This window comes from Natronomonas amylolytica, from assembly GCF_037031205.1.
Lineage (GTDB): Archaea > Halobacteriota > Halobacteria > Halobacteriales > Haloarculaceae > Natronomonas > Natronomonas amylolytica.
In genome coordinates this window covers 56,532-111,925 of record NZ_JAYEZM010000005.1, presented here as the reverse complement: position 1 = coordinate 111,925, position 55,394 = coordinate 56,532, and the positions used below count along the sequence as shown (strand labels likewise).

Below are 55,394 nucleotides of genomic sequence, written 5' to 3'. Positions count from 1 at the left end.
TACGCCAGCCGTCCATCCGAATCGCGTCGATGGTCCGACCCGACTGAATCAGGAGGTCGATGGCATCCGAGAGTTCGAACTCGCCGCGGTCGGAGGGCTGGACGAGATGGCAGGCATGGAAGATGGCCGGCGTGAACGTGTAGAAGCCCGTCATCACGAGGTTCGTCGGCGGGTCCTCGGGTTTCTCGATGACCTCTGTTATCTCGCCGTAGTCATTGGTGTCGCAGACGCCGTAGCGAGAGGCTTCCTCCCACGGCACCTCCTCGACGAGGAAGGCCGCATCGGTCCGGTTTTCCTGCTGACGGTTGACCACGTCCGCGAGGTTCGCCTCGAAGATGTTGTCCCCGAGGATGAGCATGAAGTCGTCGTCGACGTGCTCTTCGACCGTCAGCAGAGCGTGGGCAAGCCCCTTCGGCTCCCGCTGGTGGGTGTAGGTAATCGGGACGCCCTCGTATTCGTCGCCGTAGTAGTCGATGATGCGTTCCTTCTTGTAGCCGACGACGACGAGCAGTTCGTCGGCGTCCAGTTCGATGAGTTGGTCGAAACAGTGGCTCAGAATCGGTCGGCCATCGACTTCGACGAGAGCCTTGGGCTTATCCTCGGTGAGGGGGCGGAGGCGGGTCCCCTCGCCGGCGGCGAGTACGACAGCTTGCATATCCTTCCTCTACTAATCTCGTCTACAAATGCTTTCGGCAAGCGATCTTTCAGAACGGAACACGGATGAACTGACGATTTACTCCATATATCCGAGTTGTTTTAGTCGATCTGCGACATCTTCATCGGCCACACCAGAGGCCTCTGCGCGCCTGATAGGCTCCTGAGTCCGTTCTTCGGGTTGCGTTTCAAAAATCGGTAGAACCTCACCATCTATATCGGTCGGACGGGGGACATCGAACACCGATAGGACCGTCGGTGCGATATCAACGATATCGATTTCTCCCAACCCACCGCATGGTTCGAAGTCAGGGCCTTTGGCGGCAAAGATACCGGTGGGTGTGTTTTCTGCGGCCCATCGGTCTGGCTTCGTTTGTATCTCTCCTCCACCGAGTCCGTCGTTTACGTGGACACCCGGTCGCTGGTCAAGTACGATTTCTGGGCCCTTCTGGACGTACCGTCCCGAATACACGTCTTCCCCGTGATAGACGTTCGTGAACAGCGGGTTACCGTTCTCGTCGGTAACGTTCTCAAGATCGGCGACGAGTTTCTCACGAACCAACTCGGTGTTGAATTCCGGGTTCAGATAAATCGGACCTTGGCCGCTTGCAACTGCCTTCGTGTGATTGACATCAATTTTATCAAGTTTCCGTTCTCGTTTAACACCAGCACTCTGTGGGACGAGTTTCTGTATGTGTTCGGGGACGGTCCGAGAGAGAACATCAACCAGATTCGCGCGTTTTGCGAGGTCTAAGACGTTCTCTCTCGTCAGTCCGAAACGCTGGAAGTAGTCTTCGATAGTACGGGTCTTCTGGAGATACCCGTTCTCGGCCAGCCATTCATTAATATAGAATTCCGTCGTCGTCGCGTCACAACCGTGATCGGACATGATAACGAGATTTGTATCCGGCAACTCATCGATTCTACCAAGCCACTCATCAACGATCTTCCAAGCCCGTTTCGTCGGTTCCTCGTTCCAGAAGAAGTGGTGGAGAACGTTTAGATAAAAAAGCGTCACGTGTACGAAATCAAGTTCTCGCTCTTCCAATGCATCGATGGCGACTTGTAAGCGGAGGTCCAGTAAATCGAGGATCTCTTCGACTTCCTCGCCGCGTTCCTGGTTGGACGAGAGAAGTGGTTCCGGGTGGACGCGATAGTCGTATCTCGATTCGAGATCATCCGCCAACTCCGAAGGATACGTATATCCAGATTCGATCGAACGATACTCACCGCTGACCGCGTCCGGGCCGCCACAAACGATCATCTCGTCGATTTCACGCGGTGGATACATCGTCGGCATGTTGACCACACCTGCCGAATAGCCATCTGCATTGAGATAATCCCAGAGTTCAGCAGTATCGAAACTGGAACCGTTCATTACATCGATTTGTTCGCGTTCGAGATCAATATGCTCAAACCAAAAGACGCCGAACTTACCCGGGTTTTTCCCCGACGAGTAACATTTCCAGTTCGGAAACGTAACGGGGGGCAGACAGCTCCGGTTCGTGGCCCACGAGCCGTCTTTGCGGATGCTCTCGAGGTTAGGGAGTTCATCTGCCTCAATCCAAGGCTCAAGCAGCTCCCAACTCGCACCGTCGAGACCCACGACGAACGTTCGGGACATAGCCACACTCGCTCCGTTATCGGGGAATATTTTCCGATTTAACTCGAGACGAACGACAGCGGGTTCTGGCGAACTGTCGGATACCATCCGAGAAGTGCAGGGATGTAAACCCCAAGAACACGGTCTACAAGTACGGTCGAAGCAGCAATTTCGTATGGCACGCCCAACGCGACGAAGACGAACGTTGCTGTCGCTTCCGTGACGCCGATGCCACCCGGTGTAAGGGGAAGTAACGTAACGCTATACGCGGCAATAAGTATAACCGGTAAGGCGGTGGCTGGTTCGAAACCACTCCCGAGCGCACCAAATAGCACATAGACGCGGAGCGCGGGAAAGACAGCGAGTGACCCGATCCACCCGGTGATGAACACCAAGAGTACCCGAGGAGATGTCAACGTCTCTTGGAATACATCGGCCGAGTAACCGGTAAACTCAGGTACCCGGTCGAATAGCTCGCTGATTCGAGATCCGATAATTGGAATCCGTCGAGAGGGCGCTGACAATCGAACAACAAGAGCGTCAACTATCTCCATTTTCAGGCCGGCAATCAATATGAGAACGCCAGCAACCAGGTACAGCGCCGTCGATAGCAACAGGAGTCCGAGTAAACCAGTACTAATCCGACCGAATATAACTGCGATACCGACGAGTGCAGTACCAGCATACAGCAAACCATACAGGCCAGTATTGACTCCCGTAATACCGGCCGCTGTCCCGACATTCACACCGGCTCGTTGCCGAACGACCAGCGGCGCGGCCGAGCGACCCGAGAGTCGAGAAGGCATCAACTGGTTGAGGAAATTAACGACTAAATCGATTTCAATCGCGGTCAGAAGCGTAATTTCCGTCGTGTGGTCCACGATTGAGTACCACATCAGGGACCGAAAGACGACTCCACTAATCGCGAGTGCTACGAGCAAGCCCAGAACCGACGGAGAGATCTCTCCGAGAACATCGATCGTCTTATTCCAGTCACCACGGTTAATGACCCATATCAGAGCAGCGATACCCAACAGATATCGGCCGATTCGCGCTGCCTGCGATCGAACGGACTTACTCACAGCGCGTCCACTCCAACGACCGAACTTGCGGGAACGAATTCGTATTCCATCGATAGTATCTGCCGAAAGGTCTCACGCATCCACTCACCCGTCCGCCAACTAACCCGCTTCGGTAACCCTTCGACTGATGGAAGCTCAACGAGCTCCCACGGATGGGTATACAATACCGGAATTGTATCCGAGCGACGTAGTAGTTCCAGCCCGAGCAGGGTATACCGACGACCGAGTAATCGGGTCCATGCGCCGGACAATGGCAATCGGATTCCCGGCATAATGCTCAAAGGCAGTTCGTAGATATCCGGAGCCCCAGGCGCGAGGTTAGTCATTGAGCAAGGTTCAGTAATCGAGTACTCACCCCCATACCATCCGGGGATCTTGCGTGCCGGAACGATACTCGAGTCGTACGTATACCCGACATCGTCAAGAAGCGGAAAGAATCCAGCCGGACGTTTGAACGCGGGTGCTCGGAACCCGTTGACCGTCTCCCCAGTCACGTCCTCGAGAACGGTTCGAGATCGCTGTAGTTCCATCCGCTGTTCGTCTTGAGGAAGGTCGGTCAGTAGCGGGTGTGTCAGCGTGTGAGATGCGATTTCATGGCCGGCATCGGCTATCGAAGCGATCGTATCGGGATATTGCTGTGCGACTTCGGCAACCACGAAGAACGTCGCAGTTGCATCGTGTTCTGCGAGCAACTCGCGAAGGAAGGGCCACGCATCAAGGCCAAGTGTCTCGTCGGCAATAGAGCCGGACACACCCCGATAGGCAGGCGTGTGAGTGAATAATTCGAAGTCGACGGATAGAACGGCTTTATCAGTCGTCATCGCCGGTCTCGTTTGGTCTACTGTCCCCCCGGCCATCCGTCATGCTCGCGTTGAGAAGGCTCAACTCTTCGTTAAGTCTCGAGACTTTATCATAGAGCCGACTAGTCCGATGAAAGAGGTATATAATCAGGATAAACTGTACGAGACTCGAAACGATAAGTATGGCCCGAGCTTTCCATTCAAGACCGATAACGGACGCTATGACCTCAAAGATGTCAGGATATACCGCGACGATAATGAAACCGAGCCCGATTCCCGCCATAGTGAGGAACAGAGCCACATCCCCCCGACCACGCTTGACCATTCGGTAGCCGATGTAGAGGAATACCCATCCCAGGGCGAACGTGATACCATTGATAAGCGTATACTCAACCATGTTCTATCTGAAGAGGAGAATCCGAAGGACTACGTCGGCCATTCGGAGAGGATACATAACGAACGTATCCAGGGTGAACTGTGATTGTCCGACATCACGAGTTGGCATCCGAACTGAGATTTCTTTCATTCTGAGATCGTTTCTGGCAGCAGCAAGCGTCTGTTCAACCGCCCAATGTTTATCGGATCGGTGGAGTATTTCACGCAGACGATCAACTCGATAGACGCGGAATCCGCTCGTTACGTCTGTTATTTCCACACCACCCAGAGAGTTCACCATCGACGTAAAGAACCGGATACCGAGGTTTCGGATGAACGAATACTCCTTGTAGCTTTCATTGAGGTACCGGCTACCGATAACCATGTCGTTGTCCTCGGCAGTTTCGAGCAGAGTTGGGATATATGCCGGGTCGTGCTGTCCATCTGCATCAACCTGCACAACGAAATCATAGTCGTTTCGAATAGCGTAGAGATAGCCGGTTCGGACTGCGCCGCCGACACCGGTATTGATTGCATGGGAGATAACCGTCGCGCCGTGGTTACGGGCAATCTCCGCTGTTTCGTCCGTAGAACCATCATCCACAACGACGGTATCATCAACGTGCGAAGAAGTTTCATCAATAACAGAACCGATAGTACCTGCTTCGTTGTACGCTGGCACTATCGCTACAACGCGCATACCGGTTGAAAGAGATACTATCCGCTTGAATGTTTCCTTCTGATAATCAGTGAACTGTATCTACTGATATTATTGAATACTCAAATCTAATTATAGAAAAATCGATCAGCAGTCACAACGCTTATCGGCCGTTCAGGGGTATAATCGTTGAATGAGGGTCTCCGTCGTACTCTGTACGTATTCTCACGACCGATACGGCGACTTTCAGGATGCCGCCGAGAGTATACTCAGCCAAACATACGACGATATTGAATTAGTGATAGTTGTCGATGGGAAAACTACAGTTTACGAACGTGTTCTAGACGACTACGGCGACAAGAACCGTACACAAATCAGTTGCAACGACGAAAACCTAGGCCTACTCGAAAGTAGGAATCGAGGCGCTGAAATCGCGGATGGTAACATCGTTGCGTTCATCGATGACGATGCAATAGCCGACCAAGACTGGGTCAAGGAGCTCGTAAAAGGCTATGAAGAACGGAACGCAGTTGCAGTCGGCGGGAAAATGACCGCCGAGTGGGTTGCGGGAAAACCGGAATTTCTCCCTGAGGAATTCTACTGGTTAGTCGGTGTGACTCATCGCGGCTTCGCTGATGGACCCGGATACGTTCGCAACACGTTCGGGTCGAATATCTCCTTCCGACGAGATATTTTCCTCGAACTCGGCGGGTTCGACATCGACATCGGCGGACGAAAGGGAGACAAAAATCTGCAAGGCGGTGAAACTGAGTTGTGTGCTCGACTGGCCGTCGAGTACGACGAACGAGTCTGGTACACGCCTGACGCGAAGGTCGCCCACAAGGTATTCGACTACCGGACGGACCCTAGTTGGCTACTCGATCGAGCGTTCTGGCAGGGGTACTCCAAACGTGCGATGGAGGAGCTTCTCGAGACCAACGATGGCGACGAAGAGGATGTTTTCCTCCGACGACTTGCCGTCGAGTTTTTCCCGGGACGACTCGCGGACCTCGTTCGGTCCCCATCGCTTCCGAAGGCGAAGCAACTGGTCATGCTACTCGTGTTTACGGCGTTTGTCGGGAGTGGCTATCTGTACGGCCTCGTCCGCTACTGAACGAACAAGGATAAGCCAGTCACCGACGAAGGGCGTTTCATGACCGAACGCGGGATTTGTGTCATCACCCATCCCTTGAGTTCCGCGGGAGAAAACGCGACCCGGACGCTCTTGGACATCCTCGCAGAATTGAGACCAGTCAGTCTTATCACCGCCGATCTGCCCTCCGACTCCACGATTCGAGAAGATCGCAACGTAATCGAGTTAACTCAAAAAAGTACGGGCGAAAACGTCGCTGTAGCGGCCGTTCGATTCCTATTGAACCAGTTACGGATGTGTGCCACTATTCGACGGCAGCCCGAGTCGATCGTACTATTCTTCGGAGCGACCTCGTATCTGCTACCGATTCTGTTCGCACGCCTCCTCGGGAAAACCGTCCTCGTTGAACCACGCGGCGACGTCCCACTCACGTTGCGCTTGACGTGGGAACAGCGCATGCCGGATATACTGGCGTGGGGGCTTGCTTCTCTCGTCCGTGTCCTCGAACGGGCAGGCTTTGTCGCGGCTCATGGGATCGTTACTTATACACCGAACATGGCTCGCGAATTGGATTTAAATCCAGATTCGTCGTCAGTTCATCCATGGGGTGCACGATACGTCGACACTGGAGCATTCAGTCCCGAGACGTCCTTCGGGGAACGCGACGAGGTGGTCGGATTCGTTGGCCGTCTCGACGAGGAGAAGGGAGTCAGGGAATTGGCGCAGGTCGCCAAGCGACTCCCCTCCGACCTTACTTTCCGTTTCGTTGGAGATGGCCCACTCTATGAGTGGTTAGAAACCGAACTGGACGACCAGATCGAAGCCGGCCGGGTTGAGTTGGTCGGTTGGGTTGACCACGAGGACGTATCCACTGAACTGAATCGCATGAAGTTGCTAGTTATGCCCTCACAGCCGACAGAAGGGCTACCGACGACAATCCTGGAGGCCCTCTCCTGTGGAACGCCCGTGTATGCGACACCTGTATCTGGCGTTCCAGACGTCGTGCAGGACGGTCAGACCGGTTTCCTAATGACGGATACTGATTCGAGTGCGATAGCCGCTGGTATCGAAAGGATATTCGAACAACGGGATGACTTGCCGAAGATTAGTTCGCGTGGCAGGAACTTGATCGAAGAAAAGTACAGTTTCGAGGCGGCCGTAGCCCGATACGACCGGATACTTTCAGCACTCGACGAAAGACGTACATGAGAGAACGCCGCAGTCAGTCATCCCGCTCCAGGATGACCACGTACTCCTCGTAAGGGTCCGGTGTCGGCTTAACACCAGTTCGGATTAGTTCCGCGTTCGGCGTTCGATATTCGGGGCGATTCCCGAACTCCACCGCAATCCGGTACCCATTATCACCATCAAGCAGTTGGCGGATGTATTCGGCACGGCGAGGGTATTTTTCCGCCAAGGGAGAGAATGGATCAAGATACCGGATATCTGCCGCAGTAAGTTGGATATACTCCGGTCCGCGGCCAGGCGTTGATATCATCCACTCAGTATACGCCGACTCATTCAAGACCAACGAGGAACTGTATGTGGCGTTTTCCTCGTCATAGGGGTAATGCTCAACCGTACGACCGTGGATAGCAGCGACATCTGCGATGGAATTTTCATACACCACGACCCGCTCTCCTTGGTCTACGTTCGATTCCATCCAGTCAGTGGCTTGGTCGCGAGGTTCAGTAGCATATTTAATGACGCCACCGCCTGCATACAGGGCGGATGTGACGACGAGTATAGCGACCAACGTATGCCCCAGTAACGGTCGTTGCTTGTTGAGCCCCGCTAAGACCATCCCCAAAAGTAACAACATCAGCGGGAACGTCGGAAGGAGATGGTGCATACGGAGATACGACCACTGGAAAAAGACCATCAGATATACCACAAGCGCGACCAGCAAAAGCGCCGCCGCGTGAATGCTGACCGATTGTTTTCGGAGAAAGAGGAAACTAACGGGAATAGCGACGACGGTTGCAAGGCCCAGTGGAAGCCCGAATCCTTCTAGGTATCCTTTCGAGATCCAGTACCAGATCGGGGCCTCCCGACCGCCGGAGAGCGCAGTCTTCTGGCCTGCAGTATGGAAGACGCGGGTCAACAGCGCCTCCGGGCCGGAAACGAGAATGCTTGGAATGCCAACGTAAATCGCCACGCTACCGAGTGCGAGGCCTCCGGCAATCAATTTCGGCCGAAGGAGCCCGCTATACCACGCGCCATCGGTCTTTAGGCTTCGAGCGACGAGTGAGCCGGCGAGGACGAACACCACGACACCCGCAGTAAGTTTGAATGCAATCGCGAGACCACCGATTGCCGCACCCACCAGGAACGACCGCTCGTCACCAGTCTGGATGAACCGAACAGCGAGATAAGTCGCAAGCAAGAAGAAGAACAGCATCGGTAGGTCTTCGCCTGCTTCGTGAGCTTTCGAAACGAAGCCAAGCGATAACATCAGTAGTGCCGATGCATAGCGGCCCGTTCGTCGGTCCTGTAGCCGAACGCCGAGTCGATAGGTGAGGTAGACACATCCGGCGGCGAAGACGATTAAAACGAGCCGACTGAACAGTACGGCCCCAGTCCAAAACCACACTGGCGCCTCATGCCAAAGCGTCCAGCGAGAAGTGACCGATCCGAGTGATACGAACTCGCTGAACTGCCCGGAAACGAGGACCAGAACGGCGAGAGGGGCGAGAACGAGCGCGTAAACATAAAAGGTCGCCCCGAGCGCGCGACCGTCCAGAAGACCACGACGGAGTGCCTCGATACTGGGATCAGCGGCGACATATCCGGCAGTCTTTATCGGCTGAAGGAGTCGAGAATACTCGTCAGGACCAGCGAAGTTCGGGACACGATACCAGAACCAAAATCCCGCCAACAATGCAGTCCCAAACAGAATGAACGACAGCGAATCGTCCTCCGAAAGATCCGAGCGGATTGTAGCAGATACCGAGCGCAGAAAGAGTCGAGCGTGTTCCCACATACAGGATTGGAGGAAGGGCCCGTTACAAAGGTATTGCTCACTCAGATGAAGAGGTATAAATAGGTGGTACCGACCACCTGTTGGAAGTTCTATCTTCGGTCACACGTCGTTCAGATATCGTATTTGGTGCGTATAGGTTCTGGGAGTAGTGAAATTGCTCTTCGTCGAATGCGAGTCGAGATAGTGAGCAATATACTCGAATAGATTGCTATCCCGAGAAGGACGACAACAATGGTTGCCAAGAGCCCTGTAGGCATCACCTCAACCAACCCGAGGAGAGAAATCCCCATAAGACCGGCAGCTACGATTTGTCGGAGAATTTCAAGAGTTGGAATCGATGGCGAACCAATTAATTTCGAAAGAGACAGGTAGCCGAGCACGAGCATGAGAAGTGCAGAAATAGCCGTCGCGACAGCGGCACCGTACCACCCGAATAAGTAAATCAAGAACACGTTAAGGAGAACATTTGCCACGACGAACACTGCGTTAATCCGAAATGCCACATCCGGTCGGTCGATCGCATTAATCGCCGAAACGAACTGCGCCCCATAGGCCGAAATCGTACGGGCGAGGACCAAAATCGCGAGGATTGTTGCTCCCTGCGCGAACTCTGCTCCATAAATCCGTAGCAGGCGTTCACCGACGATCAGTACCCCAAAGAGTCCGGGTATACTGAATATGCCCGTGAAGGCTAATCCCTCATCCAGATGGGTATGAATACGTTCGTCAGAACCCTCCGTACCGAGTTCACTCAGTTCCGGAAACAGAATCTGTTGAATCGAAAGTCCGACCAAAACGAGAACCGAGGCCAAGCCCCACGCGACCTCGTAAATCCCAATCAAAGACGAAGAAACGAAGAACGCCAAAACAAGCGTATCCATCCAAGCAAACGAGCGAGTCTGGACGGTGCCGAGCCAAGCGTATCGAGCATATTCAAAGAGGCTCCGAAACTGTTCGATAGAAGGAATTGTTGGCCAAGTATCAAACAAGAAAATGCCGAGAATGGCGGCGATAGCAAGCGATACCGCATGACCGACAAGGAGGCCTGTTAGTCGCCATCCGAGGAGTATTAAAGCAACCTGTAAGCCCGTTCGACTGACCCGTTCGAGTGTCTGCAGAATACCTCGAGAGGCAACCTTCTTTTGTCCGTCAAGCGCTCCGGAGACAGAATATAATCCCGCATCAGCTAGAAGTATAAAAGCAAGTAGCCCACTGACTGGCGCACCTACATACTGATTGACATAGTGATTAAAGAAGACGACCGCGAGTGCCACTGCCGTACCGAGGATTGCCGTCAAAATGAAGCCCGCAGACAGAAATGCCCCACATGAGTCACCTTCACTAACCCGTTTATTTATCGCCGACGAAATCGCCATTGTTGGGATATTCAACCAGAGGACCAATGCGACGACGACTTTGTACTTCCCGAGAACGTCCGCACCGAGGAGATAGGCAATCAGGAACGTCGCGACGAATCCAGCAGCAGAGAGGCCGACTCTGGAAATAAAGTGGACGATTGTCGATTTACCTATTTTCATTGTCGCCACCTCATCGGTGCCAGTTTACGCGCTCAGGCGCTTTCCTCCGAATGAATTTGAATCGGCAATGGTTCAGTCGTGAAACCCACGATACACGGTTTGAATCCGTGCGAGTCGGGAGTGTGGGCTGGCAGTCACTCCCCTGTGGCGACGGCCATTCAGAACTAAATCCGGATCTCGGGGTCGGATCGATAGACTGCTGTCGAAAGGCCAATACGTTCCGGGTCCCCTTCATGATACTTAATCTCAAGTTAGACAGCGGCGTTCTTCAACCGGCAAGTGGACAGTAGAGGTGTAATCGAGAGTGGGCGGATAGTCGTATCCTCGACGGTCGATGATTCATTCTTTTAAGACCGAACATTTACCCCTTTCGTTCGCGGGTTTCACGACTACTGCTCCATTGTCGTGTGCTGATTTCCCACAAGCGAGTTCGTCGACCGTCCCACTGGATGGTCAATGACACCCTCTCCGAACCAACGAAGGACGCTCAACAACTATTTGTAGGAGATCCATTTAGGGATGGTAATACGATGCAACCGAATATTCTATTAATAATCCTCGACAGCGTCCGAGCACGGAACACATCCCTTCATGGACACATCAATGAAACAACGCCATTTCTTTCGTCACTGGCAAAAAGAGAAGCAACTTGGTACAGCCAAGCGAGATCACCTGCCGCGACGAGTCTTACCAGCCATGCCAGCATATTCACCGGTCGACCAGTCCCGGAACACGGGGTAACGACGACCGAGAAACAACTCGAGCCGGGGCATTCTATTTTCGAAAAACTGAGCGAGCAGGGATATTCTACGGCTGTATTTTCCGAGAATACTTGGATCACGAACGTTGATGCCGGTCTGAACAGATTCGACACGGTATACGGGCCACAAAACATCCCGTTCCCGGATGCCGTCGATCCACGCGAGTTCGTCGCCAAAGAAGGACGTGGCCAGTACCTCGAGTACCTCAGGAGCTGTTTTGAGAGCAAACAGCCACTCAGATCGCTGGCAAATGGAGCAGCTATCAAATTGGCATACGATTTCCCTTCAGTTTTGCCTAACGCTCTCGATACTGGGGCCTCGGGAGCCCACTACATCGACGCGTTTCTGAACTGGCAGGCCCGTCAGACCGAGCCGTGGGCAGTCTGTCTGAATCTTATGGATGCACACATTCCATACGAACCCGACGATGCGTATGACCAGTGGGGAGGAGACCAAGCACGAGAAATTCAAAACGATGTCGAGGAGCAAAAATGGGAGTTCGCTGGCGGACAGCGACCATGGTGGGAAAAGAAGGCTCTGGAAGGACTTTATGATGGCTCGATCCTCCAGTTAGATTCATTATTGAAAGACCTCGTCGAAGAACTTGAGACTCGGGACGTACTCGACAAAACGTTTCTCGTGATCACGGCTGACCACGGCGAAGGGTTCGGTGAGCCGAGCAATCTGCGACCAGTCCGAATCGCAGAACACAATGTCGCCATTCACGAATGTCTGACTCACGTTCCACTGGTAGTCCGTGCACCGAATCAAAAAACGCCCAAGCGAATCGATGAACCGGTTTCACTCGATTCATTCCCCCGGGCGGTCGAACGGCTGCTGGAAGAGGCAGAACCGTCGTTTGTCACGGACGAACCTGTCGTGAGCACAGCAGTCGGAGTGGATAAGCCAAAGCAGGCCCGAGCAGAACCCTACGTCGACACACTCTCCCCCTATACTGCGACTTCTCGAGCTGTTTATGAGGCAGATGATGGGCGAGTCAAGAAGTACGTCACATGGCGTGAGGAGGAACAAACCGTTGAGATCGTCAGCGCACAAAACAGCTTTGTCGTTTCAGAGAACGGGGGACACCGCGTCGAAGATGTATTCGGTTCGTTTGAGGAATCTGCCATCTCCCGAGTCGGACACGAGCTTGAGAACATGTCCGATTCGACTCAAAAGCAGCTGGAGGACCTTGGCTATATTTAACTTAGACGATGCCAAATAGGACACTCAGGCGAGCGAACTAAAACTCTCGTATTCCCAAATCAAGTCAAAATACCGCTTCATTCCCGCCACGAATGACCCGTTTTCCGTAATCGCGGCCTGTCGCTTGTAATCTGGCACGTCCGTCTCCTCCACCAGGAATATCGCCTGCCCAGATTCGTAATCCATGCTCGGGTCGATGAACGTCCCGCGCCACGGTAGAACCTCCTCACTAAACCGGAAGTCGATCTCTGGATAATCGGACTCCAACCGCTCAACGATTTCTCGCTGCCGCGGAACGTTCTCCTCAGGCAACAACTCAGGATTCAAGAACAGCACCGAGACGTCGATGCCATCCGCCAGCGCGTTCGCGACCGCAGGTTCGACCGACTCGAAATACGCGAAACTATTCGTGATGACGTAGACGCCGTCATCGGCAATCCGATACAAGCGTCGCGTTTCGGTCTCGCTTGGGTCACCGACATCGACGACGTGGAACAACTCGGAGGTCGGCGACACGTCTTCGTCGGCCTGCTCGTACAACGGCCCGAACACGTCCAGAAACTCCGGGCGGAGGCCCTCAATCTCGGTTCGGTAGTCCTCGAACTCCTGTCGTCGGTTCTCCATCGCCCGGTCCAGAATAGCCGCCGGCGATTTCGGTTGATACTGCTTCGGTCGGCCGGGAATGACTTCGATGAAGCCATAATCAGCGAGGGATTCGAGGACGCCGTAGATACGCGCCTTCGGGATGCCGGTCGCTTCGGCGATATCCGGGGCTGTGGTTCGACCTGCCCGAAGGAGATGCGCCAGCGCAGTCGCCTCGTACTCCTTGAGGTCGAGTTCTTCGAGCAGGTCGGTCGGGTCGGGGTGAGAGTCCATGATGGTCGACCGTTACTCGCGTCGTTCGAGCAGTGTTCGGATAGACCCTTCGACCGTGTGTGTCGGCTCCCAGCCCAGTTCCGCTTTCGCCCGCGAGGTATCGACGGTGAAATCCTCGACGAGGGTTTCGGCCGCACGTGGGTTTTCGACGAGCGTCACCTCGACATCCGTGTCGTAGTCGGTCTGGGCGATATCTTGAACGGTCCGTGCGAGTTCCATCACCGAGGGGTCTTGGTCCCCTGCGATTTCGTAGGCGCTTGCACCGGTCTTGCCATTTTCAAGCGCATCGAGGAGTTGTTCAGCGCTGTCGAGGTAGGCCTCGGCGATGTCCTTGACGTGGATGAAGTTCCGCGACTGGCTGCCGGGCTCGTAAACCGTCAGCGGTTCGCCAGCGTCCACCCGGTCGACGAAGAAGTTGAGGACGGTCGGCTTCGAGACGGTCGTCCCGTCGATGACGTGCTCGCCGTAGAGGTTGGATTTGAGGAAGAGATGAGCGGGGAACTCGCCCTCCGCGAACGTCCTGATGGCCTCTTCGCCGAGGAGTTTCGTGCGGCCGTACCAGTTCATCGGTCGGCGCGGCAGGTCGGCGGTGATGGGGAACGATTCGGGGTCGCCGAGGACTGCCATACTGAACGGGAAGATCAGCGCTGCACCGGTCTTGCGACAGAACCACGCGACGTTGTTCGTCCCGGTGACGTTGACCTCGTAGGCGAGGTCCTGATTCTCTTCACAGTCGTCGACGCCGCTGACGGCGGCGAGATGCATCACGATGTCCGCGCCCTCAAGGGTCGCCTCAAGGCGCCCACGGTTGCGGATATCGACGTGTGCGATATCGACATCGCCGACCGATTCGACCTGCCCGCGATACTGGTTATCGAGGGCGATGAGGTCCCAGTCGGGATGGGTCTCCTGCAAGCGCTTGACGACACGGCTCCCGATGTAGCCGGCCGCACCGGTGACGGCGATGGTCGGTGTATCAATGCTCCCGTGCGATTCCGTAGCGTCGTTCGTGCTCATGGTTCGGATATCTCCGGGTTCGATCCCTGCAGGTGGTCGGCGAGGTCGCGGACGCCCGCACGGAGCGTCCAGTCGGGCGCAAAGCCGGTCTCTTCGAGTCGGTCGAAGTTGACGTGGTAGGACGGCCCGGGGTGTTCGTCCTCCAGATACGTGATATCGAGGTCGCGGTCGAGTTCCTCGCGGACGATCTCGGCGATCTCGGCGACGCGGTAGTTCCCATCGTTCGACCCGACGTTGTAGACGAACTGGGGCCACGATTCGGGATTCAACACGGCGTGAGCGTACGCGCGGGCAGCGTCCTGTACGTGGATGAAGGGGCGCCAGTTGCTGCCGTCGCCGTAGACGGTCAGCGGGCGGTCAGTGAGGGCGCGGAAGACGAAGTGATTGACGACGAGGTTGAATCGGACGCCGGGGGCCCACCCGTAGTTCGTGCTCATTCGCAGGGCGGTCGCGTCGACGCCGTATTCGTCGACGGCTTCCGCGAGCAATTCCTCGGATTCGACCTTCGATTCGGCGTAGGGATTCAGCGGGTTCTGGTCGGTCTCCTCGTCGATGTCGGTGGTGGCCGCCCGCCCGTAGTTGTTACACGAGGAGGCGTAGACGACGTTCTCGACGTCGAACTTCCGGACGGCAGTGAGGACGTTCTCGGTGCCGTCCTGGTTGACGGCGAAGGTCTCGGCGCGGCGGTCGTGCGTCGAATCAGCGCCGGTTATCGCCGCGAGGTGGACGACGCGGTCGACGCCGCGCATCGCGCTTTCGACGTCGCCGTAGACGCGGACGTCGCCACGGCGGAACTGCAGGTCATCGCCGAGGCTGCCCGCGAGATTGCGAGGCGACCCCGAGGTCAGCGAATCGAAGACGACGACCTCTGCGACGCGGTCGTCCTCGATGAGTCGCGGGACCAGCGCGCTCCCGATGTAGCCACAGCCACCGGTAACGAGGATGCGCAGGCCGTCGCCGTCGTCGGTCGCGTTGCTCATCTTGGTCACGCCTTATTCCTCGTCGGTCAGCACGCCCGGGAGGAAGCGGTCCTCGTGGGCCGTGATGGTGTCGTCGTGGTCGACGAGCGTTCCGAGGATGGAGCGGACGCCCTCCTCGAAGGTCGTCGACTGGCCGCCGATGAGGTCGGCATAGCGGTCGTTTTCGATCTCCATCTTGTGGGTCTCGTCCTCGTCGCGGGGGTTCTCGAAGTGTTCGACCTCGACGTCGAGGTCGTACTCGTCGGAGACGTCGGCGATGGTTTCGGCGACTTCGACGATGCTGATGGCGCGGGTGACCTGATTGTAGACGACGTGGTCGTCCGACCGGTCGTCGGCGTCGGAAAGCGCCAGTTGGGCGAGGCCTTCAACGGCGTCCTCCAGCGCGATGAACGGCTTGCGCTGTTCGCCTTTGCCGTAGACGGTCATGGGGTACTCCGCGATGGCCTGTGCACAGAAGCGGTGGGCGACGACGCCGAAGTAGTAGTCGAAGTCGAACCGCGTGGCGAGTCGGGGGTCCGCGGCGGTTTCCTCGACCTCAGTGCCGTAGGTGATGGCGGTCCGAACGTCCGAAATCGGGATGTCGAACTGGTCGTGGGCCAGCCGCATGTTCGCGGCGTCGTGGGACTTGGTGAGGTGATACCAACTGCCGGCCATCGCGGGGAAGGGCACCTTGTCGCGCTCGCCCTGGTTCTCCATCGTCGCGCCGCCCTCGGGGATGGGGAACTCGGGGGCGCCGTAGACGCCGGTCGTCGTCGTCTCGATAAAGTGGGTGTCGTTCAGGTCATGCGCGTCGAGGCCCCACAGGAGGTTCCGGGTGGCCTGCATGTTGTTGTGCTGGGTGAAGTTGGCGCGCTCGCCGTTGATCTGTGAGTAGGGCGCCGACGGTTGGGCCGCGGTGTGGACGACGACTGACGGTTCGTGGACCGACAGCAGTTCGTCGACCGCGTCCCGGTTCGTGAGGTCGGCCTCGACGAAGGAGAGGTTGCCACAGCCGTGGACCTCCTCGGCGGCCTCAATGCGCTCGTCGATGCTGGCGATGGGCGTCGCGCTGGTCGAGCCGACCGATTCGACCCACTCGCGCCGGCCGAAATTGTCGACTAGGACGACTCGTTCGCCGGTCCGCGTCGCGATTCGAAGGGCAGTCGGCCAACCGATATAGCCGTCCGCACCGGTTACCAGGATAGACATGGTTACTCAAAACCTGAGTAAGTGAGCATAAAAACTTTCTCATGGCGCTGTGCGGTGCCGATTCTGCATTTAGACGCTTTTATATGGGTTGCTGTATGCCGACAGAAGAGATTTATATCATGAATAGTAAAGAGTTACTCAGAGTTTGAGTAATGGCTGGCAAAAATCTAAACGCAAGCGACGGACGCCCGGGGGACGACCACCTATCGGATGTCGAGGATGGCTGTGGGTGCGCAGAGGTGTGGGAACACCTCTCCGAGCAGCGGGCTGGCGACGAGTAGGGAGACGAGCACCCGCGGAGCCAAACCCTCAAATCCCCCGCCGCGATAGAACCTACCATGAACGTAAGCGTCGTCGGGAGCGGCTACGTCGGCACCACCCTCGCGGCGTGTCTCGCGGATTTGGGACACGACGTGACGGCGGTCGACATCGACGAGGAGACGGTCGAACGACTCAACGCCGGTGAGACGACGATTCACGAACCGGGACTGGACCCGATGGTATCCGCGTACGCCGGCAGTAGCCTCGAAGCCACGACCGACCACGCCGCCGTCACCGATACCGACCTCACCTTCCTCGCGGTGGGCACGCCCGCACGCGAGGACGGCTCTATCGACCCCAGTGGCCTGCTCGCGGCCGCCGAGGACGTCGGCGAGGCCATCGCCGACAAGGACGGCTACCACCTCGTCGTCGTGAAGTCGACGGTCCTGCCGGACGTCATCGACGAGGAGGTCATTCCGACGCTCGAAGCCGCCTCGGGCAAGACCGACGGCGACGAGCTCGGCGTCGCGGTCAACCCCGAGTTCCTCCGTGAAGGCAGCGCCGTCGACGACTTCATGAACCCGGACAAAATCGTTATCGGGACCGACGGCGACGGCCGCGCGCTGGACCGACTCGCCGAACTCTACCAGCCGCTTATCAGCGACTGGGACGTCCCGACCGTCGAGACCGGTCGCCGGGAGGCGGCGATGATCAAGTACGCCAACAACACGTTCCTCGCGGCGAAGATCAGCCTCATCAACGACCTCGGGAACATCTGCAAGGAGTTGGGCGTCGATACCTACGAAGTAGCTGAGGCGATGGGCATGGACGACCGCATCGGCGAAAAGTTCCTCAACTCGGGGGTGGGATGGGGGGGTTCGTGTCTCGTCGGCGACGAACGCATCCTGATTAAAGACGCGAGTGGGACGCGGCTACTCACGATGGCCGAGTTCTTCGAGCAGTACGTGACTGATGAGACCGTCGAGGACGTGTCGGTCCTCAGCTACGATAGGGGAGAAGCCACGTTCAAGCCGGTTCAGGCGGCTACCAAACGCACGTACGATGGAGATCTCTTCACGGTCCGGACGCGAATGAACAAGGAAGTCACGGTGACCGAGGACCATCCAATGATCGTCATGGAGGGTGCCGAGCCGACGGTTCGGGAGGCCCGAAAGCTCGACGAGGGAGACGAACTCCCCGTTCAGACCGACCTTCCGGCTGACCCAGTCGGTACGTTCGACCTCATCGACCTAGTGGTCGATTCGTCGGCCTTCGACAACGAGGCCGTCTACCTGAAGCCGTCGTTCGATATGGATGAAGTGAAATCCGAGGTTCGTGATGTCCTTCGAGAGTACAACGAGCGGTTCAGTTACGACAAAGTCCACGAGTTCATCCGACGGGATTATCTCGTCTTGGATGTCTTCCTCGAGTTCGAAGACCAGTTGCCGATCGACCGCACCGACCTGAGCCTCTATACGACGGTCGGTGGCGGGCAGACGTACGTGCCGGCGATCATCCCCGCGGACGAGGACTTCTGGCGATTCATCGGATATTACCTCAGTGAGGGCCACATCAACGAAGACGATTCCGGACACGGCTCAACGACCCGCAAGCGCGTCATGCTGAGTTTCCATCCCTCCGACGAGCAGGAATACGTCGCCGATGTCGAATCGTATCTCGAGCGACACGACATCCACTACCGGACGAGTACTCAGGAAACGGCCACCCAGATCGAGACATCGAGCCGGGTACTGTCGTACTTCCTCGAGTGGCTCGGGTGTGGTACCGGCTCGTATACGGCGGCGATTCCGGACGCCGCCTTCCAAGAGACCGAACGGAACCGGCGGGCGCTTCTGGCAGGGCTATTCCGTGGCGACGGACATATCGAATATACGAGTCACTCGAACGCCGTCGTCTACGATTACGGCTCAGTAAGTGAGGAACTCATTCAGGGGATGCAGTTCCTGTTACACGGCCTCGGTATCGTCCCGAGTTACAAAACGTCCCAGTCAGCCAAATCAACCCGACCAGCCCACTTCCTCCGCGTGAGCGCGAAAGAACAGATCGACGCTCTCAAGGAGATGTTCCTCCCCGCAGAACAGGCACGAATCGAGCAGCGGCTAGACGAGGTGGCTGATATCAGGCCAACCGGGCACACCGATGGCGGGGCCCACACCACCGTCGCCGTCAAGGATATCAGCGTAACCGAGGACGAAGTCGACGTGTATTCGCTTGAGGTCGCGGATACACATACCTTTGTGACGACCGACGGACTCGTCGTCCACAACTGCTTCCCGAAAGACACGGCTGCCCTTCGAGCGGCCGCCGAGGACGCCGACTACGACCCCGCGATGGTCGAGGCCGCAATCGAAGTCAACGACACCCAGCCCCAGCGTCTTCTCGGCCTGATGGACGAGCACGTCGACGTCGCGGGCAAGCGCGTGGCCGTCCTCGGCCTCGCGTTCAAGCCGGGCACCGACGACATCCGTGGCTCCCGCGCCAAGCCGATCATCGAGGGCTTGCAGGACCGCGGCGCCGACGTGGTCGCCTACGACCCGCTGGCCGCCGAGAAGATGGCCGAGGAGTTCCCTGATATCGAGTACGCCGACTCGGCCGCCGAAGCGCTCGATGGCGCCCACGCCGCGGCCGCAGTCACAGATTGGCCGGCCTTCGCGGAACTGGACGAGGAGTTCGATGCGATGGAAGATTCGGTCGTCGTCGACGGCCGCCGAATCATCAGCCGCCGCGAGGGCCTCACCTACGAAGGCCTGACGTGGTAGGTACTAACGGTAGGTTTCAACCGAGCCGCCAAGGGTACTTTTGAAGATTTGTTACGCCTGGCTGTATCAGCGGTTATCGTCGATCCAGCGGCAAAAGGCCTCGAAGTCGTTGGCACCTGCATCGCGAGCGATATCCCGGAGCGTACCGATACTGATAGAATCGTGTGCCGGGACGACGACCGTCCGCATATCGGTGTCGTGGTCCTCGGGCGGTTCCCACTTCAGAATCAGATGATCACCGGTAGTACGGACGTGCCTGAAGTTCCCCTGATTCACAAGTACCTTGTAGACGTCTTCCCCGGAGAAATCCCGTGTCGTCATCGAAGTCGTTATTGAAGAACGTCCGGCAGCTCGTCGCCTTGGCTACGTGCCGTCTCCGGGTCCACACCGAGCGCTTCCATCTCCTCATCGGTAGGCTCGCGACCAGCGTCGCCTTCGAGGGCAGCCACGACCGCATCGAGGGCCTCGAGTGCCTCCGTTCGGGTCTCTCCTTGAGTAGAAACCTCCGCACGAAGGTCTCGGGCCGTCCACCGGCCGTCCGGATTCTCCGTCAATCGGATTTCCCGTCCGGAGTCGGCATCATCGCTGTCGGCCTCGATTGCCATGCGCGGCTGTATGCGGTGTATACGTAAAAGCCTAGGTCGCTCGGACGTCCGTCCCGTTCCGAACGTCACTTTCGGCAACGTTCACAGAATCAGAACTGGCGCCGTCGACCTCGTACTCGCCGGGGTAGGGGACCGTCACGGCGTAGGTCCCGTTCTCGGTGGCGGTCACCCCGCGCTGATAAGTAAATGAATCGCTCTCGATATCGACTCCTGTTTCGACAGTCACCGTCGCACCGGGGTCAGCCTCACCTCGAAGCGTCGCGCCCGGCACCACGCGGAACGCTTTATAATCGCCGCTCTCGCTGGCGTAGAGTGCCCGATAGTGGGCGAGTCCCTCGGTCCCGTTGCCCGCGCTCCCGTAGCGGTCGTGGAGGCGGGCCTGCATCGTCTCGTCGGGAATCTCGGGGTCGCCCGGAACCGGTTCGGTGACCAGATAGGCGTTCTGTGCCGGGCCACCGGCGATGTAGCGGTCGTAGGCCGAATCCGGGTCCGTTGCGAACGTGAAATCGCGGTAGTTCGATTGGGCGTAGCCGTAACTCCGCGATTCCCCGTTGACGTGGTAGTTGTACATCCGACTCCACGACCACGGACTGAAGACGTAGTTGTCGGGGTACTCGTGTCCCGCGTCGGCGGCGTGGTCGTCGATGAACGCGGCGGTCTCGTACTGCTCTTCGGGAATCGTGAGGTTCGAGGCGCCGATAGGCGCCAACACCGCCGAGAGACCACAGACGAGCAGGACGATGACGACCAGCCTGACCGCGACGTCTCGGTCGGGAAGCGTCACCGGCCGACGCTCCCCACCGAGCGGGACCGGCAGTTTCGCGGCGTCGACGCGCTCGGCGAGGGCGACGAGCGCCAGCCCTCCGAACAGCGCGGTGAACGGCGCGAGTTCGCCGGCGTATCGAGCCTGCAGCGTGGCCAGAAAGAGCATGAACCAGCCATAGCTGGTAGCGACGAGCCACGAGCGGTCCCCACGATAGGAGCGATAGATGCCCCAGCCCATCGCGGGGATGACAACAAACAACAGTAGACCGAACGAAAAGAGCCAGCCCATCGTCTCGGTGCCGAAGACCGACTGCATCTCGACGATGTCCCGGTCGGCGAACAGGCGGGAGACCTGCCGCGAGATTGCCGCCCACTCGGTCGGCACGAGGAAATACACCCCAGCCGAGACGCCAGCGACGCCGACGATGCCCGTCGTCGGGAAGGCCCACGCGGGCAACTCCAGTGCGCGCCAGCCATAGGTCGCGCCGACGACGCCGAGGACCCCGAGTGTCAGAACGGCGGGCACGCCGACGACGAACGTCTCGTGCCAGCCCCAGAGGAGATGGGGCAACAGGACGACGGCCGCGCCGATGCCAACCCCGGCGGCGGTGGCGAGGCCGGGCGCGAGGAACGAGTCGTCGTCACGGACGGCGATGGCAGCCCCGATGACGACCGCGATGGCGACCGGGAACAGCAACAGGGTTGCGGCCCACCACGCGAGGATACTCCCCGCGACGCCGACGGCGAGGATGCCGACCGCGCGTGTCGTTTTCCAGTCGGCGGCCAGCGAATCGAGGGCGAAGGTCGCGACGGTCCCCCACGCGACGACGGCGAGCCAGAAGTAATCGAAGGCGTGGTGGTCGACGAACCCCAGCGACGACCGGAGGGCGTGGACCGGAAGCACCGCGAGGACGAGCACGCTCGCCAGCGCGACGTGGCGGTCCTCGGTGACCTCGTAGGCGAACAGATAGACGACGAGGCCGGTCGCAACGGCGACGAAAACCGGCAGCCACGCGAGGAACGCGGTATGACTCCCGAGGCCGCCGGCTAACTCGGAACCGACGAGCATCTGGATGGTCGTCAGTGGCTCACCGGTTTCCTGTCCAAGGGGAAGGTCCGAGAAAGTCCACCCGTTCCGGAGGCCTTCTTCAACGTAGTAGACGTACGCGTAGGGGTCGTTCGACGGAAACACGACCCGATCGCGGAAGACGGCCGAATAGGTGGTCGCTCGGAAGACGGCGACCAAAGCGAGCAAACCGGCAAGTGCCGCAGCGGCCGTGCGGTCGATGTCGGGCAGCGATAGTGCGTCGCTCGCCTCGAAACGTGGCTCATCGGTCTCGACATCGCCATCAAGCGCCCGGTCGACGGCCTCGGGGGTCGCGACGCGATACTCGTCGCCGACCGACTCGACGAGGCCCTCGTTGACCAGTTCGCCGAAAACGCCCGAATCGATTGGCACGTCGTCGAAGGTCCACGTCTCCCGTTCGCGGTCGACCGCTCGAACCGCTTCGAGCGCCGATTCGAGAGCTGGGTTCTCGTCGAGGACCGTACGCACCGCGGCGGCGTCCATGTCCACCCGTCACCCCGCGGGGGCGATAAAATCACCCCATTCGACCAGCGCTGCAGCGAAGCGGGGCGGCTAAAGGGTCCGCGCCCGGAGAGCCGATATGCGACAGTTCATCGTCGTCGGCCACGACGCGCCGACGACCGACGACTTCTCGCTCGACGACCTGCCCGGTGCCGGCCGCCTCGACGTACTGTGTCGGTGTGTCAACAGCGCCTTCTTCCTCTCACACGACCTCCGGGAGGACGTTAGCGTCCACCTCGTCTTGGGCGACGAGTACGTCGTCCGCTTCGAGGGGTCGGAACTCCGGCGACTCAACCCCGACGAACGCTCGACGGGCGCGTTGATTCGTGGTGCGCTGGAAGCCCGCGAGGAGGCCATCGGCGCGATGGAAGCCAATCCCTCGCCCGGCGTCTACATCGGGAAGGGCGATTTCGCCGCGACCGTCGAAGCAGTCGCCAAGGAGGGAACGCTCGTCGAACTCCACGAGGACGGCAACCCCGTCGTCGACGTCGAACCGCCCGAAAGTCCAGTCTTCGTCCTCTCGGACCACCACGACTTCACCGACGCCGAGGCCGACCTGCTGGCCGACCGCGCCGACCGGCGCGTCTCCATCGGCCCGCATGCACTCCACGCCGACCACACCATCACCGTCGCGCACAACTACCTCGATACGGACGGGTTCGTGGATTACTGACTCCGCAGCGATTCGCCGCCGACCGCCTTCCGAGAGGTTTCCATCCCACCGATTACGTCGACGTGACGACGCCTATCGCTCCCCACCGTTTTCCGCCACCGACTGCTCGATGAAGTGCTGGACTGAATCGAGAGTCGTCGGCCGGAGGTCCGTCGGCTCCAGCCACTCGTAATCCAGAATACCCTCCGTCCGGTTGGGTTCGGGCTCCGACCGAAGGGTCGCATCGAAAATCGCGTAGACAGTCGTCGTCGTTGGTCGACTCGTGTGGTGGTAGACGTAGCGGCCGACCGTCTCGCCGACGGTCGCACGACACCGTATCTCCTCTTCGATTTCACGTCGGAGGCATTCGGAGAAGGATTCCCGGCGCTCGACGCCGCCGCCCGGGAGAGTCCAAAACGTCGAGCCGTCCCCGTGGCGTTCTTTGACGAGGAGGACTCGACCGTGGTCCGTGATGAGGGCTTTGGCCCCGATTCTGAGAACCTGCCGCTCGAGCTCGTTTCCCGACACGGAAAGGGTCGACGGAGCGCTCGACTCGTCGCGCACCCGCCGGGAGGGCCTATCTGAAGGGCGGTTTCGCATACTCCTCATCAACATGACCCTTGTTGATTATTATGCGTCTCATACCACCCCACAGGAACTTCCTTCTCGACCGGTCTTCCGTCCAGTCAAGTGCGGACGAGGCCGGAAGCCGAACGTCGTCGATAATCACGGCGGGCCGACGTCTGCCGAGACGAGTTTTAAGTAGGTCTGCCGAGACGTACCGGTGTATGTCCCTCCAAATCGGTGACGCGCTCGGCGACGGGATTCGCCGGTCGCTCACCTACAGCGGTGGCGTGCTGATGGTATTGACCTTCGTGTATCAACTGGTGTTCCTCGGTGCGGTCAACACGATATTCCTCGAGGTCCTCCCACCGGAGGTCGAAGGGTCCGGCCAGCTCGGACTGGCGCTGCCGATACCGGTCGCGGCGGCCGGCGTGCTCGCAGTCCTCGGATTGGCCTTCGGCGTCGTGTTTTATATCGCGGCGACCCGAGCATTGACGCGCGAGCAATCGGAGTTGGATTCGCTGCCGAGCGAACTGTTCACCCGTCGAATCGGGCGCGCCTTCATCTCAGCTGTCGGTGCCAACATCGTCGTCACGATAGCCGTCACCATTGGGTTCGTCCTGCTCATCGTTCCGGGCGTCTTCCTCGCTATCAGTTTCATCTTCGTCATCTTCGCCATCGGCGTCGAGGACGAACGTGCAATCGACGCCCTGCGCCGCAGTTGGGGCCTGTCGAGCGGCAATCGCTGGTCGCTGCTGGCGCTCGGTCTGATCGTCGGCGTCGTCACCTCCGTCGGCAGCGGACTCGGGTCGGTGTTCTCGTTCATCAGTCCCGTCGCCGGTCAGGTAGTGAGCCTCGCGCTCACCTCGGTGTTCGCCATCCTCAGCTACGGCATCCTCGCGGACGCGTACCTACAGGTTCGCGGCGAGAAACCGGGCGGCGGCGGCAGCTTCGAGACGACCGCCGGGTCCGAAGCGCTCTGAATCGAGCGGCATCATAACCCTTAAAGTCGCCGACGGCATCGTTCCAGATGCGGGCCGGTGGGGTAGCTTGGTATCCTTCGGCCTTCGGGTGGCCGTAACCACGATTCAAATTCGTGCCGGCCCACTTTTCCCGCATTCTCACTCACCGAGCCACGGCTCTCGTCGGAAGCCACGCACGTTATCACCTCCGGTGCTCTCGAGACGGTATGGCTCCGCTCAGCGACCTCGATGTCGATATTTCGGACGTGGATACCGTCGCGGACAGACGGGACGACGTGCTCGCGGCAGTCCGGGAGCACGCTGGCCGCGTGGCCTACAACCTCGCGCGGCTGCAGGGTGGCGATTACGGCCAGCGGTCCTTCTCGACGGAGCGGGGCGAGTGGACGGTCAAATACGAGGCCGGCGACCTCGAATACCTCCGATACAAGCCACAGGGCGGCGGCGAAACCTACGTCGTCTCGACCCAACAGCCGGCCGAACCGGAGCCGCTCGCGCGAGCGCTCGCCGATTACGCGGCGTTCGTCGAGTCCTACAACGACTACGTCGACTCGCTGGATGGGATGCTCGACGAGGTCGACGACGGGTTTCCGCCGGTCGAATCGACCGATACCGTCGTCGACGAACGGGACCGCATCGTCGGCCGCATCGAGGAGGCCTGCAACACGATGGCCGGCGAACTCCAGCGCTACGAGGGGACCGACTACGGCACCTACTCGGCACGGGTCGCGTCGACGCGCTGGGAACTGAAGTGGGACCTCGACGGCGCGTCGTATCTCCGCGTTGGCGGCTCCGGCGGCGTCTATCTCGTCTCGCAGTACGGCCCGCCATCGGCGGCCGACGTCCGCGAGTACGCCCCGGCGTTCGGCGGGTTCGTCGAAGCCTACAACGACCACGTTGCCGACCTGGAGTTGGACTTGGAACGAATCGAGCTGTCAGACCGTACCTGACGTCCGTCCGACGGTCCGTCTCCGACAACCCGGCAGCGCCGCCTCACCAGAGCTTATGACGGAACGCGTCGAATCCTCCGGTATGAGTTCGGACACGCCAGCTACCTCGACCCGAGAGACCATCGAGACGGACCGGACCGGCTACGTCGGCCGGATTACCCTTTCGCGTCCCGACGCGATGAACACCTTCAGCACGCAACTGGCCCGGGAACTCGACGACGCACTCGTCGAGTTAGACGAGGACCCGGACGTCCGAGCCATCATCGTCGACGGGGCCGGCGACGTCTTCTCGGCGGGTATCGATATCTCCGAGCACGCCGACCACGAGTCGAAAGAGGCCTACCGAGAGTGGGTCGCCGGGATGGAAGAGCCGTTCCACACCGTCGTCGAGATGCGCACGCCGGTCGTCGCCGCAGTCCACGGTCACGCGGCCGCCAACGGGCTCGGGCTCGTGGCGGCCTGTGACCTCGCCGTCGCCGCCGAAGGGACCCAGTTCGGGGCCACGGCGCCGAAAGTGGGACTGTTCTGCATGGGCCCGGCCGTGCCACTGATGTCGTCGCTCACGCGCAAGCGATACAACGAAATGCTGTTGACGGGTGAACTCATCGACGCCGAGACGGCCCGGGAGTGGGGGCTTATCAACCGGGTCGTCCCCGAGGGCGAACACGTCGATAGATCCTTCGAACTCGTCGAGCCCATGGTCGAGAAGAGCCCCGTCGGCATTCAGATGGGCAAGCAGGCCGTCTCCGCGATGGCCGAACTCGACTACCACGAGGCCATCGAGTACTCGAACGAGCGGTTCGCCGAACTCTGTACGACCGACGACGCCCGCGAGGGTATCGGAGCGTTTCTCGACGGGAAACCACTCGGCACCGAGGAGTGGCCCGGGGAGTGACGGCGTCGTCCCTTTTCAGGCAGTCCCTTCGCCGCGTGGCTCCATCTCGACGCTGATGCCGCGGTCGATGGCGACCTCCACGCTGTCGACGGCGGCGGTGTAGCGCTTGTAGTGGTCGCCGTCGGGGTTCAGCGTCTCGTGGGCGTCGACGAGGCCGGCCTGCTGGAGCGCGTTGAGCCGCCGATAGACCGTCGTCAGCGAGTAGTCGGTCGCGTCCACCAACTCCCGCGCGCTGTACTCGCCGCGGGCGAGGACGTGCAAGCAGTGGCGGGTCTTCGGGTCGCCGAGCGCGTCCAGAACGTCGTTATCGGGCGGCGACGGGTCGAGCAGGTCCGCGACCGTCTCGCGGAGTTCGTCGCCGTCGACCGGCTTGACGAGGTAGGCGTCGAAGCCCATCTCGACGATGTCCTCGCCGGGTTCGACGCCGGTCAGCATCACGACCCGGCAGTCGTAGCCACTGTCACGAATCCGCTCGAGAACGGCGTCCCCGGTCAGTTTCGGCATCCGACGGTCCAGCACCGCGACGTCGACGTCCTCGTCGATGGCCGCCAGCGCCTCCTGACCGTCGTAGGCCGTTTCCGTCTCGTAGGAATCGGGTAGTCGCGCCGCGTGGCCGTCGGCCAGCGCCGGCTGGTCGTCCGCGAACAACACTGTCGGTTCGTCCACCATCGTCCCCCTTGCCCTCCGTGCGAAGCCATCACACATATCCCTTGCGGGGCGTCAGACGGACCCGGCGTACGCAGACCGGAGTGTGACGAAGCGACGAGTCGGCCGAAGGAGGGATGGGAATGTCAGAGGTCCGGAAACTGCGGGGTGGGGACGGGTGCACGGTCCGTACGGCGTGTCACGGACGCTATCGCACCCAGAGGAAAGCCCAATCGGGTCCCTCAAAACCGTTTCGGCGGTTCACGGCCGAAAACGCCTCGTTACCGGCGGCGAATCGTATAAGCGACTGGCGGCCACACCCCCGGGCGTGCAGGTCCACGGTCACGAGGTCCGCGGCGTCGGCGTCGACTCGGAGACCCGGTGTGGCCACTACGGCACCGAGCGCGACGTCGTCGCCATCAAGTTCGCCTGCTGTGAGACGTACTACCCCTGTTTCCGGTGTCACGAGGAGACGGCCGACCACGACATCGAGACGTGGCCGGTCGAGCGCCGCGACGAACCGGCCGTCCTCTGTGGCGCCTGCGGGACCGAACTCGCCGTCCAGGAGTACATGGGCGTCGACGCCTGTCCCGCCTGCGAAACGCCGTTCAATCCCGCCTGCGCGAACCACTACCACCTCTACTTCGAGGGCGTCGAGGAGACGCCGGACCGGCGGTAATGGACCCAGCCCGTCGCCGACGGCCGGTGTTTTTGAGGGTCGCCGACGGACGGCCGGTATGGACGACAGCGACGATGCGGACTCCGAACTCGCGTGGGAAACACTCGCCTCGGCGACCGATTACACCTGTCCGGGCTTCGACGTGGTCCGCGACGAGGTGCGCCTGCCGGACGGCACCGAGACCGACTTCCACTACGTCTCGGAACCGCCGTCGGTCGTGGTCCTCCCCTTCACCGAGGACGGCGACGTGGTCGTCATCGAGGAGTGGCGGCAGGCCGCCGACCGCGTCAACTACGGCCTGCCCGCCGGCGGGCTGGAATCCGAGGACGTCGACATCGACGCTGCCGCGAGGCGGGAGTTGGCCGAGGAGACGGGCTACGAGGCCGCCGCCATCGAGCATCTCGCCACCTACGAACCGACGAACGGCCTCTTCGATTCGGTCTTCTACTACGTCGTCGCCCACGGCTGTACGCCGACCGCCGAACAGGACCTCGACCACAACGAATCGATTCAGGTCGATACCGCGTCCTTCACCGATTTAAAAGAGCGCGCGCTCGCCGACGAGTTGCGGGACGGCCGGTCGGCGCTGGCGATTCTCCAGTACGCCCTGCAGGCCGAGTGACCGGCCCTATGGTTGTGGAATCGGCAGGGACCCCCGACCAGCAACGCGAACCGTCCTCCCGAAGACGCCCGGGCGGGACGCCTGAACCGTAAACGAGCAATGCAGGCGGTCGGGCAGCGAATCGGTCCCGGATTCGAACACGGCCGGGACCCGAATCGTTCCCTGTGTGTCGACGTTCCGGAGTTCGACCGTCGTCCGACGGACCTCGCCCTGAATATCGTAGTGGGTCGAAAACGCCTCCCACTGGCCGGGAGGCTCGACGCGCACCCGGTGGTTGATTCGGCCGTCGTAGGCCGCCGGGGGCCGGATGCGGAACCGGAACCAATCGAGGCGGTACCCCTCGTACGGTTCGGCTGAAGCAATGCCCCCGACGGTCGAATTGAACGTCAGGTGCATCGCCAGCGGGCGGTTCTCGCGTCGGATTACGCGGTCGACCTCGACAGCCGCGTATCCGACGCCGTCCTCGTCGCCATCGCGCTGCGGATACTGCCAGAGCAGACGCGAGTCCTGGTCCGTCTCGACCGTCGTCTCGACGTCGAGTCGCGTCGGCCCCGTCCCGGGAACTCGGCCACTGCAGCCCACGATAGTTCCGGTGAGGGTCGTCGAAACACCTGCGAGGACGCGTCTTCGCGTCAGGTGGTCGTCGCTGTCGGAGGGCGCGGAAGGCGTGGAGGGCATCGAACTCGTTGACGGACTATCGTTGCATCGGCAAAATAGTCTCGGGAAACGAAGCTTCAGACCATCGCGTCGTCGCCGATGTCGGGATTGTCCTCGACGAACTCGACCAGCGCGTCGGCGTAGTCGTCGAAGTCAGGTATCTCGACGTCCGAGCCCTCAAGGTCAGCGATGGTGTTCGAGCAGTCGAAACTGGCGTCCCACGTCTGGTATTCGAGGCCGCCGCTCTTGAGGAGGTCCGAATCGGGCTTCAGCGACGTCAGCAGGCCTTCGACGATACCCTTGGGGTACGGAACCACGATGGTTCGCTTCTTGCCGGCAGCCTCGCCGAACCGCTTTATCAGTTCGGTCGTCGTCGGTGGGTCGGGGTCCGCGAGGTGGTAGACCTTGCCCTCGGAGGCGTCGATGCCGCTCAGGTAGCCGATGGCGTCGACGACGAAATCCCGGGGGACGAGGTTGAACTCGCTTTCCGAAGCCCCGCGTGGGGCCGGGATGACGGCGTTGTCCCCCTGGTCGAGCAGGGCCTCGACGAAGGCGTAGGGGCCGTCGTACTTCTGGGTCTCGCCGGTTTCGCTGTCGCCGACGGCGACGGCGGGCCGGTAGATGGTGGTCGGAATCTCGTCGGTCCGCTGCTGGACCAGCACCTCGGCCATGTGCTTTGTCGTCTCGTAGTAGTTGCCGAACAGTTGGCCCTCCTGTAGCATCCCCTCGGTGAAGGTGCCCTCGTAGAGACCCGAGACGACGACCGAACTGACGTAGTGCAGGCGGTCGAGGTCGGCGCCCGCGGCGAAATCGAGGACGTGGCGCGTGCCCTCGATGTTGACCAGTCGGCCGGGTTCGCGGTCCATCGTCAGGTCGTACATCGCCGCGAGGTGGTAGACCTCGATGGCCTCGTCCTGCAGGCGCTCGTAGTCGTCGCCCAGTCCGAGGTCGCCGTCGGTGATGTCGCCTTCGACGAGGTCGATACGGCCATCGGCGTCGTGGTCGGCTTCGATGTCCACGCGCGTCGATTCGGCCTCAGAGCGGTACGTCTCCTGAATCAGGCAGGTGATGGTCGTCCCGTTGTCGTGGCGGTCGACGAGCCGTTCGACCAGCGCCGAGCCGAGAAAGCCCGGAAAGCCGGTGAGGAAGACGGTTGGCATGAGATATCAACACACATCACTCGCACCTATACCTGTTGCCGGTGTTCCGAGGGAGGATTTATAAGAAGCGTGTCGACCGCCGCGCTGGCGGGACGCGAGAGTTCGCGTCGGCCCGTCGACTTACTCGTTGACGGTAACCGACTCGATGACGATTTCCTCGCGGGGCTGGTCGTTGCGGCCGGTCGGCACCGAACCGATCTCCTCAACGACGTCCATGCCGTCGATGACCTGCCCGAAGACGGCGTGTTTGTTGTCGAGGTGCGGCTGTGCGTCCAGCGTGATGAAGAACTGGCTGCCGTTGGTGTCGGGCCCGGAGTTGGCCATCGAGAGGATGCCGGGGCCGTCGTGGCTGAGGTCGGAGTGGAACTCGTCGTCGAACTCGTAGCCGGGGCCGCCGCGGCCGGTGCCGGTCGGGTCCCCGCCCTGAATCATGAAGCCCTCGATGACGCGGTGGAAGACGGCGCCCTCGTAGAGGGAGTCGCCGCGAATCTCGTCGCTCTCGGGGTCTTCCCACGTGTTCGTCTCGACGTCGGGGTCGGCGTCCGCGGCGGGGTCGTGACGGGCCAGCCCGAGGAAGTTTTCGACGGTTCGCGGCGAGCGGTCCTCGAAGAGTTCGATGGTGATGTCGCCGTGGTTGGTGCCGAGCGTGACGGTCGGGTTGTCGGGGTTCGCGACTTCGCGATTGCTCATACGGGAACGTGACGTGGGACGCGCAAAAGACTGCCGGCTGGCGGCGCCTCGATACCCACGTCGGCCGGCCGCGAGCGACAGTATTTATATCGGGGGCCGGAAAGCGCCGGGTATGGTCCGGGACCCGCTGGCGGACGACGACGACCCCGGCCTCGAAGCGGTGGTCGGCGCGCTGGACGACGAGGACTGTCGGGCCATCGTCCGGGAACTGGACGAGCCGCGGACGGCCCGAGAGTTGGTCGAGCGCTGTGACATCCCGCGGTCGACGCTCTACCGGAAACTCGATCTGCTGGCGGAGGCGACGCTGGTCCGGGAGGGAACCGAGATTCGAGAAGACGGCAGCCACGCCAACCGCTACGAGGTCGACTTCGAGGACGTCGTCATCACCTGCGACGAGAACTGCGAACTCGGCGTCGAGATCGAGCGTCCCGCCCGGCGGGCCGAGGAACGCCTCGCCGAGATGTGGTCGGAAGTCAGAAAGGAGCTCTAACAATGGTCCACACGACAGTCGATGCGGAAGTACAGCTCGCGGTCGCGGTCGTCAAAACGCTCATCCTCGTGGTCGGCGGGTCGGTCACGCTCTTGGCCTACCGCGCCTACCGGCGCACGCGCGACAGGTCCCTCCAGTTGCTCTCGGCCGGCTTTGCCTTCATCGTCGTCGGCGTCCTGTTGGGCGGCTTCACCTTCGAGATACTGATGGTCGACATCGGCGTCGGCATCCTCATCGAGAGCCTCTTCGTCCTCGTTGGACTTTCGGTCGTCGCCTACTCGCTGCGCGTGCCGTGAACGCTCCGGTAGGACCCTCCTACACCGACGGCGGGTATCGACTTTTCTTCACCGCGAGTTGCGCCGGGTCCCAGCGGGTGGGACCCGGCCTATGGGAGTTTATCAGTAGGACCCGGAGGTCGAGGTGTACTAATGTCCGACAACATCGGCGCCCCCGGTTCGCAGTTCTCCCGACGTGATTTCGTGAAGGCGACTGGCACCGCCGGCGCGGCGAGCATGGCCGGCTGTACCGCTGGTCGACAGCGCACACAGCAGGGCCCGCAGGCACAACAACAACAGCAAAACGACCAACTCCCGCTGGCGGGCGCCCCGCAGGTCGTCGACGTGACCGAACAGAACAATCAGGTCACGCTCCGGTCGGTCACCTCGCGGATGGCCGCCCACCCCGGCGACTCGATGGGCGGTCCCGTCGAACTCCCGAGCGTCTGGGCATTCCAGGCCGACGACCGCACCCCGAGCGTCCCCGGTCCCGTCATCCGGACGAAGGAAGGCGAGGATATCGAGGTGACGCTGGACAACACCGACGCGACGATGCCGCACACGCTGCACTTCCACGGCGTCCGCAAGACCTGGGAGAACGACGGCGTGCCGACGACGACCGGCATCACCGTCATGCCCGGCGAGAAACACACCTACGAGATTCCCGCGAACGTGCCGGGCACGCACCTCTATCACTGCCACTACCAGACCCACCGGCACATCGACATGGGCATGTACGGCGTCTTCCGGGTCGACCCCGAGGGCTACGAGCCGGCCGACCAGGAACTGTTCATGACGCTGAAGGACTGGGACTCCCGGCTCAACCGCCAGATAGCCGGCGAGGACGTCTCCTACAGCCCGCGTGACCGCACCCCCGACGTGTTCACCATCAACGGCCGGTCGGCCCCGCGGACCCTTCACCCCGAGGACGGCTCGCCGGTCATCGTCTCGCAGGGCGACACCGTCCGACTGCACCTCGCCAACAACGGCTACATGAGCCACCCAATGCACACCCACAACCACCGGTTCCGCATCGTGGAGAAGGACGGCTCGCAGGTGCCCGAGGCCGCCCAGTACGAACAGGACATCGTCAACCTCGCGCCCGCCGAGCGGAAGACCATCGAGTTCGAGGCCGACGCCGACCCCGGCATCTACCTCATGCACTGCCACAAGGTCAGCCACGCCATGAACGGCAACAGCTACCCCGGCGGCATGGTCGGCGCCATCGTCTACGAGGAGGCCATGGATTCGGACATCTTCGCCGACCTGATGGACTACGCCGGCTACGAGGGATAGACGGCTGACCCAGCGACCGTCGAAAAATAGGCGTCGCGAGTCGCCGAGCCTTTAGAAGTCCCGCAGTTCGTCGAGTTTGTCGGCCGCGGCGCCGCTTTCGAGCGCCTCGCGGGCCTGCTGGAGGCCGCTTTCGATGTCGTCGGCGTCGCCGCCCGCGTAGATGCGGAGGGCGGCGTTGACGGCGATGGCGTCGGCGAACTGGTCGTCGCGCTCGCCCGTCAGCACTTCTTCGGTGATGGTCGCCGAATCGGCGGCGATGTCGTCGACGTAGAGGTCCCCCTCCTCGAAGTCCATGCCGTATTCGGGCGTCTCGATGTCGAAGTCTTCGAGTTCCTCGCCCTGATTCCAGACGGCGACGGTCGTCGACCCCGGCCGCACGTCGTCGTAGCCCTCCATCCCCTGGAACATGACGACCCGGTCGACGGGTGCCGTCTCGGATTCCTGGAAGGTGTCGATGATGCGCTTGGCGTAGGGGAGGTGATAGAAGGAACCGAGATGCGTCGAGGCCTCGGCGGGGTTGGCCAGCGTCTCGATGGTGTTGACGAAGGTGCGGACCCCCATCTCGTCGCGGCGGCCCTCGATGGCGTCGATTTCGGGCGCGAAGTTGGGCTGGTAGTAGAAGCCGAAGCCGACCGCGTCGGTCATCTCGGCGGATTCGGCGGGCGCGAGGTCGGTTCGGACGCCCAACTCGTCGAGGACGTGCTTGTAGGCGTCCTGCTTCTGGGTGGGGACGCGGTCCCCGGAGTGGACGACGACAGGGGTGCCCGCGGCGGCAGCGACGAGGCCGGCGGCGACGCCGAAGATGGCGCTGCGGCCCTTGCCGTCGTAGTTGGCGCCGCAGTCGACGGGGTCGCAGTCGGGAGCGACGCTCTCGACGCCCTCGGCCATCACGTCGACGTAGGCGCCCAGTTCCTCGGGCGTGTTGCGCTTCCAGCGGTTCGCCAGCCAGAAGGCGCCCAGCGTCGTCGGGTCCGGCTCGTCGTCGAGGATGCGCCGGAAGGCCTCCTCAGCCTGCTCGCGGGTCATGTCGTCGGCGGACTTGTGCCCGGAGCCGACGACCTCGGTCATCAGCCGCTTGAGCGGCCACTCGCCGTATTTCTCGGTCGCTTGTGCCATATCGCATGCTTCGGACCACCGGGGCAAAAACGTCCCTCATTCGGTCGCCCCTGCCGGCGCCCGGAACCGACGAATCCTAATCCCCCGCGTCCGTAGGGGCGTCAATGAGTTCGCCAGCGGCCGACGGCGACGACTGGCGCGCGGGCATCGACGACGTCGACGCCGCCCTCATCGACGGCTATCAGTCCGGTTTCCCGGTCGAGGAACGGCCCTTCCGGCGCGTCGGCGACGACCTCGGAATAACGGAAGACGAGGCGCTCCAACGGGTCGAACGACTCCGCGAAGACGGCGTCTTCCGGCGGTTCGGGGCCGTCCTCAACCCACCGGTTATCGGCGCCTCGACGCTGGCGGCCGTCCAAGCGCCCGACGACCGATTCGACGAGGTCGCCGAGGTCATCAACGGCTACCGGCAGATCAACCACAACTACCGGCGGGACCACGAGTGGAACATGTGGTTCGTCGTCACCGCCGGCTCGCTGGAACGGCGCGACGAGATCCTGACAGAGATCGAGGACCGAACCGGCTGTGAGGTGCTGAACCTCCCGATGCTGACGGACTTCTACATCGACCTCGAATTTCCTGTCGTCAACGGCGACCGATTCGCTCGCGAGTCGCTGTCCGAAACCGAGGTCTCGGCGACCCGCATCTCCGAGTCGGCCGCCGCCGACCTCACCGACCTCGACAAGGCGCTCCTGTTGGAGATTCAGGACGGCTTCCCGCTCTCGAAGACGCCGTATCGGGACATCGCGTCGGCCGTCGACGCGCCCGTCGAGGACGTGCTGGCGGCCATCGAAGCCCTCCGCGAGGACGGCTGTATCAAGCGCATCGGCTGTATCGTCAACCACGTCGTCACGGGCTTCGACGCCAACTGCATGGTCGTCTGGGACGTGCCCGACGACGACCTCGACGAGTTGGGCGAGGAGGTCGGTCGCCTCCCCTACGTAACGCTGTGTTATCACCGGCCGCGCCGCCCCGAGCAGGGGTGGTCCTACAACCTCTTTACGATGATTCACGGCCGCGAACCCGAGGCCGTCGACGCGAAAATCGACGAACTCGCCGCGGAGTATCTCCCCGTCGAGCACGAACGCCTCTACTCGACGGAGACGCTGAAGCAGACGGGCGCACGTTACGAGGAAATCGTCACCGACGAGTAGCATACGCCGCGCTCCGCGCGGCGTTTTACCGACCGCGACTGTAGGGAGCGGTCGGACTTTTTCATCGAAGTTTTTCGAGTCAAGCGGGGCCTCCGGTCCCGCTGACCGTTCGAACGGCGGCTTCGCCGCCGTGAGAAGAGAGGGTTCGCCAAGGGCAAACCCGACGCTGAAAAAGTTCGGACGGAGACGTTGAAACAGACGGGCGCGCGCTACGAGGAAATCGTCACCGACGGGGAATAGCGGGCCGGCAGGCTCGGACCGTTGAATCCGGAGAACGGGGCGTTCGAGCGGGGCGTCGCTGAGACGTGCGACGAGCGAGGCCGAAAAAGCAGTCGACGACGGGGCGCGCGTTGTGGTTAGCTATCGGCGGAGATGGCGATGACCGGACCGATGACGGCGAGGCCGATACCCAGATAGAGGAACGTGGTCGGCATGGTCGTACTCGGCGTGATGATGAAAAGCAGGCCGAACAGCGAGAACTGTACGCCGAGGACCTTAACCGAGCGGTTGGCAGCGAACCCGCCGCCGACCGCAACGATGAACAGGAGCAAAAGCACGTGCCCCAGATGATAGTTCATCAGGAAGTCGTCGATCAACTGCAGGGGGAGCTCGAACATCCTTGTCGGGTATCGCGTCGTTTCGGTCTTAACTTTTGCTTAACGTTCGCGCCCGGCCTCGTCGGTCGGACCAGTCAGCTCGATATCACGAAGCCAGACGGTCCAGACGACGAACAGCGCCGTCCCGTAGCAGAGTGCCCACACGAGCGTCCCGAGGAGTTCGAACCCCGCGTTCGTCAGGACGTAGTCGGCGATGCCCGCGACGGAGACCGTCCCGACGAGCAACAGCGCGCCCGTCGCCCAATCGGGCAGGTTCGTCTCCTCTGTGTCGACGTTCGGAAGCGGCATACCACCCCCTAGAACGGCCAGCGGTTCAGGGTTTCCGGTTCGTCACGGTGCGGCCGCCTCCGCGAGGACGTCGTCGAGCCACGGCGCGTCCCGACACGCCGAGAAGGGCGTCGGCTCGGTGGGGTCGTCCGGCCGGCCGTCGCCGAGCGCGCGCTCGTACCACGCGACGTCGTGCCACTCTCCGAGTTTGTAGCCCGCCTCGGGAAGCAGCGCCGCCCGCTCGAAGCCCCACGTCTCGTGGAAGGCGACGCTTCCGGGATTCGGCAGCGTGACGACGCCGTAGGCGCTCCGAAAGCCCTGCCGTTCGAGCGTCGCAAGCAGCGCGTCGTAGAGGGCCGACCCGATGCCCTCCCCGCGGCGCTCGCGGTCGACGTACACCGAGAGTTCGACGGTCCAGCGATAGGCCGCGCGCTTGCGGAGTTCCCCGGTGTAGGCGTAGCCGACGACTGCACCGTCCCGTTCGGCGACGAACCACGGGTAGGTCTCGACCGTCTCGGCGATGCGGGTCGCGATGTCCTCGGCCTCCGGCGGCGTCTCCTCGAACGTGATGGCAGTCTCCTCGACGTAGGGGCGATAGATGGCGGCGATAGCCTCGGCGTCGGAGCGGGTGGCGATACGGCAGTTCATATCCGTCCCCGGCACCGGGGCGGCAAAGCCGTGACGGAGTCGAACGATAGCCTACCATCGGCGCCATTCGCGGCCCCCGGTCATGACAGATCGACGCCCCTGAACAACTTTTAATAGAGGATGGGCAAACGCTCCAATGCCGCGGGCGCATGGGCACTGCGGGCGCGGCGCGAACCGAGCGACACTGGGCTGTCGCCGACGCACCGGTCGCGGGACGGGACGTCTCCGCCCTCGGCCGTCATCACAACACACCCCGGGCGTCCGGCACCTTTCGCCGGACGACCCTTCGACAGGCCGGAACTGACGACAAAAGCCGGCCGGCGGTTGCTTCCCCATCATTCTCCACCGACGGGGTCGGCTTCGACGTATCGTCGACGCTAACGGCGCCCTTCGCTTCCGGCGGCTCCAACCGTCTCGGGGCTCGACGAACAGCGGCGAATCTCCCCAGCGCAACAAGAGATAAAGGGGGTTCGCTTCTTGTGACCAACCATGGAAACGAGCGAACGGCCGACATTCGAATCCGAGGCCGGGGAGGAGATCTACCGCTACGTCGAACGCCACGGGACGGCCGCCCGCCATCGGGTTCGTGAGGTCACGTCGCTGGACCCCGAGGAGTTTCAGGACGCCCTCGAACGGCTGAAGAGCCGAGGCTACCTCGAAGACGACGGCGGCACGCTGGAGGTCGCCCTCGACGTGGGCTCCGTCGAGGCCTACGAGGCCGACGACTTCGAGTACGTCGTCCGGCCCGCCCAGCAGTCGGATTTCGAGGGGCTCGTCGACGCCATCCGGGACGTCACCGCCGAGGACACCTACATCGTCGCCGAATCCATCGCCGAGCAACTGCTCTACGAGGACACCGTCACCCGGCACAACAAGGTCGAATCCCGCGTGTTCTTCGTCGCCGCGGTCGACGGCGAGGTCGTCGGCTGGTCACATCTGGACCTGCCACAACTCGACAAACTCCAGAGCACCGCCCAACTGACCGTCGGCGTCACCAGCGAGTATCAGGGCCGCGGTATCGGCACGCGACTCATGGAACGCGCGCTCGATTGGGCCGAGGCCAACGGCTACCGGAAAGTGTACAACAGCGTTCCGACCACCAACGACCAGGCCGTCGCGTTCCTGGAAGCCCGCGGCTGGGACACCGAGGGCATCCGCAAGGACCACTACAGCATCGGCGACGAGTACGTCGACGAGGTCATGCTCGCCTACACGTTCTGACGGGGCAGGCGACGGCGCTACGAGCGTCTGCGAAGTAGACTTTTAAATCGGTGAACGCCATCGAACGTTTCCCGGAGGCGGCGCTATTCGAGATTGGAACAGCGAAATTGGTACGCTGACGGGAGTTTGGCCACCGATTTCCGCCGGCCAAAGACCGGTCGGAAACCGAGTGGGCCAACTCGGATTTGAACCGAGGACCTCCCGGTTATCAGCCGAGCGCTCATACCTAGCTGAGCTATTGGCCCTAGGTCAGCGCGTTTCAGCGTAGTGGGGACACTTGTTTAAACGTTTCTTTTCGCGCGCCCTTCGGCGCGCCGTCCCACGGTTACCGTTCGCGCGGGTCGTCGTCGTCCGACCCGGAGTCCGACTCCTCGTCGAACCGGACGTCGGTGAAGCCGTCGTCGGGGCCCCGCTCTCGGTCGTCCGGGTCGGTGAACTCGTATTCGTCCTCGTCCATATCGACCGGGCCGCTACCGCCCTGTTTGAAGAACTCCTCGCTGCGAGGGTCACCCTCGCCGCCCTCGTTCGGGAACCCGCCCATGTAGACGTTTCCGGTGGCGAACCCGCCCGTCTTGGCGTCGACGTAGGGCGTGACGACGTACTTCTTGACGGCGAGCCGAATCGGGTATCGCGTCGGCGGCAGCACGAACAACAGGCCGACGAGGTCGGTCACGAGCCCCGGCGTGAGCATGAGCGCGCCCGCGATGAGAAGCAGCGCGCCGTCCAGCAGTTCGTCGGTCGGCGGCGTTCCTTCGGCGACCTTCGCCTGTAGGCGGCCGAGCGTGTGTCGACCTTCGGCCCGAACGAGCAACAGGCCGATGAAGGCAGTCAGTACGACCAGCGCCACCGTTACCGCCGGTCCGAGACGCGTCGCCAACACGACCAGCAGCATGACGTCCAACAGCGGCACGAGCAGCAGGACGCCGATGACCCGCAAGTCCATGCCAACCCGTATCGGCGGCCGCGGGAAAACGTTTCCGAGACACCCCGCCACAATGATTTTGAATCGGCTGCTGTCGTGTTACGCCGTTCGTTTCCTTATAAATCGTGCTAGACAGTCGCACAACCGTCACGACATAGAAAGCCCTCGGCGAGGAGGCGGTCGCTAAACAGGATATCCTCCCTCCGGTCGGATAGAGCCTGTTTAGCGACTATATAAACGCCTCCCCGCCTCGCCCTTTCAGTCCGCCAGGACCGCAACCGCTTGGGCCTGCCCTTCCCCGGGTCGGAGGGTCGGCCGTGCGGCCGACCCCTCCTCCCGGCCAACCGACCTTATAAATGGCGCGCGCTGGCCGACCGCCGCGAACGCCTCCGTGAGCGGCGGTCAGGCCAGCCAGCGCGCGAGGGACGACTGACCGAACGAAGTGAGGGAGGGAGTCGGTTGGGGAGGCATGTGGCTGCGGTGCTGTCCTTGGCGGACTCGAAGGGCGAGGCCGGCTACGGGAAGCACGACGACGTAAGCACCGCAGGGAGCGGAGCGACTGAGGAGCACAGCGAGTCGCGCGACCGTAGCCGGCCGAGGGCTTCGGAAGTCACAACTTCTCTCGAGTATCAGACTCAGGCGTTGAGTATTCAGTCACCTAGACACCGACACGGCCTTGTGCGGGGACCGGCTTTCCACACGCAATGAGAGCAGCGCTGGTCATCCTCGACGGGTGGGCCCTCGGAGACGGCGGCGAATCCGACGCGGTCGCCGCCGCCGAGACGCCGACGTTCGACCGCTTACGCGAGACGGGCGCGTTCGGGACGCTCGAAACCCACGGCCGCCGGGTCGGCCTCCCGGAAGGACAGATGGGCAACAGCGAGGTCGGCCACTTAAATATCGGCGCCGGGCGCGTCGTCAAGCAGGAATCGACGCGCATCACCGACGACATCGCCGCCGACGCCTTCGCGGACAACGAGGCCATCAGCGGCGCGCTGGAACACGCCGACGACAACGACGGTCGCGTCCACTTCATGGGCCTCGTCAGCGACGGGGGTGTCCACTCCCATCAGACGCACCTCCACGCGCTCATCGAACTCGCCGCCGAGCAGGGCGTCGACGCCGTCACCCACGCCTTCACGGACGGCCGCGACACGGCACCGAAAGGCGGCGCAGGCTATCTCTCGGAACTGGAGTCGGTCGTCGACGACGCAGGCACGGGCGATGTGGCGACGGTCTGTGGTCGCTACTACGCGATGGACCGCGACCAGAACTGGGAGCGGACGAAACGCGCCTACGACGCCATCGTGAATCGTGAGGCGCCCCACGAAGCCGACTCGGCGGTCGAGGCCGTCGAAGCGTCCTACGAGCGCGGCGACACCGACGAGTACGTCGAACCGACGCTGGTCGCTGGCCGGCCCGCACTCGAGGACGGCGATTCGGTCGTCTTCTTCAACTTCCGTGCGGACCGCGCGCGCCAACTCGTGCGGATGCTCGCGGACATCGACCCCGCGTGGGACGTCGACACCTCGCCGCCGGACATCGAACTCGTGACGATGACCGAATACGACAAGACGTTCGACCTCCCGGTCGCGTACCCGCCGCTGGAGCCCGAGAGCACCCTCGGCGAGGTCCTCGCGGCGGAGGGGCTCACCCAACTGCGGATGGCCGAGTCCGAGAAGTACGCCCACGTCACCTACTTCCTCAACGGCGGCCGCGAGGTGGAGTTCGACGGCGAGCACCGCGAAATCGTCGACAGCCCCGACGTGGCGACCTACGACCAAAAGCCGGAGATGTCCGCCGAGGAACTCACCGACACCGCCGTCGACCGCATCGAGAGCCACGACCCCGACGTGCTCGTCCTCAATTACGCCAACCCCGACATGGTCGGCCACACGGGCGATTTCGAGGCCGCCAAGGCAGCCGTCGAAGCCGTCGACGCACAACTGGCCCGCCTCGAAGAAGCCGTCCGAAACGCGGGCGGCCACCTGCTCGTGACGGCCGACCACGGCAACGCCGACGACATGGGCACGCCCGAGGACCCACACACGGCCCACACCACGAATCCGGTCCCGTTCATCTACGTCTCGCCTGACGGCAGCGACGGCGGCCGGCGGGTCCGAGAGGGTGGCACCCTCGCCGATATCTCGCCGACGTTGCTGACACTTATCGACGTCGAGATTCCCGAAGCGATGACCGGCGAGAGCCTGCTCGAATAGCTACTCTGCGCCCGTTCGGAACGAGTAATCCAGCGTCGGCGCGCTGTGGGTCAAACACCCCATCGAGATGACGTCGACGCCCGTCGCCGCGTAATCCGGAACGTCCGCGATAGTGATGCCGCCGCTCGCCTCGACGAGGGTATCCTCGGGAAGCGTCTCGACGGCCCGCTCGACCTCCGAGGGCGCCATATTGTCCAAAAGGACGATATCGGCACCGGCGCGGGCGGCATCGGCGGCGTCTTCGGGCCGTTCGACCTCGACCTCGATTTTCGTCGCGAAGGAGGCCCGCTCGCGGAACCGGGCGACGGCCTCCTCCATTCCCATCTCGACGACGTGGTTGTCCTTGACCATCACCATATGCGAGAGGTCCAGCCGATGAGTATCGCCGCCTCCGGCGACGATGGCGCGTTTCTCGACACTGCGAAGCCCGGGTGTGGTCTTGCGAGTGCCGGCGATGTCGACGGAATCGGATACCGCTCGCGCTGCGTCGACAGCCCTCCTCGTTTTCGTCGCGATACCCGAAGCGTGGCCGGCGATGTTCACCGCGACGCGCTCGCCGCGGAGAACGTCCGCTGCTGGCCCCTCGACGCGAAGTACCACGTCGCCCGCCTCGATGCGCTGGCCGGCATCGACACGCTCGATGACGTCGACGCCGAAGTACTCGAAGACCGCTTCGGCGGCGTCGATTCCCGCGATGACGCCTGACTCCTTGGCGACCAGTCGCCCCGCCGTCTCGCCCGGCACGTCGTTGGTCACGTCGTGGTGGCCGAGGTCCTCCCGGAGCCAGCGTTCGATTTGCGACTGTTCAATCAGCGTCAACGGCGGCCCCCTCCTCGTCGGCGATGTGGTGGCAGCCCCGCGACTGGTCGTTCTCGGCGGCGGCGCGAGTCACCAACAGGGCGCTCACGCAGGCACCCCGGAGTTCGTACAGCGAGCGACTCGTCCGGGTGCGCGTGTAGGCGTCGATTTCTCCCTTCAGGCGCCGGAGGACGCCCGCGGCCCGGGTGAGGTCCTCGGGGTCGCGTTCGATGCCGACGTACTCGTCCATCACGCGGCGCAGGCGGACGAACTTCTCTGCGGCGAAGCTCTCCGGCAGGTCCGGGTCGCTGTCGAGCAACTCGGGTGCCTCGACGCGTTCGGCCTCGAACCCGGCGGCGGCCTCACCCGCTCGCAGGCCGAAGACGAGTCCCTCAAGCAGGCTCGTCGAGGCCAACCGGTTCGCGCCGTGGACACCAGTGCGGGCGCACTCGCCGGCCGCAAAGAGGCGGTCCAGCGACGCCCGACCCTCGGTATCGACGTCGATACCGCCACAGAGGAAGTGCTCGGCGGGCGCGACCGGAATCCCCTCCGCAGAATCGACGCCGCGCTTCTCGCATTCGGCGTGGAGGTCCGGGAACTCGCCCTCGAAATCGAGCGGCGAGACGTCCAGCGTCACCTCGCCGGTGCGTTCGCGTTCGTCCTTCACCGCGCGGGCGACCACGTCACGGGGCGCGAGTTCGGCGTCCGCGTGGTAGTCGGGCATGAACCGTTCCCCGTTGGCGTTCCGCAGGAGTGCGCCCTCACCGCGGACAGCCTCGCTGAGGAGGAAGGTGCCCTGGTCGTCGGCACCCTTACCTGCAAACGCCGTCGGGTGGAACTGCACGTACTCCATGTCCTCGACGTCCGCGCCCGCAAGCGCGGCCATCGCGATGCCGTCGCCAGTCGCCGTCGGCGGGTTCGTGGAGCGCTGGTAGCAGGCACCGATACCGCCGGTCGCGAGCACGGTCGCCCCCGCAAAGCGAGGCATCCACTCGCCATCGCGTTCAAGTAGTGCACCATGGACACGACCCTCGTGCGTAACGAGGTCCAGTGCGGCGGTGTCCTCCAGCACCTCGACGCGGTCATGGTCGGCGAGGTAGTTCAGGAACGGTGCCAGCACGTGCTTGCCCGTCGAGGCGTCGACGTGCAGGATGCGCTCCTCGCTGTGGGCGGCCTCGCGGCCGTAGTCGGGGGTGTCGCCGTTCTCGTCGAAGTCGATATCGAGGGTATCCACGAACACGTCGCGGACGGCCTCGTCGGCCTCCGAAACGAGTACGTCGACCGCCTCGGGGTCCGCGAGGCCGTCGCTGGCCTCGATGATGTCTCTCTTAAATGACTCGGGGTCGCCGCGGGAGACGGCGACGCCGCCCTGTGCCCAGTAGGACGTCGAGTCCTCGGGCTGGCTGGCTTTCGTCGCCAGCGTCACGTCGGCACCCGCTCGCGCGCCGGCGAGTGCGGCCGCACAGCCCGCGATGCCGCTGCCGACGACGAGCAGGTCGGTGTCTCGTTCCTGCATGGTCAGACCTCCAGCATCCGTTCGAGCGCCAGTTCCGCGAGGTCCTTCTCGCGGGCCGGGACCTCGATGACGTTGCGCTCGTTGCCATCGACCAACTCCTCCAGCACCCACGTCAGGTAGTTCGGGTCGACCTGCCGCATGGCGTTACAGTCCATACAGGCGTCGCCACACAGCGGCAGGACGTTCACCTCGGGATGCCACCGCTGGAGGTGATTCGTGAGGTGAATCTCGGTGCCGATAGCCCACGTCTCGCCGGGGGCGGCCTCGGCGACCGTCTCGCAGATGGTCGAGGTCGAGCCGGCCACGTCGGCGGCCTCGACGACCTCGCGCCGACATTCGGGGTGGACGATGACATTGGCATCGTCGTGTTCTGCGCGGATGTCCTCGATGTGCTGCTCCGTAAAGCGCTCGTGGACCTGACAGTAGCCGTCCCAGAGGATGATATCGGCGTCGGCCACCTCGTCAGCATCTTTCGATTCGGGGTCCCACGGATCCCACTCGGCGGTCGCGTCTTCCATGTCGAGTCGGTGGGCCGTGTTCTCCCCGAGGTGTTTGTCGGGCAGGAAGAGCACCTTGTCGCCGCGCTCGAAAGCGTACTCGAAGGCTTTGTGTGCGTTCGAGGAGGTACAGACGAGGCCGCCCTGCTCGGCACAGAAGGCCTTCAGGTCGGCGTAGCTGTTCATGTAGGTAATCGGGACGATGTCGGCGTCGTCGTCCGTGGCCGCGTTGAGTTCGGCCCACGCGGCGTCGACCTGCAGCGCCTCGGCCATCCCGGCCATCGGACAGGACGCCTCCATCGACGGCAGAATGACTGTCTGCTCGTCGTCAGTGATGATGTCAGCCGATTCGGCCATGAACGTCACGCCGCAGAAGACCACGTACTCGGCGTCCGCCTCGGCGGCGCGCTGGCTCAACTCGTAGGAGTCGCCGATGAAGTCGGCGTGTTCGACGATCTCCCGGCGCTGGTAGTTGTGGCCGAGGACGATCACGTCGTCGCCGAGGTCCTCCGTGGCGGCCGCGATACGCTCCGTTCGCTCGTCTTCGCTCAACTCCCGGTACGAAGGGGGAAGTTGCTCTAGGTTGTCGTACTTGAAGAGGCTAAGGTCAGTCTCGAGGTCGACCGTCTCCATTTCGGGCATCAGTTGTACACCTTGGGTTGTACTAGCCCACGGAACCCCCACTTTGATAAAATTTTGTCTTCAATATACGGTCTGAGGAGATTATTTTGCCCCTATCGCGGTTCGTAATGGGAAACAACCGAGGAGTTTCCACGCCGTCGAGCGCTTGCGGCGTCGCTATTCGAGAAGAAACCGGAAAAACGCAGTCGGGTCAGTCGCGGCGATACGCCTCGCGGAGAAAGACCAGCGCCGCGCCGAACATCGTGAGGTTGCCGAAGAAGGCGAGTCGCTCGCCCTCCTTGCTGTCCTCATCGGCGTTCCAGAAGTCGTGCATCGTCGGCGTCACGACGGCGAGAAAGCCGGTAACGGCGGCCGTCGACAGCCGCGGAAGTCGCCAGAAGGCGACGCCGAGGCCGCCGAGGAACATCGACACCGAGGCCAGCGGGGCCAGCAACTCCGGCACCGGGACGCCCGCCGACTCCGCGTAGTCGACGGTGCTCTCCATGTCGCGGAAGTCCTCCGATGCCTGCAACGCGAGTCCGAGGCCGACGAACAGTCGGCCGACCCGGCACGGTGACGTCGATTCGTCCGTTTCGTCGGTTGCCGTCTCGTCAGTCATACTTCGAGAAAGGCACGGAAACCGTATAAATCGGACTGGTGGTTCCTCCCCCGGGCGGCTACTCGTAGCGCTCCCGTTCGGCCACCTGCACCTCGGTTCCGTCCCGGGAGGCGACGAGTCGCTCCCCGTCGTCTCCGGGGCGGGTTTCGAACCGGAGTTCGCCGACGGTCACGCTCTCGTTGACCGGCGGAATCGTCGCGGCCCCCACCCGTTCGCCGCCGCTGAACACCGCTAGCTCGAAGCCGTCCGAGACCGGTGCGACCGCGACCGACCGGTCGTCGATTCGCGCGGTGGCCCGTTTCGACTCCGAGGCGAACGACCGGGTCGTCTCGCCGTCGACCGTCAGGTCGACCGCGTAGGCGCTGTCGTTGCCGACCACCTCCCAACCGGTCCGGTTGACCTCGATTTCCGTTCGCCAGCCGATGCCGCCGACGACGACCGTGTCGTTGCCGGCGTGTTCGAGGACGTTACCGCGCGTGCCGATGGTCCACATCTCGCGGTCGTCGCTGACGAGGATGACGCCCGTCTGGTTGGTGGCGGTCGTCTCGTTGCCCATGTCGACCAGCGAGGTGTGTCCCGGCGTCGCGTTCTCGGCGTAGGCGACCTGATAGTCCCGCACCTCGACGCCCGCCGTGTCCGGGGCGCTGTCGGCATCGACCAACAGGAGGCCGAGGGGAACGCTCGGCAACGCGACGACGAGCGTCACGACCACGACGACGACCACGCCGGCCTGTCGGCCCGTGGTCGGCCCGCCGCGCCAGCCTTCGGGCGACAGCGCGATCAGCGCCGGAATCGCCAACAGCGCCAGCGGGGCGAGGATGCCGACGGCCCACCACAGCGGGTCGCCCTCGACCGCGAGGCCGGCGACCGTCCCCGCGCTCAAAAAGGAGAGCACGCCGAGCCACACGAGCGCCACCTGTCGCCGCGACGGGGCCCACGCAAACTCCGAGAACGGCCGCGGCAACGGCTCGCGACTCCCCGCCACCGCGACGGTGACCGCCACCGTCAGCAGGGCGACGAACGCCACGCCAGCACCGCGATAGAGGGTGTAGACCTCCTCGTCGACCCAGACGACGAGCCACAGCGTCTGTGCCATCCCCAGCAGGAACGTTCCGAAGAACACCCGCTCGACGGAGGGCCGGCGCCCGCGACGCCACAGCAAGGCGGCGCCGGCCACCACCCCGAGCAGGAAGCCGAGCATGTGTGCCTGAAAGCCGATGCCGGCCCACGAGGGCGGCGACGGCGCGCCGGCTTCGACGGTCGCGCGGACGATGGGCTCCGAAAGCGCCGTATACAGCGTCCGCAGGACGCCGGCGACGACCACGCCGACGACCGTCGAGACGGGGTAGTTCACCACCGCGAAGCCCGCGATAGCGAAGACCGCCCCCGAGAAGCCCAGCCCGGGCCCAAGCGAGAAGAAGGAGGTGAGAAACGCCGAAAGGAGCAGGACGGCGGGGAAGACGACGACGGCCCGAACCCACGGCTGTCCGAGCAGGCCGCCCCGCGACCGCGCGTACTCGTCGCGCTCCGAGGGCGCGTAGTGGCCCCACGCGTATTCGGCGATGGGCGCCAACGCGAGCGTTCCCGCCATGTTCGAGACGATATGCGCCGGACTGCCGTGGGCGATACCCGCGGTCAGCAGGCCGGTCGGATAGAAGTACGACCACGTCACGAACGGGTAGATGACCGGCGACGCCCAGTTCCGAAGGCCACCCTGCGCGAGGAGGTAGAAGGCGACGACGATGCCGACGGTGACCAGTGTCCCCCACGGGATACCGCGGATAAAGCGGTCCGCGACGAGCGAGCGCCACCGGCCCCGTCCCTCGACGTACCAGACGAAGCCGAAGGCGACGGCCAGCGCCGCCACGAGCGCGACCTGTGTGGGCGAAACGACCTGCGTAGGCGAGACGGGCATTTCACTATCCGGAAGGGACGCATCACTCAAATAATCGGGCTACTCCGAGTCGTCAACGACTCGGCAAAAAATCGAATCCGCATCGGTGGCCGCTCGTATCGACCATCGCCGACCCGCACTGGCGACGGCCGGTAACAGACTGCAACGGTCCGTATCAGCCGCTTTCCTCGAGCATCCAGCCGAAGCGCTTCTCCCAGTACTCCTCGCTCGGGGGTTTCTTCGTTTTGCCGCGGGTCTTCTCGTCGCGAATCTGGCGTTCGAGGACGTCCCGCGCCTCGTTGAGCGCGTGGCTCGCGCCGTAGCCCTCACCGGAGGCGATGAAGAGGCCCCGGTCGGTGTGGAGGCGAATCCGCGCGAGCAGCAGTGGCGTTCCCCGGAGCTTCTCGTCGTGCTCGTGGAGGTGGACCTTGGCGTCGAGGACGTTCATGCCGTGGTCCCGGTCGTCGAACTTCTCGACCATCGCGACGATGTCGTCGTAGCTCATGTCGTCGACGAGGTCGATACCGTAGACCTGCACGGCCCGATTGCCCTCCGCCTCCCACGTGAGCGCATCGAGGACGTCCGTCTTCGTGACGATTCCGTGGGGGCTCCCGTCGTCGGTGACGACCAGCGACGAGGCCTCGATGTCGAACATCTCCTCGACGGCCACGTCGAGGGTCGCCGATGGGTCGATGGTCCGAACCGGCGAGACCATGACGTCCCGAACCGGCAGGTCCAACAGCCGTGCGGCTTCGCCCTCCCGGGCGCCGAACCCGCCCCGTCGCGTGCGTCCGGCGCTGTCGGATATCTCCCCGCCGAAGGAGTCGACCCCGCCCGCGTCGCCGGCCTGACTCTGCTCGGTCGAGCGGACCGTGAAGTCCGTGACGTCGTAGAGGCTCAGGATGCCGACGGCGCTGTCGTCCTCGACGACGGGCAGGTGGGTGATTCGGTTCTCGCGGAACACGTGGAGCGCCTCCCCGAACGTCGAGTCCGGGTCGATGGAAACGAGGTCGGTGCTGGCGGCATCGGCGACGGTCACCGTATCGAGGAACGGCTGGACGGCTTCGAGGATGTCATCGACGGTGACGACGCCGATGAGGTCTCGGCCCTCGAAGACCGGCAGGAGCTGCGAATCGCTGTCTATCATGAGCTGGGCGACCTTGCGAACGTCCTCGTTCGGGTCGAGCCGCGGGACGTGCCAGACCAGCGAGCCGATCTTCTCGTTGGGCTGGTGGTGTGAGGTAGCGAGCTGTCGTCGCGTGACGACGCCCTCGAATTCGTCGCCGTGCACGACGATACCCTTGACGCTCGGGTCTTCGAAGGCGCTGACGAGTTTCGAGACGCGCGTCTCGGGGGACCGTTCCACGTAGTCGTCCGAAATTATATCAGTTATGTCCATTGTCCGTGTGAGTCTTCGCTCCGGGTTGCCGCGCTGTACTGCTGGCGGGAATTCCTTGCCAACATGTACCACTTTATCGCGAAATCACAAGAATCCGCCGGCGATTCCCACACACTAGAACACGACAGAAAACCGATACCGACTCGCCGGGAATCCGACGGCCCCGCCCTCGGCGCCCGTCTCAGCCCTCGTAGACGACGGCACCATCGACGACGGTCATCGCCACGTCGATGTCGGCGATGGCCTCGGCGTCGACGCCCCACGGCGACGCGTCGAGGACGACGAAATCCGCGGCCGTGCCCCGCTCGACGGTGCCGAACCGGTCCTCGTCGTGGCCCGCGTAGGCCGCTCCCGAGGTGTAGGCCCGAAGCGCCTCGGTCACCGAGAGGCGCTGGCTCGTCTCGGGGGCCGTCACCGCCTGCTGAATCCCGTAGAGGGGGTCGATGGGCATGCAGTCGCTGCCGAAAGCCAGCGGTACGCCGGCATCGAGGACGTCCGAAAACCGGTTCGAGGCGGCGGTCCGCTCGGCGCCGAGCCGCTGCTCGTAGAGGCCGCTCTCGCGGGCCCACCGCAGGAAGTTGGGTTGCATCGACGCGACGGCGTCGAAGCCGTCGAGGTCCGCCGGCAGCAGTTCGGCGTGCTCGATGCGGTGCCGCGCTTCCGGGTCGTCGGGCAAGGTATCGAGCGTCACCTCGATGGCCGCGTCGCCGATGGCGTGGACCGCCAGTTGCATGCCGAGGTCGTCCGCACGGTCGGCGATGTCGGCCAGTTCCTCGGGGGCGACGACCCACTCGCCCACCCCCTCGCCGTCCGCGTAGGGGTCGGCGAGTTTGGCGGTCGAGGCGCCGAGCGACCCGTCGGTGAAGGTTTTGATGCCGCCGACCTCGACGAACTCGCCGCCGTGGTTGGTGACCAGACCGGTCTCCGCGACGGCATCGAGGTGGTCGGCCCAGTAGTAGAGCCGCACCCGCAAATTCAGGTCGCCGTCGGCGGCCAACTCGCGGTAGGCCGCGGGGGCGTCCGACTTCCGAACCATGTCGTGGACGCCCGTGATGCCGAGTTCGTGGGCGTGGTCGCGGGCGGCCGCGACGAGTTCGCGGGTCTCCTCGCGGTCCGGCGCCGTCTCCATCCGCAGGAATTCGGCGGCGCCCTCGGTGACGACGCCCGTCGGTTCGCCGGCCGCACGGCGAACGCCGTCCTCCGGGAGTTCCTCGGCGTATCGGTCGAGGACGACGGAGTTGACGGAGGCCGTATGCAGGTCCTCACGGAAGGCGACGACTGGCTGGTCCTCCGAGACCGAATCCAGTTCCTTGCGGGTCAGATAGCGGTCGTCGTCCCACGCCGATTCGTCGTAGCCGTAGCCGAGAATCCACTCCTCGTCGGGGGCCTCGCGCAGGCGGCCGAGGGCCGTCTCGCGGTCGTCGGTGGCGAGGTCGGCGTGGACGAGTCGCCGGCCGACCACCTCCATGTGCGTGTGGGCGTCGATGAAGCCCGGCAGGAGGACGCCGCCCTCACAATCGACGACGTCGGTGTCGACGCCCTCCAGAAACCCGATCTCGTATTCGGAGTCGACTCGGACGATTCGGCCGTCCCGGACGGCGACGGCCTCGTGTTCCTCGTCGGGGGCCGTCAGGGTGTGTACCTCGGCGTTCGTGAAGATGCGGTCCGCCGGTTGGGTCATACGGGGACGGCGGGTCGCCATCGCCTTGAATCCCGTCGCTGGCGGTCGGCCGTGTGACGGAAACCCTTAGTCTCCCGCCCCCATCCCGCCGGTATGGACACCGAGGAACTCGTCGAGTCGGTCGAGAGCGGCGAGTTGCGCCTGCACGAACTCGAACAGCACGCCGACGCCGAGACGGCCGCCGCCGCCCGCCGCCGCCTCCTCGTCGAGCGAACCGAGGCGGACCTCGACGCCGTCGGCGACTACACCTTCGACGCCGCCGACGCCGAATCCGCCATCGAGAACATGGTCGGCGCCGCGCAGGTGCCGATGGGCATCGTCGGCCCCATCCGCATCGACGGCGGGGCGGTCGAGGGGACGAGGTACCTCCCGCTGGCGACGACCGAGGGCGCCTTGGTCGCCTCGGTCAACCGCGGGTGTGCCGCGATGCGGGCCGCCGACGGCGCGACCGCACGCGTCCTCAAGAACGCCATGACGCGCGCGCCAGTCTTCCGGGTCGCGGACGTCGGCGAGGCCAGCGAGGTCGCCTCGTGGGTCCGCGCGAACGTCGACGCGCTCGCGGAGGCCGCCGAATCGACCACCAGCCACGGCGAGTTGCGCGACGTGACGCCCTACGTCGTCGGCGACAACGTCTTCCTCCGATTCGCCTACGACACCAAGGACGCGATGGGGATGAACATGGCCACCATCGCAACCGAGGCGGCCTGCGAGGTCGTCACCGCGGAGACGCCCGCCGAACTCGTCGCGCTGTCGGGCAACCTCTGTTCGGACAAGAAACCAGCCGCCATCAACAGCATCGAGGGCCGCGGCCGGACGGTCGCCGCCGACGTGGAGATTCCCCGCGAGACCGTCGAGGGCTACTTCGAGACGACGCCGGAGGCCATCGTCGAGGCCAACACCCGCAAGAACCTCGTCGGCTCCGCGAAAGCCGGCTCGCTGGGCTTCAACGCCCACGCCGCCAACACCGTCGCCGCCGCCTTCCTCGCGACCGGACAGGACATCGCACAGGTCGTCGAGGGCAGCAACGCGATTACCACGGCGGACGTCCGGGACGGGTACCTCTATGCCAGCATCACCTTCTCCTCGCTTGAAGTCGGAACCGTCGGTGGCGGCACCAAGCTCCCGACGCAGGCCGAGGCGCTCGACGTCGTCGGGGTGTCGGGCGGCGGCGACCCCGCCGGCTCGAACGCCGACGCGCTCGCGGAGGTCATCGCAACCGCGGCGCTGGGCGGCGAACTCTCCCTGCTCGGCGCGCTCGCGTCGAACCACCTCGCCAGCGCCCACGAGGAACTGGGCCGGTAAGGCGTTCGAGGCCTCGTCTAGAGCGGCTCTCCGACCGAAATCCCGTTCCGGTTTCGACGATGTTCGGCCAAGCGTTTAGGGTCGTTCTGCCCCATCTAGTATAGTATGGTCTCGACAGGCGACACCGCACCGACGTTCACCGCGACGTACAGGGGAAGCGACCACGAGACGTTCGACCTCGCCGACCACCTCGGCGACGGGCCCGTCGTGTTGGCGTTCTTCCCGGGGGCGTTCACGCCGCCGTGTTCCAACGAGATGGTGGCGCTGCAAGAGCGACACGACCGGTTCGAGGACGCGGGCGCGACGCTCCTCGGCATCAGCGCCGACTCGTCGTTCTCACAGGGCGCGTTCGCCGACGAATACGGCCTCGATTTCGACCTCGTCAGCGACATGAACGGCGAGGCTATCGAGGCCTACGGCCTCTCGCTGGACATCCCGGAGTTGGGGCTGTACGGCGTCGCCAACCGGGCCGTCTACGTCCTCGACGAATCCGGCGCCGTGACCTACAGTTGGGAGGCCGACGACCCGACGAACGAACCCGATTACCGCGCCGTCCTCGACGCCGTCGAAGCCGTCTGACGCCCCGCGCAGTCACTATTCTTCGAGGCGGTCCGCGATTCGCTGACTCCCGAGGACGAACAGCCCGGCGACGAACAGCACGCCGACGGCGAAGAGGTACAGCGGGTCCTGCTCGACGTCGACGAGGCCGACCAACCCGAGCGCACAGCCGAACAGCAGCCAGCCGACGGCGGCCTGTCGCTCGCCGCCGTAGAGGTGGATGCCGGCGGCGGCGACGAAGACCAGCGCACCCACGCCGGCGAAGGTGCCATCCGGAAGGTCGAACGCCAGATCGGCCAACAGCAGCGGCACCAGAACCAACAGGACGAGCAGACGGCTGTAATCCGAAGGGTCGCGATTCATACCCGAGCCTCGGCGCGGGCGGCCAAAAGTCCACTCGAAGCGGTTCGGACGCTCGGTCCGTCAGAGGGGCCGGTAGACGCCGCCGGATTCGGTCACCTCGCCGGCCCGCTTGAGCTTGCCGAGGGCGCGTTCGACGTAGGATTCGGACACGCCTTCGTCGGCCGCGTAGGCGACCACGTCCACGGCGGTCGGCTCGTCGAGTTCGTCGAGCGCATCGCGGACGACCTGCTTGCGACTTCGGGACCCGCCGCCACCGCTTTCGGCCCGTTCGCCCGCGGCGGCGACGGCGTCGGTATCCAGCCCCGACGCCGTCAGAAACTCCTCGTCGCTGATGCCGACCCCGTCGAGGTCGATGTCGGCAGGGTCGACGAACTCCCCGTCGTCGGCGCGCTTGGCGAGCATCGAACTGCGGACGCGGGCCGCGGCGTCGGAGGTGTCGGTCTCGGCGAAGGCCTTCAGTTTCGCGAACTTGTGGCGCTTCTCACAGCGGGGACACTTCGTCGTCTCCGGACGCCCCTCGATGACCCACAGCGCGTGGCACTCCTTGCAGCCGACGACCGAGTACATACGCCGGGCTTCGGCGTCGTCGGATAAAAACCCACGTCGACGGGGCGGGTCGACGTCCGTGCTGGTCAGGGGAACGCTCAAGATTCCCGCCGCCCACCACCCGCTATGAAACGCGTCGGACTTTCGGACCGCGAATCGGTCGAAGCCGTCGATGACGTCCACCTCACACAACTGGCGACCGGCGAGAAGACGAGCATTCAGGGCTTCGAAATCGAACCGGGCGCGACCGTCCCGGAACACGACCACCACCACGAGCAGACGGGGTTCGTCTACGAGGGCGAGTTGACGTTCATCGGCCCCGACGGCGAGGAGACGGTCGTCGGGCCGGGCGATTCCTTTACGATTCCGGGCGACGAGCCACACGCCGCCGCGAACCGCGGCGACACCGTCGTCCACGGGGTCGACATCTTCGCGCCGCCACGGCCGAACCCCGACTGGGCCGAATAGCTAGCCGTCGACCAGTCCCCAGCGCTCGTCGTCGTAACTGCGGTCGCGTGCGGCGTCCAGTTGCTCCTCGATGGCCCGTCCGAGTGCGGCCTTCTCCTCGCGGCTGATTCGCGCCAGTTCGTCGGCCTTCGCCACCGCCATCGGCGGCCCCTTCTCGTGGGCCACGTCCCGAAGTACCTGCATCGTCAGCGCCTCCCGCAACTCCTCGTCGCGGGTGAACACGGCGGGCGCCTCGACGCGGTAGAGTTGCTCCGTGCGCGGGTCGAACACACAGAAGAAGGTCACCTCGTAGTCGGCGGCCTCGCGCTCGCGTTCGATGCCCAAGGCGTCGCCGTCGGTCGACAGCGGTCGGTCGACGCCGCCCCGTGAGACGAACCAGTTCGTGAAGGTGAGTTCGTCGGTCAGCGTCTCGCCGTCGTCGTCTGTCCGCTCCAGTACGCGCGTGAAGAAGGCCGAGTCGTCGACCCACGGCGCGCGCTCGGCCTCCCGGACCGCCTGAATAATCGCCTTCGAGCCGCTGTTCTTGACGAACCCGATGAGCGGGACGCCGCGGTCGGCGAACTCCTCGACGAGGTCGATGTAGGCCGCCACGACCTCCCGCGGGAGTTCCTCCTCGACCAGCAAATCCGCCAGTTCGGGGTGGCGGTCGCTCCAGACGAGCAGGCCCTTCGGGTAGATGGGGCCGTCGAGGATGAGCAGGTCGTCGACCACTGCCGACTGCATCCCCGCGTGCTTGGCTTCGGCGAGATACAGCGACAGCGCGTGAACTACGGCCTCCTCGTAGCGGTTGACCCGCGGCGCCTGAATGATGCGCCCGCGCGAGTAGCCGCGGTCGAACATCGTCCAGTCGTCCTCGCCGCAGTCGACCGTCGCGTCGTTGGAGTGGACCGTCGTCACCACCGACCGCGCCCGGTGGAGTTCGAGGTCGGAGGGAACCGAAGCCATCGCCGCCTGCGCGACGTCCAACACGAGACCGTTCGTGAACGTCGTCGGATTGATGGTCCCCGAATCGAGGCCGTGCTGTGTGGGAAAGGGCGCCTCCTGCAGGGCGGCGTCCTCGGCATCGATGCGCTGGCGTTGTACCTCGTCGAGCGGTTCGACGACTCGCCGGTCGTCGTACATGAGCGGGTCCAGAAACTCCTCGAAGACGGTCTCCGCGAAGGAGTCGTGGTCCGTGGCATCGACGCGCTGGCTGATTCGGCCCGCCAACTGCGCGATGCCGTCGAAGTGGACCGGGTCGAGCGTCATTGGTGGCTCTCGGTCGGTCTCCCTGTTAAATGGTCGGGCGCTAGGATTCGACTCTGATGGAAGGCGGGTAGAGCGTGGCGACATCTCGACCGCAAACAGCCGGAAAGCCCTCGGCCCGCTGACGGTCGCTAAGCAGGATATCCTCCCTGCGGTCGGATAGTGCCTGCTTAGCGACTATATAAACGTCAGCGGGCCTCGCCCTTTCATTCCGCCAGGGACGGCACCTGCCTTTCCCCGGGTCGGAGGGTCGGCCGTGCGGCCGACCCCTCCTCCCGGCCGAGTGTTTATTTATAAATGGCGCGCGCAGGCCGACCGCCGCGAGCAGAACGCGAGCGGCGGTCCGGCCAGCCAG

Annotated in this window: 54 protein-coding genes and 2 tRNA genes (1 of these 56 only partly in view); 20 read left to right on the top strand and 36 right to left on the bottom strand. The window is 63.0% G+C overall.

The window, feature by feature from the left end:
- From aglF to U5914_RS08500, 6 genes are all read right to left on the bottom strand, one after another.
- Positions 1–655, bottom strand: partial view of a UTP--glucose-1-phosphate uridylyltransferase AglF gene (gene aglF / locus U5914_RS08525; RefSeq protein ID WP_336135331.1) — the 5' portion only. The gene continues 104 nt to the left of window position 1, outside the view; the window shows 655 of its 759 coding nt (coding positions 1–655); the start codon lies at positions 653–655; the stop codon falls past the left edge of the window.
- 78 nt (positions 656–733) lie between these two features.
- Complete coding sequence (locus tag U5914_RS08520; RefSeq protein ID WP_336135330.1) at positions 734–2,278, bottom strand: alkaline phosphatase family protein; 1,545 nt, start codon at positions 2,276–2,278, stop codon at positions 734–736.
- A 38-nt stretch (positions 2,279–2,316) separates the two neighbouring features.
- Positions 2,317–3,339: a lysylphosphatidylglycerol synthase transmembrane domain-containing protein gene (locus U5914_RS08515; RefSeq protein ID WP_336135329.1), complete on the bottom strand. Its 1,023-nt coding sequence runs from the start codon at positions 3,337–3,339 to the stop codon at positions 2,317–2,319.
- Positions 3,336–4,160 carry a polysaccharide deacetylase family protein gene (locus U5914_RS08510; protein WP_336135328.1) on the bottom strand — a complete coding sequence of 275 codons (825 nt, stop codon included), beginning with the start codon at positions 4,158–4,160 and terminating at the stop codon, positions 3,336–3,338. The genes U5914_RS08515 and U5914_RS08510 overlap by 4 nt, the downstream gene beginning before the upstream one ends.
- Positions 4,150–4,536 (bottom strand): DUF2304 domain-containing protein, encoded by a 387-nt coding sequence (locus U5914_RS08505; protein ID WP_336135327.1) that lies wholly within the window; start codon positions 4,534–4,536, stop codon positions 4,150–4,152. Before U5914_RS08505 ends, U5914_RS08510 begins: the two co-directional genes overlap by 11 nt.
- Positions 4,537–4,539: 3 nt before the next feature.
- The gene (locus tag U5914_RS08500; protein ID WP_336135326.1) at positions 4,540–5,214 is read right to left on the bottom strand and encodes a glycosyltransferase family 2 protein; all 675 of its coding nucleotides are present in this window, start codon (positions 5,212–5,214) and stop codon (positions 4,540–4,542) included.
- 151 nt (positions 5,215–5,365) lie between these two features.
- On the opposite strand from U5914_RS08500, the gene aglG reads away from it, so the two are divergent.
- Positions 5,366–6,286 (top strand): glucosyl-dolichyl phosphate glucuronosyltransferase, encoded by a 921-nt coding sequence (aglG, locus tag U5914_RS08495; RefSeq protein ID WP_336135325.1) that lies wholly within the window; start codon positions 5,366–5,368, stop codon positions 6,284–6,286.
- 39 nt (positions 6,287–6,325) lie between these two features.
- Positions 6,326–7,474: a glycosyltransferase family 4 protein gene (locus U5914_RS08490; protein ID WP_336135324.1), complete on the top strand. Its 1,149-nt coding sequence runs from the start codon at positions 6,326–6,328 to the stop codon at positions 7,472–7,474.
- A 13-nt stretch (positions 7,475–7,487) separates the two neighbouring features.
- On the opposite strand, the gene U5914_RS08485 is transcribed toward U5914_RS08490, so the two are convergent.
- Together U5914_RS08485 and U5914_RS08480 are read right to left on the bottom strand one after the other, a co-directional pair.
- On the bottom strand, positions 7,488–9,248 hold the full coding sequence (locus U5914_RS08485) for an ArnT family glycosyltransferase (RefSeq protein ID WP_336135323.1): 1,761 nt from the start codon (positions 9,246–9,248) through the stop codon (positions 7,488–7,490).
- A 110-nt stretch (positions 9,249–9,358) separates the two neighbouring features.
- Positions 9,359–10,786, bottom strand: a complete 1,428-nt coding sequence (locus tag U5914_RS08480) for an oligosaccharide flippase family protein (protein ID WP_336135322.1) — start codon at positions 10,784–10,786, stop codon at positions 9,359–9,361.
- A 449-nt stretch (positions 10,787–11,235) separates the two neighbouring features.
- Here U5914_RS08480 and U5914_RS08475 point away from each other — a divergent pair, with 449 nt between their 5' ends.
- Positions 11,236–12,753 carry a sulfatase-like hydrolase/transferase gene (locus U5914_RS08475; RefSeq protein ID WP_336135321.1) on the top strand — a complete coding sequence of 506 codons (1,518 nt, stop codon included), beginning with the start codon at positions 11,236–11,238 and terminating at the stop codon, positions 12,751–12,753.
- 24 nt (positions 12,754–12,777) lie between these two features.
- On the opposite strand, the gene U5914_RS08470 is transcribed toward U5914_RS08475, so the two are convergent.
- From U5914_RS08470 to U5914_RS08455, 4 genes are read right to left on the bottom strand one after another with little or no spacing between them, the layout of a single operon-like run.
- Complete coding sequence (locus tag U5914_RS08470) at positions 12,778–13,629, bottom strand: TrmB family transcriptional regulator (RefSeq protein WP_336135320.1); 852 nt, start codon at positions 13,627–13,629, stop codon at positions 12,778–12,780.
- Positions 13,630–13,641: 12 nt separating this feature from the next.
- On the bottom strand, positions 13,642–14,646 hold the full coding sequence (locus U5914_RS08465) for an NAD-dependent epimerase/dehydratase family protein (protein WP_336135319.1): 1,005 nt from the start codon (positions 14,644–14,646) through the stop codon (positions 13,642–13,644).
- Positions 14,643–15,596 (bottom strand): NAD-dependent epimerase/dehydratase family protein, encoded by a 954-nt coding sequence (locus tag U5914_RS08460; protein WP_336135588.1) that lies wholly within the window; start codon positions 15,594–15,596, stop codon positions 14,643–14,645. The genes U5914_RS08465 and U5914_RS08460 overlap by 4 nt, the downstream gene beginning before the upstream one ends.
- 42 nt (positions 15,597–15,638) lie before the next feature.
- Complete coding sequence (locus tag U5914_RS08455; RefSeq protein WP_336135318.1) at positions 15,639–16,814, bottom strand: NAD-dependent epimerase/dehydratase family protein; 1,176 nt, start codon at positions 16,812–16,814, stop codon at positions 15,639–15,641.
- A 338-nt stretch (positions 16,815–17,152) separates the two neighbouring features.
- Between U5914_RS08455 and U5914_RS08450 the strand changes: the two genes are divergently transcribed.
- Complete coding sequence (locus U5914_RS08450; RefSeq protein ID WP_418766755.1) at positions 17,153–19,855, top strand: nucleotide sugar dehydrogenase; 2,703 nt, start codon at positions 17,153–17,155, stop codon at positions 19,853–19,855.
- Between the two features lie 66 nt (positions 19,856–19,921).
- On the opposite strand, the gene U5914_RS08440 is transcribed toward U5914_RS08450, so the two are convergent.
- Genes U5914_RS08440 through U5914_RS08430 form a run of 3 tightly spaced genes read right to left on the bottom strand, consistent with a single transcriptional unit; the run spans position 19,922 to position 22,795 of the window.
- Complete coding sequence (locus U5914_RS08440) at positions 19,922–20,176, bottom strand: type II toxin-antitoxin system HicA family toxin (RefSeq protein ID WP_336135317.1); 255 nt, start codon at positions 20,174–20,176, stop codon at positions 19,922–19,924.
- Between the two features lie 8 nt (positions 20,177–20,184).
- A complete protein-coding gene (locus tag U5914_RS08435; RefSeq protein ID WP_336135316.1) occupies positions 20,185–20,460 on the bottom strand; it encodes a type II toxin-antitoxin system HicB family antitoxin in 276 nt (91 codons plus the stop codon).
- Between the two features lie 31 nt (positions 20,461–20,491).
- The gene (locus tag U5914_RS08430) at positions 20,492–22,795 is read right to left on the bottom strand and encodes a hypothetical protein (RefSeq protein WP_336135315.1); all 2,304 of its coding nucleotides are present in this window, start codon (positions 22,793–22,795) and stop codon (positions 20,492–20,494) included.
- A 97-nt stretch (positions 22,796–22,892) separates the two neighbouring features.
- On the opposite strand from U5914_RS08430, the gene trmY reads away from it, so the two are divergent.
- A complete protein-coding gene (trmY, locus tag U5914_RS08425; protein WP_336135314.1) occupies positions 22,893–23,486 on the top strand; it encodes a tRNA (pseudouridine(54)-N(1))-methyltransferase TrmY in 594 nt (197 codons plus the stop codon).
- A gap of 72 nt (positions 23,487–23,558) precedes the next feature.
- On the opposite strand, the gene U5914_RS08420 is transcribed toward trmY, so the two are convergent.
- The gene (locus tag U5914_RS08420; RefSeq protein ID WP_336135313.1) at positions 23,559–23,993 is read right to left on the bottom strand and encodes an NUDIX hydrolase; all 435 of its coding nucleotides are present in this window, start codon (positions 23,991–23,993) and stop codon (positions 23,559–23,561) included.
- A 260-nt stretch (positions 23,994–24,253) separates the two neighbouring features.
- On the opposite strand from U5914_RS08420, the gene U5914_RS08415 reads away from it, so the two are divergent.
- The 4 genes from U5914_RS08415 to U5914_RS08400 all read left to right on the top strand — a co-directional run bounded on the left by U5914_RS08415 (position 24,254) and on the right by U5914_RS08400 (position 26,854).
- Complete coding sequence (locus U5914_RS08415) at positions 24,254–25,012, top strand: DUF7847 domain-containing protein (protein WP_336135312.1); 759 nt, start codon at positions 24,254–24,256, stop codon at positions 25,010–25,012.
- A 51-nt stretch (positions 25,013–25,063) separates the two neighbouring features.
- Positions 25,064–25,136 (top strand) — tRNA-Pro (locus U5914_RS08410).
- 82 nt (positions 25,137–25,218) lie between these two features.
- The gene (locus U5914_RS08405; RefSeq protein WP_336135311.1) at positions 25,219–25,959 is read left to right on the top strand and encodes a profilin-fold protein; all 741 of its coding nucleotides are present in this window, start codon (positions 25,219–25,221) and stop codon (positions 25,957–25,959) included.
- 82 nt (positions 25,960–26,041) lie between these two features.
- Entirely contained in the window at positions 26,042–26,854 is an 813-nt protein-coding gene (locus U5914_RS08400) for an enoyl-CoA hydratase/isomerase family protein (RefSeq protein ID WP_336135310.1), read from the top strand.
- 15 nt (positions 26,855–26,869) lie between these two features.
- Here the strand turns inward: U5914_RS08400 and U5914_RS08395 are convergent, their stop codons facing one another.
- Entirely contained in the window at positions 26,870–27,523 is a 654-nt protein-coding gene (locus U5914_RS08395) for a response regulator (protein WP_336135309.1), read from the bottom strand.
- A 304-nt stretch (positions 27,524–27,827) separates the two neighbouring features.
- Here U5914_RS08395 and U5914_RS08390 point away from each other — a divergent pair, with 304 nt between their 5' ends.
- Positions 27,828–28,178, top strand: a complete 351-nt coding sequence (locus U5914_RS08390; RefSeq protein WP_336135308.1) for a CHY zinc finger protein — start codon at positions 27,828–27,830, stop codon at positions 28,176–28,178.
- 58 nt (positions 28,179–28,236) lie between these two features.
- Positions 28,237–28,800 (top strand): NUDIX hydrolase, encoded by a 564-nt coding sequence (locus U5914_RS08385; RefSeq protein ID WP_336135307.1) that lies wholly within the window; start codon positions 28,237–28,239, stop codon positions 28,798–28,800.
- Between the two features lie 6 nt (positions 28,801–28,806).
- On the opposite strand, the gene U5914_RS08380 is transcribed toward U5914_RS08385, so the two are convergent.
- From U5914_RS08380 to U5914_RS08370, 3 genes are all read right to left on the bottom strand, one after another.
- Entirely contained in the window at positions 28,807–29,478 is a 672-nt protein-coding gene (locus U5914_RS08380; RefSeq protein WP_336135306.1) for a hypothetical protein, read from the bottom strand.
- A gap of 56 nt (positions 29,479–29,534) precedes the next feature.
- Complete coding sequence (locus U5914_RS08375) at positions 29,535–30,617, bottom strand: SDR family oxidoreductase (protein WP_336135305.1); 1,083 nt, start codon at positions 30,615–30,617, stop codon at positions 29,535–29,537.
- A gap of 120 nt (positions 30,618–30,737) precedes the next feature.
- Entirely contained in the window at positions 30,738–31,307 is a 570-nt protein-coding gene (locus tag U5914_RS08370; protein ID WP_336135304.1) for a peptidylprolyl isomerase, read from the bottom strand.
- Positions 31,308–31,419: 112 nt separating this feature from the next.
- Between U5914_RS08370 and U5914_RS08365 the strand changes: the two genes are divergently transcribed.
- The 3 genes from U5914_RS08365 (at position 31,420) to U5914_RS08355 (ending at position 33,368) form a co-directional block, all read left to right on the top strand.
- Positions 31,420–31,797 (top strand): helix-turn-helix domain-containing protein, encoded by a 378-nt coding sequence (locus U5914_RS08365; RefSeq protein ID WP_336135303.1) that lies wholly within the window; start codon positions 31,420–31,422, stop codon positions 31,795–31,797.
- A 2-nt stretch (positions 31,798–31,799) separates the two neighbouring features.
- Positions 31,800–32,093 (top strand): DUF7521 family protein, encoded by a 294-nt coding sequence (locus U5914_RS08360; RefSeq protein WP_336135302.1) that lies wholly within the window; start codon positions 31,800–31,802, stop codon positions 32,091–32,093.
- A gap of 132 nt (positions 32,094–32,225) precedes the next feature.
- Complete coding sequence (locus tag U5914_RS08355; RefSeq protein WP_336135301.1) at positions 32,226–33,368, top strand: multicopper oxidase domain-containing protein; 1,143 nt, start codon at positions 32,226–32,228, stop codon at positions 33,366–33,368.
- A gap of 51 nt (positions 33,369–33,419) precedes the next feature.
- Here U5914_RS08355 and U5914_RS08350 read toward each other — a convergent pair whose 3' ends face one another.
- Positions 33,420–34,484, bottom strand: coding sequence for an anthranilate phosphoribosyltransferase (locus tag U5914_RS08350; protein WP_336135300.1), 1,065 nt, complete (start codon positions 34,482–34,484; stop codon positions 33,420–33,422).
- 104 nt (positions 34,485–34,588) lie between these two features.
- On the opposite strand from U5914_RS08350, the gene ahbB reads away from it, so the two are divergent.
- Positions 34,589–35,638 carry a siroheme decarboxylase subunit beta gene (gene ahbB / locus U5914_RS08345; RefSeq protein WP_336135299.1) on the top strand — a complete coding sequence of 350 codons (1,050 nt, stop codon included), beginning with the start codon at positions 34,589–34,591 and terminating at the stop codon, positions 35,636–35,638.
- Between the two features lie 356 nt (positions 35,639–35,994).
- On the opposite strand, the gene U5914_RS08340 is transcribed toward ahbB, so the two are convergent.
- The 3 genes from U5914_RS08340 to U5914_RS08330 are packed head-to-tail and all read right to left on the bottom strand — an operon-like array spanning position 35,995 to position 37,170.
- Positions 35,995–36,255 carry a DUF8006 family protein gene (locus U5914_RS08340; RefSeq protein WP_336135298.1) on the bottom strand — a complete coding sequence of 87 codons (261 nt, stop codon included), beginning with the start codon at positions 36,253–36,255 and terminating at the stop codon, positions 35,995–35,997.
- A gap of 39 nt (positions 36,256–36,294) precedes the next feature.
- On the bottom strand, positions 36,295–36,543 hold the full coding sequence (locus tag U5914_RS08335; protein WP_336135297.1) for a DUF7996 family protein: 249 nt from the start codon (positions 36,541–36,543) through the stop codon (positions 36,295–36,297).
- 42 nt (positions 36,544–36,585) lie between these two features.
- Entirely contained in the window at positions 36,586–37,170 is a 585-nt protein-coding gene (locus tag U5914_RS08330; protein ID WP_336135296.1) for a GNAT family N-acetyltransferase, read from the bottom strand.
- A gap of 489 nt (positions 37,171–37,659) precedes the next feature.
- Between U5914_RS08330 and U5914_RS08325 the strand changes: the two genes are divergently transcribed.
- A complete protein-coding gene (locus U5914_RS08325; RefSeq protein WP_336135295.1) occupies positions 37,660–38,391 on the top strand; it encodes a GNAT family N-acetyltransferase in 732 nt (243 codons plus the stop codon).
- A gap of 170 nt (positions 38,392–38,561) precedes the next feature.
- Here U5914_RS08325 and U5914_RS08320 read toward each other — a convergent pair.
- Positions 38,562–38,636: transfer RNA gene (locus U5914_RS08320), tRNA-Ile, on the bottom strand.
- Positions 38,637–38,716: 80 nt separating this feature from the next.
- Positions 38,717–39,334, bottom strand: a complete 618-nt coding sequence (locus U5914_RS08315) for an FxsA family protein (protein ID WP_336135294.1) — start codon at positions 39,332–39,334, stop codon at positions 38,717–38,719.
- A gap of 683 nt (positions 39,335–40,017) precedes the next feature.
- Between U5914_RS08315 and gpmI the strand changes: the two genes are divergently transcribed.
- On the top strand, positions 40,018–41,532 hold the full coding sequence (gene gpmI, locus U5914_RS08310; protein ID WP_336135293.1) for a 2,3-bisphosphoglycerate-independent phosphoglycerate mutase: 1,515 nt from the start codon (positions 40,018–40,020) through the stop codon (positions 41,530–41,532).
- On the opposite strand, the gene nadC is transcribed toward gpmI, so the two are convergent.
- The 7 genes from nadC to U5914_RS08275 all read right to left on the bottom strand — a co-directional run bounded on the left by nadC (position 41,533) and on the right by U5914_RS08275 (position 50,557).
- A complete protein-coding gene (gene nadC / locus U5914_RS08305) occupies positions 41,533–42,345 on the bottom strand; it encodes a carboxylating nicotinate-nucleotide diphosphorylase (RefSeq protein WP_336135587.1) in 813 nt (270 codons plus the stop codon).
- A complete protein-coding gene (locus U5914_RS08300) occupies positions 42,338–43,846 on the bottom strand; it encodes an L-aspartate oxidase (protein ID WP_336135292.1) in 1,509 nt (502 codons plus the stop codon). The genes nadC and U5914_RS08300 overlap by 8 nt, the downstream gene beginning before the upstream one ends.
- A gap of 2 nt (positions 43,847–43,848) precedes the next feature.
- Positions 43,849–44,985, bottom strand: a complete 1,137-nt coding sequence (gene nadA / locus U5914_RS08295; RefSeq protein ID WP_418766754.1) for a quinolinate synthase NadA — start codon at positions 44,983–44,985, stop codon at positions 43,849–43,851.
- Between the two features lie 190 nt (positions 44,986–45,175).
- Complete coding sequence (locus U5914_RS08290; RefSeq protein WP_336135291.1) at positions 45,176–45,583, bottom strand: DoxX family protein; 408 nt, start codon at positions 45,581–45,583, stop codon at positions 45,176–45,178.
- A 58-nt stretch (positions 45,584–45,641) separates the two neighbouring features.
- A complete protein-coding gene (locus tag U5914_RS08285; RefSeq protein WP_336135290.1) occupies positions 45,642–47,498 on the bottom strand; it encodes a rhomboid family intramembrane serine protease in 1,857 nt (618 codons plus the stop codon).
- A 154-nt stretch (positions 47,499–47,652) separates the two neighbouring features.
- Entirely contained in the window at positions 47,653–48,876 is a 1,224-nt protein-coding gene (locus U5914_RS08280) for a CBS domain-containing protein (protein ID WP_336135289.1), read from the bottom strand.
- Positions 48,877–49,057: 181 nt separating this feature from the next.
- Positions 49,058–50,557 (bottom strand): amidohydrolase, encoded by a 1,500-nt coding sequence (locus tag U5914_RS08275; protein ID WP_336135288.1) that lies wholly within the window; start codon positions 50,555–50,557, stop codon positions 49,058–49,060.
- Between the two features lie 93 nt (positions 50,558–50,650).
- On the opposite strand from U5914_RS08275, the gene hmgA reads away from it, so the two are divergent.
- Together hmgA and U5914_RS08265 are read left to right on the top strand one after the other, a co-directional pair.
- Complete coding sequence (gene hmgA, locus U5914_RS08270; protein WP_336135287.1) at positions 50,651–51,859, top strand: hydroxymethylglutaryl-CoA reductase (NADPH); 1,209 nt, start codon at positions 50,651–50,653, stop codon at positions 51,857–51,859.
- 105 nt (positions 51,860–51,964) lie between these two features.
- Positions 51,965–52,438, top strand: a complete 474-nt coding sequence (locus U5914_RS08265; protein WP_336135286.1) for a redoxin domain-containing protein — start codon at positions 51,965–51,967, stop codon at positions 52,436–52,438.
- A 15-nt stretch (positions 52,439–52,453) separates the two neighbouring features.
- Here U5914_RS08265 and U5914_RS08260 read toward each other — a convergent pair whose 3' ends face one another.
- Together U5914_RS08260 and U5914_RS08255 are read right to left on the bottom strand one after the other, a co-directional pair.
- Entirely contained in the window at positions 52,454–52,780 is a 327-nt protein-coding gene (locus U5914_RS08260; protein WP_336135285.1) for a hypothetical protein, read from the bottom strand.
- 60 nt (positions 52,781–52,840) lie between these two features.
- Positions 52,841–53,347, bottom strand: a complete 507-nt coding sequence (locus tag U5914_RS08255) for a DUF5817 domain-containing protein (RefSeq protein ID WP_336135284.1) — start codon at positions 53,345–53,347, stop codon at positions 52,841–52,843.
- A gap of 105 nt (positions 53,348–53,452) precedes the next feature.
- Here U5914_RS08255 and U5914_RS08250 point away from each other — a divergent pair, with 105 nt between their 5' ends.
- Positions 53,453–53,794, top strand: a complete 342-nt coding sequence (locus U5914_RS08250; RefSeq protein WP_336135283.1) for a cupin domain-containing protein — start codon at positions 53,453–53,455, stop codon at positions 53,792–53,794.
- Here U5914_RS08250 and U5914_RS08245 read toward each other — a convergent pair whose 3' ends face one another.
- Entirely contained in the window at positions 53,795–55,042 is a 1,248-nt protein-coding gene (locus U5914_RS08245; RefSeq protein WP_336135282.1) for a DNA double-strand break repair nuclease NurA, read from the bottom strand. It abuts the gene before it with no gap.
- Between the last annotated feature and the right edge of the window lie 352 nt (positions 55,043–55,394).

What these genes read in the sequence shown, in the direction of transcription:
- U5914_RS08520 (WP_336135330.1), bottom strand. Translation starts at nt 2,278, where the DNA reads ATGTCCCGAACGTTCGTCGTGGGTCTCGACGGTGCGAGTTGGGAGCTG.
- U5914_RS08510 (WP_336135328.1), bottom strand. Translation starts at nt 4,160, where the DNA reads ATGACGACTGATAAAGCCGTTCTATCCGTCGACTTCGAATTATTCACT.
- U5914_RS08505 (WP_336135327.1), bottom strand. Translation starts at nt 4,536, where the DNA reads ATGGTTGAGTATACGCTTATCAATGGTATCACGTTCGCCCTGGGATGG.
- U5914_RS08500 (WP_336135326.1), bottom strand. Translation starts at nt 5,214, where the DNA reads ATGCGCGTTGTAGCGATAGTGCCAGCGTACAACGAAGCAGGTACTATC.
- aglG (WP_336135325.1), top strand. Translation starts at nt 5,366, where the DNA reads ATGAGGGTCTCCGTCGTACTCTGTACGTATTCTCACGACCGATACGGC.
- U5914_RS08490 (WP_336135324.1), top strand. Translation starts at nt 6,326, where the DNA reads ATGACCGAACGCGGGATTTGTGTCATCACCCATCCCTTGAGTTCCGCG.
- U5914_RS08485 (WP_336135323.1), bottom strand. Translation starts at nt 9,248, where the DNA reads ATGTGGGAACACGCTCGACTCTTTCTGCGCTCGGTATCTGCTACAATC.
- U5914_RS08480 (WP_336135322.1), bottom strand. Translation starts at nt 10,786, where the DNA reads ATGAAAATAGGTAAATCGACAATCGTCCACTTTATTTCCAGAGTCGGC.
- U5914_RS08475 (WP_336135321.1), top strand. Translation starts at nt 11,236, where the DNA reads ATGGTCAATGACACCCTCTCCGAACCAACGAAGGACGCTCAACAACTA.
- U5914_RS08470 (WP_336135320.1), bottom strand. Translation starts at nt 13,629, where the DNA reads ATGGACTCTCACCCCGACCCGACCGACCTGCTCGAAGAACTCGACCTC.
- U5914_RS08465 (WP_336135319.1), bottom strand. Translation starts at nt 14,646, where the DNA reads ATGAGCACGAACGACGCTACGGAATCGCACGGGAGCATTGATACACCG.
- U5914_RS08455 (WP_336135318.1), bottom strand. Translation starts at nt 16,814, where the DNA reads ATGTCTATCCTGGTAACCGGTGCGGACGGCTATATCGGTTGGCCGACT.
- U5914_RS08450 (WP_418766755.1), top strand. Translation starts at nt 17,153, where the DNA reads ATGAACGTAAGCGTCGTCGGGAGCGGCTACGTCGGCACCACCCTCGCG.
- U5914_RS08440 (WP_336135317.1), bottom strand. Translation starts at nt 20,176, where the DNA reads ATGACGACACGGGATTTCTCCGGGGAAGACGTCTACAAGGTACTTGTG.
- U5914_RS08435 (WP_336135316.1), bottom strand. Translation starts at nt 20,460, where the DNA reads ATGGCAATCGAGGCCGACAGCGATGATGCCGACTCCGGACGGGAAATC.
- U5914_RS08430 (WP_336135315.1), bottom strand. Translation starts at nt 22,795, where the DNA reads ATGGACGCCGCCGCGGTGCGTACGGTCCTCGACGAGAACCCAGCTCTC.
- trmY (WP_336135314.1), top strand. Translation starts at nt 22,893, where the DNA reads ATGCGACAGTTCATCGTCGTCGGCCACGACGCGCCGACGACCGACGAC.
- U5914_RS08415 (WP_336135312.1), top strand. Translation starts at nt 24,254, where the DNA reads ATGTCCCTCCAAATCGGTGACGCGCTCGGCGACGGGATTCGCCGGTCG.
- U5914_RS08405 (WP_336135311.1), top strand. Translation starts at nt 25,219, where the DNA reads ATGGCTCCGCTCAGCGACCTCGATGTCGATATTTCGGACGTGGATACC.
- U5914_RS08400 (WP_336135310.1), top strand. Translation starts at nt 26,042, where the DNA reads ATGAGTTCGGACACGCCAGCTACCTCGACCCGAGAGACCATCGAGACG.
- U5914_RS08395 (WP_336135309.1), bottom strand. Translation starts at nt 27,523, where the DNA reads ATGGTGGACGAACCGACAGTGTTGTTCGCGGACGACCAGCCGGCGCTG.
- U5914_RS08385 (WP_336135307.1), top strand. Translation starts at nt 28,237, where the DNA reads ATGGACGACAGCGACGATGCGGACTCCGAACTCGCGTGGGAAACACTC.
- U5914_RS08380 (WP_336135306.1), bottom strand. Translation starts at nt 29,478, where the DNA reads ATGCCCTCCACGCCTTCCGCGCCCTCCGACAGCGACGACCACCTGACG.
- U5914_RS08375 (WP_336135305.1), bottom strand. Translation starts at nt 30,617, where the DNA reads ATGCCAACCGTCTTCCTCACCGGCTTTCCGGGCTTTCTCGGCTCGGCG.
- U5914_RS08370 (WP_336135304.1), bottom strand. Translation starts at nt 31,307, where the DNA reads ATGAGCAATCGCGAAGTCGCGAACCCCGACAACCCGACCGTCACGCTC.
- U5914_RS08365 (WP_336135303.1), top strand. Translation starts at nt 31,420, where the DNA reads ATGGTCCGGGACCCGCTGGCGGACGACGACGACCCCGGCCTCGAAGCG.
- U5914_RS08360 (WP_336135302.1), top strand. Translation starts at nt 31,800, where the DNA reads ATGGTCCACACGACAGTCGATGCGGAAGTACAGCTCGCGGTCGCGGTC.
- U5914_RS08355 (WP_336135301.1), top strand. Translation starts at nt 32,226, where the DNA reads ATGTCCGACAACATCGGCGCCCCCGGTTCGCAGTTCTCCCGACGTGAT.
- U5914_RS08350 (WP_336135300.1), bottom strand. Translation starts at nt 34,484, where the DNA reads ATGGCACAAGCGACCGAGAAATACGGCGAGTGGCCGCTCAAGCGGCTG.
- ahbB (WP_336135299.1), top strand. Translation starts at nt 34,589, where the DNA reads ATGAGTTCGCCAGCGGCCGACGGCGACGACTGGCGCGCGGGCATCGAC.
- U5914_RS08340 (WP_336135298.1), bottom strand. Translation starts at nt 36,255, where the DNA reads ATGTTCGAGCTCCCCCTGCAGTTGATCGACGACTTCCTGATGAACTAT.
- U5914_RS08335 (WP_336135297.1), bottom strand. Translation starts at nt 36,543, where the DNA reads ATGCCGCTTCCGAACGTCGACACAGAGGAGACGAACCTGCCCGATTGG.
- U5914_RS08330 (WP_336135296.1), bottom strand. Translation starts at nt 37,170, where the DNA reads ATGAACTGCCGTATCGCCACCCGCTCCGACGCCGAGGCTATCGCCGCC.
- U5914_RS08325 (WP_336135295.1), top strand. Translation starts at nt 37,660, where the DNA reads ATGGAAACGAGCGAACGGCCGACATTCGAATCCGAGGCCGGGGAGGAG.
- U5914_RS08315 (WP_336135294.1), bottom strand. Translation starts at nt 39,334, where the DNA reads ATGGACTTGCGGGTCATCGGCGTCCTGCTGCTCGTGCCGCTGTTGGAC.
- gpmI (WP_336135293.1), top strand. Translation starts at nt 40,018, where the DNA reads ATGAGAGCAGCGCTGGTCATCCTCGACGGGTGGGCCCTCGGAGACGGC.
- U5914_RS08300 (WP_336135292.1), bottom strand. Translation starts at nt 43,846, where the DNA reads ATGCAGGAACGAGACACCGACCTGCTCGTCGTCGGCAGCGGCATCGCG.
- nadA (WP_418766754.1), bottom strand. Translation starts at nt 44,985, where the DNA reads ATGCCCGAAATGGAGACGGTCGACCTCGAGACTGACCTTAGCCTCTTC.
- U5914_RS08290 (WP_336135291.1), bottom strand. Translation starts at nt 45,583, where the DNA reads ATGACTGACGAGACGGCAACCGACGAAACGGACGAATCGACGTCACCG.
- U5914_RS08285 (WP_336135290.1), bottom strand. Translation starts at nt 47,498, where the DNA reads ATGCCCGTCTCGCCTACGCAGGTCGTTTCGCCCACACAGGTCGCGCTC.
- U5914_RS08280 (WP_336135289.1), bottom strand. Translation starts at nt 48,876, where the DNA reads ATGGACATAACTGATATAATTTCGGACGACTACGTGGAACGGTCCCCC.
- U5914_RS08275 (WP_336135288.1), bottom strand. Translation starts at nt 50,557, where the DNA reads ATGACCCAACCGGCGGACCGCATCTTCACGAACGCCGAGGTACACACC.
- hmgA (WP_336135287.1), top strand. Translation starts at nt 50,651, where the DNA reads ATGGACACCGAGGAACTCGTCGAGTCGGTCGAGAGCGGCGAGTTGCGC.
- U5914_RS08265 (WP_336135286.1), top strand. Translation starts at nt 51,965, where the DNA reads ATGGTCTCGACAGGCGACACCGCACCGACGTTCACCGCGACGTACAGG.
- U5914_RS08260 (WP_336135285.1), bottom strand. Translation starts at nt 52,780, where the DNA reads ATGAATCGCGACCCTTCGGATTACAGCCGTCTGCTCGTCCTGTTGGTT.
- U5914_RS08255 (WP_336135284.1), bottom strand. Translation starts at nt 53,347, where the DNA reads ATGTACTCGGTCGTCGGCTGCAAGGAGTGCCACGCGCTGTGGGTCATC.
- U5914_RS08250 (WP_336135283.1), top strand. Translation starts at nt 53,453, where the DNA reads ATGAAACGCGTCGGACTTTCGGACCGCGAATCGGTCGAAGCCGTCGAT.
- U5914_RS08245 (WP_336135282.1), bottom strand. Translation starts at nt 55,042, where the DNA reads ATGACGCTCGACCCGGTCCACTTCGACGGCATCGCGCAGTTGGCGGGC.